The 57,671-nt window shown below is 66.3% G+C and carries 47 protein-coding genes (1 of these 47 running past the window's edge); 24 read left to right on the top strand and 23 right to left on the bottom strand.

What is annotated here, in order from left to right:
• Window positions 1-104: the 5' portion of a hypothetical protein gene (locus ACFYY8_RS36670; protein WP_390049177.1), read on the bottom strand. Its footprint begins 1,246 nt before the window's first position; only the first 104 of its 1,350 coding nucleotides appear in the window; it begins with the start codon at window positions 102-104; its stop codon lies beyond the left edge, outside the window.
• 249 nt (window positions 105-353) lie between these two features.
• Here ACFYY8_RS36670 and lgt point away from each other — a divergent pair, with 249 nt between their 5' ends.
• The 5 genes from lgt (at window position 354) to ACFYY8_RS36645 (ending at window position 7,056) form a co-directional block, all read left to right on the top strand.
• Window positions 354-1,355: a prolipoprotein diacylglyceryl transferase gene (gene lgt, locus ACFYY8_RS36665; protein ID WP_390049175.1), complete on the top strand. Its 1,002-nt coding sequence runs from the start codon at window positions 354-356 to the stop codon at window positions 1,353-1,355.
• A gap of 546 nt (window positions 1,356-1,901) precedes the next feature.
• Window positions 1,902-2,663: an ABC transporter ATP-binding protein gene (locus tag ACFYY8_RS36660; RefSeq protein ID WP_390049173.1), complete on the top strand. Its 762-nt coding sequence runs from the start codon at window positions 1,902-1,904 to the stop codon at window positions 2,661-2,663.
• On the top strand, window positions 2,660-5,500 hold the full coding sequence (locus ACFYY8_RS36655; protein WP_390049171.1) for an FtsX-like permease family protein: 2,841 nt from the start codon (window positions 2,660-2,662) through the stop codon (window positions 5,498-5,500). The genes ACFYY8_RS36660 and ACFYY8_RS36655 overlap by 4 nt, the downstream gene beginning before the upstream one ends.
• Window positions 5,501-5,656: 156 nt before the next feature.
• On the top strand, window positions 5,657-6,385 hold the full coding sequence (locus ACFYY8_RS36650; RefSeq protein WP_390049169.1) for a dienelactone hydrolase family protein: 729 nt from the start codon (window positions 5,657-5,659) through the stop codon (window positions 6,383-6,385).
• 308 nt (window positions 6,386-6,693) lie between these two features.
• Complete coding sequence (locus ACFYY8_RS36645) at window positions 6,694-7,056, top strand: nuclear transport factor 2 family protein (RefSeq protein ID WP_390049167.1); 363 nt, start codon at window positions 6,694-6,696, stop codon at window positions 7,054-7,056.
• Window positions 7,057-7,266: 210 nt separating this feature from the next.
• Here ACFYY8_RS36645 and ACFYY8_RS36640 read toward each other — a convergent pair whose 3' ends face one another.
• Window positions 7,267-8,883 carry an RICIN domain-containing protein gene (locus ACFYY8_RS36640; RefSeq protein WP_390049165.1) on the bottom strand — a complete coding sequence of 539 codons (1,617 nt, stop codon included), beginning with the start codon at window positions 8,881-8,883 and terminating at the stop codon, window positions 7,267-7,269.
• A 326-nt stretch (window positions 8,884-9,209) separates the two neighbouring features.
• Here ACFYY8_RS36640 and ACFYY8_RS36635 point away from each other — a divergent pair, with 326 nt between their 5' ends.
• Window positions 9,210-9,938: an HAD family hydrolase gene (locus ACFYY8_RS36635; RefSeq protein ID WP_390049163.1), complete on the top strand. Its 729-nt coding sequence runs from the start codon at window positions 9,210-9,212 to the stop codon at window positions 9,936-9,938.
• 50 nt (window positions 9,939-9,988) lie between these two features.
• On the opposite strand, the gene ACFYY8_RS36630 is transcribed toward ACFYY8_RS36635, so the two are convergent.
• On the bottom strand, window positions 9,989-10,681 hold the full coding sequence (locus ACFYY8_RS36630) for a DUF6461 domain-containing protein (protein ID WP_390049161.1): 693 nt from the start codon (window positions 10,679-10,681) through the stop codon (window positions 9,989-9,991).
• Window positions 10,682-10,992: 311 nt separating this feature from the next.
• Here ACFYY8_RS36630 and ACFYY8_RS36625 point away from each other — a divergent pair, with 311 nt between their 5' ends.
• From ACFYY8_RS36625 to ACFYY8_RS36605, 5 genes are all read left to right on the top strand, one after another.
• A complete protein-coding gene (locus ACFYY8_RS36625) occupies window positions 10,993-11,970 on the top strand; it encodes a hypothetical protein (protein WP_390049159.1) in 978 nt (325 codons plus the stop codon).
• Window positions 11,964-13,274 (top strand): hypothetical protein, encoded by a 1,311-nt coding sequence (locus ACFYY8_RS36620; protein WP_390049157.1) that lies wholly within the window; start codon window positions 11,964-11,966, stop codon window positions 13,272-13,274. The genes ACFYY8_RS36625 and ACFYY8_RS36620 overlap by 7 nt, the downstream gene beginning before the upstream one ends.
• Window positions 13,275-13,397: 123 nt before the next feature.
• Window positions 13,398-13,961 carry a hypothetical protein gene (locus ACFYY8_RS36615; RefSeq protein ID WP_390049155.1) on the top strand — a complete coding sequence of 188 codons (564 nt, stop codon included), beginning with the start codon at window positions 13,398-13,400 and terminating at the stop codon, window positions 13,959-13,961.
• A 213-nt stretch (window positions 13,962-14,174) separates the two neighbouring features.
• The gene (locus tag ACFYY8_RS36610) at window positions 14,175-15,251 is read left to right on the top strand and encodes a ParB-like protein (protein WP_390049153.1); all 1,077 of its coding nucleotides are present in this window, start codon (window positions 14,175-14,177) and stop codon (window positions 15,249-15,251) included.
• Window positions 15,252-15,460: 209 nt separating this feature from the next.
• Complete coding sequence (locus ACFYY8_RS36605; RefSeq protein WP_390049151.1) at window positions 15,461-15,916, top strand: hypothetical protein; 456 nt, start codon at window positions 15,461-15,463, stop codon at window positions 15,914-15,916.
• 21 nt (window positions 15,917-15,937) lie between these two features.
• Here ACFYY8_RS36605 and ACFYY8_RS36600 read toward each other — a convergent pair whose 3' ends face one another.
• A complete protein-coding gene (locus tag ACFYY8_RS36600) occupies window positions 15,938-16,312 on the bottom strand; it encodes a DUF5997 family protein (protein ID WP_390049149.1) in 375 nt (124 codons plus the stop codon).
• A 55-nt stretch (window positions 16,313-16,367) separates the two neighbouring features.
• On the opposite strand from ACFYY8_RS36600, the gene ACFYY8_RS36595 reads away from it, so the two are divergent.
• Both ACFYY8_RS36595 and ACFYY8_RS36590 read left to right on the top strand, forming a co-directional pair.
• On the top strand, window positions 16,368-17,102 hold the full coding sequence (locus tag ACFYY8_RS36595) for a LysR family substrate-binding domain-containing protein (RefSeq protein WP_390049147.1): 735 nt from the start codon (window positions 16,368-16,370) through the stop codon (window positions 17,100-17,102).
• 279 nt (window positions 17,103-17,381) lie between these two features.
• A complete protein-coding gene (locus ACFYY8_RS36590) occupies window positions 17,382-18,344 on the top strand; it encodes a LysR substrate-binding domain-containing protein (protein WP_390049145.1) in 963 nt (320 codons plus the stop codon).
• Here ACFYY8_RS36590 and ACFYY8_RS36585 read toward each other — a convergent pair.
• From ACFYY8_RS36585 to ACFYY8_RS36560, 6 genes are read right to left on the bottom strand one after another with little or no spacing between them, the layout of a single operon-like run.
• The gene (locus ACFYY8_RS36585; RefSeq protein ID WP_390049142.1) at window positions 18,331-19,179 is read right to left on the bottom strand and encodes an alpha/beta fold hydrolase; all 849 of its coding nucleotides are present in this window, start codon (window positions 19,177-19,179) and stop codon (window positions 18,331-18,333) included. The genes ACFYY8_RS36590 and ACFYY8_RS36585 overlap by 14 nt on opposite strands.
• A gap of 10 nt (window positions 19,180-19,189) precedes the next feature.
• Window positions 19,190-20,089 (bottom strand): ATP-binding cassette domain-containing protein, encoded by a 900-nt coding sequence (locus ACFYY8_RS36580; RefSeq protein WP_390049139.1) that lies wholly within the window; start codon window positions 20,087-20,089, stop codon window positions 19,190-19,192.
• Window positions 20,086-21,120 carry an ABC transporter ATP-binding protein gene (locus ACFYY8_RS36575; protein WP_390049136.1) on the bottom strand — a complete coding sequence of 345 codons (1,035 nt, stop codon included), beginning with the start codon at window positions 21,118-21,120 and terminating at the stop codon, window positions 20,086-20,088. Before ACFYY8_RS36575 ends, ACFYY8_RS36580 begins: the two co-directional genes overlap by 4 nt.
• Window positions 21,113-22,099 (bottom strand): ABC transporter permease, encoded by a 987-nt coding sequence (locus ACFYY8_RS36570; protein WP_390049134.1) that lies wholly within the window; start codon window positions 22,097-22,099, stop codon window positions 21,113-21,115. The genes ACFYY8_RS36575 and ACFYY8_RS36570 overlap by 8 nt, the downstream gene beginning before the upstream one ends.
• Window positions 22,096-23,025, bottom strand: coding sequence for an ABC transporter permease (locus ACFYY8_RS36565; protein WP_390049132.1), 930 nt, complete (start codon window positions 23,023-23,025; stop codon window positions 22,096-22,098). The genes ACFYY8_RS36570 and ACFYY8_RS36565 overlap by 4 nt, the downstream gene beginning before the upstream one ends.
• Window positions 23,012-24,715, bottom strand: coding sequence for an ABC transporter substrate-binding protein (locus tag ACFYY8_RS36560; protein WP_390049130.1), 1,704 nt, complete (start codon window positions 24,713-24,715; stop codon window positions 23,012-23,014). Before ACFYY8_RS36560 ends, ACFYY8_RS36565 begins: the two co-directional genes overlap by 14 nt.
• Before the next feature lie 1,300 nt (window positions 24,716-26,015).
• Between ACFYY8_RS36560 and ACFYY8_RS36555 the strand changes: the two genes are divergently transcribed.
• Window positions 26,016-26,387 (top strand): YciI family protein, encoded by a 372-nt coding sequence (locus ACFYY8_RS36555; protein WP_390049128.1) that lies wholly within the window; start codon window positions 26,016-26,018, stop codon window positions 26,385-26,387.
• A gap of 594 nt (window positions 26,388-26,981) precedes the next feature.
• On the opposite strand, the gene ACFYY8_RS36550 is transcribed toward ACFYY8_RS36555, so the two are convergent.
• Both ACFYY8_RS36550 and ACFYY8_RS36545 read right to left on the bottom strand, forming a co-directional pair.
• Window positions 26,982-27,503 carry a transposase gene (locus tag ACFYY8_RS36550; protein WP_390049126.1) on the bottom strand — a complete coding sequence of 174 codons (522 nt, stop codon included), beginning with the start codon at window positions 27,501-27,503 and terminating at the stop codon, window positions 26,982-26,984.
• 8 nt (window positions 27,504-27,511) lie between these two features.
• Window positions 27,512-28,051: a winged helix-turn-helix domain-containing protein gene (locus ACFYY8_RS36545; RefSeq protein WP_390049124.1), complete on the bottom strand. Its 540-nt coding sequence runs from the start codon at window positions 28,049-28,051 to the stop codon at window positions 27,512-27,514.
• A gap of 565 nt (window positions 28,052-28,616) precedes the next feature.
• Between ACFYY8_RS36545 and ACFYY8_RS36540 the strand changes: the two genes are divergently transcribed.
• Window positions 28,617-29,444, top strand: coding sequence for a hypothetical protein (locus tag ACFYY8_RS36540; RefSeq protein ID WP_390049123.1), 828 nt, complete (start codon window positions 28,617-28,619; stop codon window positions 29,442-29,444).
• A gap of 794 nt (window positions 29,445-30,238) precedes the next feature.
• Here the strand turns inward: ACFYY8_RS36540 and ACFYY8_RS36535 are convergent.
• The gene (locus ACFYY8_RS36535) at window positions 30,239-30,430 is read right to left on the bottom strand and encodes a hypothetical protein (protein ID WP_390049121.1); all 192 of its coding nucleotides are present in this window, start codon (window positions 30,428-30,430) and stop codon (window positions 30,239-30,241) included.
• A 1,028-nt stretch (window positions 30,431-31,458) separates the two neighbouring features.
• Between ACFYY8_RS36535 and ACFYY8_RS36530 the strand changes: the two genes are divergently transcribed.
• Entirely contained in the window at window positions 31,459-34,830 is a 3,372-nt protein-coding gene (locus ACFYY8_RS36530) for an AAA family ATPase (protein ID WP_390049119.1), read from the top strand.
• A gap of 317 nt (window positions 34,831-35,147) precedes the next feature.
• On the top strand, window positions 35,148-36,248 hold the full coding sequence (locus ACFYY8_RS36525) for a hypothetical protein (RefSeq protein ID WP_390049117.1): 1,101 nt from the start codon (window positions 35,148-35,150) through the stop codon (window positions 36,246-36,248).
• A 139-nt stretch (window positions 36,249-36,387) separates the two neighbouring features.
• Here the strand turns inward: ACFYY8_RS36525 and drmC are convergent, their stop codons facing one another.
• The 5 genes from drmC to drmD are packed head-to-tail and all read right to left on the bottom strand — an operon-like array spanning window position 36,388 to window position 50,043.
• Window positions 36,388-37,113: a DISARM system phospholipase D-like protein DrmC gene (gene drmC / locus ACFYY8_RS36520; protein ID WP_390049115.1), complete on the bottom strand. Its 726-nt coding sequence runs from the start codon at window positions 37,111-37,113 to the stop codon at window positions 36,388-36,390.
• On the bottom strand, window positions 37,103-39,127 hold the full coding sequence (gene drmB / locus ACFYY8_RS36515) for a DrmB family protein (RefSeq protein WP_390049113.1): 2,025 nt from the start codon (window positions 39,125-39,127) through the stop codon (window positions 37,103-37,105). Before drmB ends, drmC begins: the two co-directional genes overlap by 11 nt.
• Window positions 39,117-42,812, bottom strand: a complete 3,696-nt coding sequence (gene drmA / locus ACFYY8_RS36510) for a DISARM system helicase DrmA (RefSeq protein ID WP_390049111.1) — start codon at window positions 42,810-42,812, stop codon at window positions 39,117-39,119. Before drmA ends, drmB begins: the two co-directional genes overlap by 11 nt.
• Entirely contained in the window at window positions 42,809-46,858 is a 4,050-nt protein-coding gene (locus ACFYY8_RS36505; protein WP_390049109.1) for an Eco57I restriction-modification methylase domain-containing protein, read from the bottom strand. Before ACFYY8_RS36505 ends, drmA begins: the two co-directional genes overlap by 4 nt.
• Window positions 46,855-50,043, bottom strand: a complete 3,189-nt coding sequence (gene drmD / locus ACFYY8_RS36500; protein ID WP_390049107.1) for a DISARM system SNF2-like helicase DrmD — start codon at window positions 50,041-50,043, stop codon at window positions 46,855-46,857. The genes ACFYY8_RS36505 and drmD overlap by 4 nt, the downstream gene beginning before the upstream one ends.
• A gap of 88 nt (window positions 50,044-50,131) precedes the next feature.
• On the opposite strand from drmD, the gene ACFYY8_RS36495 reads away from it, so the two are divergent.
• Both ACFYY8_RS36495 and ACFYY8_RS36490 read left to right on the top strand, forming a co-directional pair.
• Complete coding sequence (locus ACFYY8_RS36495) at window positions 50,132-51,235, top strand: helix-turn-helix domain-containing protein (RefSeq protein WP_390049105.1); 1,104 nt, start codon at window positions 50,132-50,134, stop codon at window positions 51,233-51,235.
• Window positions 51,232-51,771 (top strand): hypothetical protein, encoded by a 540-nt coding sequence (locus ACFYY8_RS36490; protein WP_390049103.1) that lies wholly within the window; start codon window positions 51,232-51,234, stop codon window positions 51,769-51,771. Before ACFYY8_RS36495 ends, ACFYY8_RS36490 begins: the two co-directional genes overlap by 4 nt.
• An 801-nt stretch (window positions 51,772-52,572) precedes the next feature.
• Here the strand turns inward: ACFYY8_RS36490 and ACFYY8_RS36485 are convergent.
• Window positions 52,573-53,307, bottom strand: coding sequence for an XRE family transcriptional regulator (locus tag ACFYY8_RS36485; protein ID WP_390049101.1), 735 nt, complete (start codon window positions 53,305-53,307; stop codon window positions 52,573-52,575).
• A 160-nt stretch (window positions 53,308-53,467) separates the two neighbouring features.
• On the opposite strand from ACFYY8_RS36485, the gene ACFYY8_RS36480 reads away from it, so the two are divergent.
• The 3 genes from ACFYY8_RS36480 to ACFYY8_RS36470 all read left to right on the top strand — a co-directional run bounded on the left by ACFYY8_RS36480 (window position 53,468) and on the right by ACFYY8_RS36470 (window position 54,899).
• Window positions 53,468-53,806 (top strand): hypothetical protein, encoded by a 339-nt coding sequence (locus ACFYY8_RS36480; protein WP_390049099.1) that lies wholly within the window; start codon window positions 53,468-53,470, stop codon window positions 53,804-53,806.
• Between the two features lie 5 nt (window positions 53,807-53,811).
• Window positions 53,812-54,282 (top strand): GntR family transcriptional regulator, encoded by a 471-nt coding sequence (locus ACFYY8_RS36475; protein ID WP_390049097.1) that lies wholly within the window; start codon window positions 53,812-53,814, stop codon window positions 54,280-54,282.
• Window positions 54,283-54,347: 65 nt separating this feature from the next.
• Entirely contained in the window at window positions 54,348-54,899 is a 552-nt protein-coding gene (locus ACFYY8_RS36470) for an HD domain-containing protein (RefSeq protein ID WP_390049095.1), read from the top strand.
• 3 nt (window positions 54,900-54,902) lie between these two features.
• Here the strand turns inward: ACFYY8_RS36470 and ACFYY8_RS36465 are convergent, their stop codons facing one another.
• The 3 genes from ACFYY8_RS36465 to ACFYY8_RS36455 all read right to left on the bottom strand — a co-directional run bounded on the left by ACFYY8_RS36465 (window position 54,903) and on the right by ACFYY8_RS36455 (window position 56,575).
• Window positions 54,903-55,289: a nuclear transport factor 2 family protein gene (locus ACFYY8_RS36465; protein ID WP_390049093.1), complete on the bottom strand. Its 387-nt coding sequence runs from the start codon at window positions 55,287-55,289 to the stop codon at window positions 54,903-54,905.
• A 65-nt stretch (window positions 55,290-55,354) separates the two neighbouring features.
• Window positions 55,355-55,831 (bottom strand): NUDIX hydrolase, encoded by a 477-nt coding sequence (locus ACFYY8_RS36460; RefSeq protein ID WP_390049091.1) that lies wholly within the window; start codon window positions 55,829-55,831, stop codon window positions 55,355-55,357.
• A gap of 3 nt (window positions 55,832-55,834) precedes the next feature.
• Window positions 55,835-56,575 carry an XRE family transcriptional regulator gene (locus tag ACFYY8_RS36455; RefSeq protein ID WP_390049089.1) on the bottom strand — a complete coding sequence of 247 codons (741 nt, stop codon included), beginning with the start codon at window positions 56,573-56,575 and terminating at the stop codon, window positions 55,835-55,837.
• 153 nt (window positions 56,576-56,728) lie between these two features.
• Here ACFYY8_RS36455 and ACFYY8_RS36450 point away from each other — a divergent pair, with 153 nt between their 5' ends.
• Both ACFYY8_RS36450 and ACFYY8_RS36445 read left to right on the top strand, forming a co-directional pair.
• Complete coding sequence (locus ACFYY8_RS36450) at window positions 56,729-56,929, top strand: hypothetical protein (protein ID WP_390049087.1); 201 nt, start codon at window positions 56,729-56,731, stop codon at window positions 56,927-56,929.
• On the top strand, window positions 56,926-57,108 hold the full coding sequence (locus tag ACFYY8_RS36445; protein ID WP_390049085.1) for a hypothetical protein: 183 nt from the start codon (window positions 56,926-56,928) through the stop codon (window positions 57,106-57,108). Before ACFYY8_RS36450 ends, ACFYY8_RS36445 begins: the two co-directional genes overlap by 4 nt.
• A gap of 5 nt (window positions 57,109-57,113) precedes the next feature.
• Here the strand turns inward: ACFYY8_RS36445 and ACFYY8_RS36440 are convergent, their stop codons facing one another.
• Complete coding sequence (locus tag ACFYY8_RS36440) at window positions 57,114-57,449, bottom strand: winged helix-turn-helix domain-containing protein (RefSeq protein ID WP_390049083.1); 336 nt, start codon at window positions 57,447-57,449, stop codon at window positions 57,114-57,116.
• Between the last annotated feature and the right edge of the window lie 222 nt (window positions 57,450-57,671).

The following is a 57,671-nucleotide window of genomic DNA, read 5'->3' as shown; positions in this document are numbered from 1 at the left end:
CGGCGGGCGGTCGCGGTCTCGATCATGGAGGGCGGCACGGCGAACTCGCGCACGTGCAGCCAGAGGGAGAGCCGGGAATCCTCGGTCGCGGTCAAGGGGCGCATCAGCACTCACCTTGCCGGAACGAGACCCCCAATCCACGGGAGTAGGTATTCATCCCGGTCAGCATAGAGCCTTCCCCGCCGAATCCGCCATGCACGAAATATCGGCCCTACCGGGAGGGGCATGACTTTCCGGAGGGCTTTCCGTTTTCCGCCCGACCATAAACCGATCCTATGGACAGATTGGTCGCCCCCGTATGCCGGCCATCGGTCGCTGTACGCCCCGGTGACGCGCCTGTAGTGTTCTCCGCCGTGATACTCGCGAGCATTCCCAGCCCGGAAACCGCGGTCTGGTACGTGAATCTCGGGTTCGTCGAGATTCCGATCCGTGCCTACACGCTGTGCATGGTCGCCGGCGTCGTCGCCGCGAGCCTCATCACGAACAGGCGCATGCGCAGCCGTGGCGCGCCCGCGACCGCCGCCCTCGACATCGCCGTGTGGGCGGTGCCCTTCGGCATCGTCGGCGCCCGCCTCTACCACGTCGTCACCACCCCGGAGAAATACTGGGGCGCCGGTGGCGAGGGCGTCATGGGCACCCTCAGGGTGTGGGAGGGCGGCATCGGCATCTGGGGCGCCGTCGCCGGAGGCGCGCTCGGGGCCTGGATCGCCTGCCGGAGAACGCGGTTGAGCTTCACGCTCCTCGCCGACTGCATCGCCGTCGGCCTCCCGATCGGCCAGGTGATCGCCCGGCTGGGCAACTGGTTCAACAACGAGCTCTACGGCGGCAGGACCGACCTGCCGTGGGGTCTTGAGGTGCACAGGATGTCCGGCGGCGGCCCGGGAAACCCGCCGATCGGCAGCGCGGCGGTCGACGCCGAGGGCAGACCGATCCTGCTGGAGGGCCTCTACCACCCCGCGTTCCTCTACGAGATGGTGTGGGACCTCGGCGTGGCCGGGTTCGTCTACTGGCTCGACCGTAGACACAGGTTCGGCAAGGGCCGCGCGTTCGCGCTCTACGTGATGGCCTACACCGCGGGCCGGGCCTGGATCGAGACCCTGAGGACGGACGAGGCCCTGGTCTTCTTCGGCCAGCGGCTCAACTTCTGGGTCGCGATCGTGGTGTTCCTGTCCGCCCTGGTCTACTTCGTGCTGCGCAGGGGGCCGAGGGACCATCTCATCCCGGCCCCCGGCGGTGAGGGCTTCCTGACCGTCACCGAGGCGGAGTTCCTCGCCCACAAGGCGGCCGAACCCCGGACCGGCACCGGCGAATCCGTCGCCGCGGACGAGCCGGACGGGGCACAGACCAAAAGCTGACGATCTCTTTACTCTTTCAATAGCCATTCACGACCGGAACGATTGTGTCGATTTCCAGAACAGACCGAGGAGAACGGTCGCCGTTCAGGAATCTTTCCTCTCATTCCTGCGAATGTGGACAAGCCATCGAACATGCCTCTCACATTCCATTCACCACATCAAGTGACATACATTATTCCACTTGTCGGGCGTCGGAGCCGTCCTTATACTCGCCCGTAAGCCAAGCAGCCTGACGCGATCAGTCACGCGTCATCTCCCATCGGCGGACGCTCCACTCATCAACCCGTCAACGGATCGATGGAAAAGGCCTTCACCTCCGGTGCTTGTGCTCTTGTTGTCGCCAAGGCCCCTCGGGCCGCCGACAACGCCACGCCGTACACCGGCGAGGTCTGGATTCACAGAAAAGTCACGAGTCAAAGAAAACAGGAATCAATGGCCACCGAGAACCGCACGAAATCACCGGCGACGAGGAATACCGCCTCCCTCGGCAGGGGCTCCGCGCAGGTTCCGAGACGTGATCGGCGAAGGTGGCCCGCGGCGTCCAAGGTGTGGTCGACGATCAGGGGCGGGGCGAACGGCACCGGCCCGCGGCCTGACGAGACCGGCCGGACGCTGATCCGTGCGAACGGCATCGTCAAGACGTATCGGTCCGGCGAGATGACGGTGCCCGCGCTCAGGGGCGTGAGTCTCGAAATCCAGGCCGGTGAGTTCGTGGCCATCGTCGGCCCGTCGGGCACCGGGAAGTCGACACTGATGAACTGCCTGTCCGGAATCGACACCGTCGACTCCGGCACGGTGATCGTCGACGGCCTCGACATCCACGCGCTCTCCGACAGGAGGCGTACGGAGCACCGGGCCAGGCGCATGGGGTTCGTGTTCCAGGGCTTCAACCTGATCCCGGTCCTCAACGCGGTGGAGAACGTCGAACTCCCCCTCCTGGCGGCGTCGGTCAGACCGGCCGAGGCACGCGAACGCGCCCACGCCATGCTGGCGAGGGTCGGCCTGACCGACCGGGCGAAACACCGGCCCGGCCAGCTCTCCGGAGGCCAGCGGCAGCGCGTGGCCATCGCCCGCGCCCTGGTCGGCGGCCCCGCCGTGATCTGGGCCGACGAGCCGACCGGGAATCTCGACTCCTCGACCGCCGCGGCCGTCGTCGAACTGTTCGCCGAGCTGAACGAGGGCGGGCAGACGATCGTCATCGTCACCCACGACGACACGGTCGCCACGTGCGCCAACCGGACGATCGAGCTGATCGACGGCCGTGTCGCCACGGTCCCGGTCACCTGGGGAGACTGGAGGCAGTCGTGACGTACGCCGCCGTCGCCGTTCTGGCGCTGCTCGTCCCGCCGATCGTCTTCGACCTCGTGTTCCGCCCGGCCATCCGCAGGATCGGACTGCGCGAGGTCCTGCGGCGTCCGAGAGAGGCGGCCCTGGTCGTCTTCGGTTCCATGCTCGCTACGGCCCTCATCACCGGATCGTTCATCGTCGGTGACTCCTTCGGGACCTCCTACCGCGTCCGGGCGGAGACCCACCTGGGACCGCTGGACCTGCTCGTCATGTCCGAGAACGTCAAGGACGACCTCCGTACCCTGGACGCGTCGCGCCTGGTGGACCACAGCCCGATCGAGTCGGTCATGGCGGTGCGCGAAGGAGAGATCACCGCCACCGACGGCCACGGAAGAACGCATCCCCGCACGAGGTTCTGGGAACTGGAGCCCGCCGAGGCCCGCGCGTTCGGCGACGACCTCGACGCCTCAGGACTGACGCGGCTGCCCTTCGGGCTCGGACGGGACGAGGTGGCGATCAACACGCGTCTGGCCCGGAGCCTGGACCTCACCCCCGGAGACGACCTCGAACTGACCGCCGGTCCGACCAGCGTCAAACTGCGCGTCGCCAGGGTGCTCCGCGAACGAGGAATCGCCGGATACGCGCCGATCATCGTCACGAAGGGCACATTGAGCGACGCGCTGCCCCACCGCCCCGGCGTCGTCCGGGACATGATCGCCGTCTCGAACGTCGGCGACACGTACGGCGGGGCGGACAGGACCGTCGAGGCGGAACTCTGGATCGTCGCGGCGCTCGGCGACCGAACCCCTGTCGTCTCCGTGAAGTCACCGGCCCTGAACCGGGCGAACCGGATCGGCGACGAGGCGAAGAACCGGTTCGGCATGGCCGGCGGCTTTCCCTTCGCCGCGGCCGTGCTCCTCGTCATCAGCCTCTTCGTCATGTTCGTGACGGAGCGGAGGGCCGAGCTGGGGACCCTGCGCGCCGTCGGCCTGCGGAGGGGACACATCCGCAGGATCTTCGCCCTGAAGGGGCTGGTCCTCGGCCTGCCCGCCACCCTCCTGGGGCTCGGAGCCGGGGTGGGCGTCGCGGCCCTGGTCGTCCGCGTGAGCCACGGCTCGTTCGGGGTGGACGAGAACCTCCGGCTCCACCTGGACGTCCAGCCCGCCGCCCTGCTGTCGGGGGCGATCATCGGGCTGGCCGTCTCGCAGCTCACCGTGCTGGCCGCGACCCTGAGGACCATCGGAGTCGACATCGTGGCCGCGATCAAGGACGCCGCGCCACACGGTTCCGGCGGCTCAAGGCGCTGGACCGTCCTCGGCCTGTCGCTGTCCTGCGTGGCGGCGGCAGGCTGGCTGCTGACGTCGGACCGTCAGTTCACGGCGTTCGCCGCGCCGATCGTGTTCGTGCTCGGCTTCCTCCCGTTGCTGATCGACAAGATGGGCCGCAAGGTCGCCGTGACCCTCTGCTGCGGGCTGGCCATCGTCTGGGCGAGCACCGCGTTCGGCATCCTGACCGGCACCTTCGAGGAGGTCGACCTCAAGCTGCTCATCGTGCGGGGCGTCGTCCTCGTGGGGTTGTCGTCGGTCGTCGTCGCGGTGTTCGACGGATGGCTGGTCGCCCCGATCCTGGCGGTCACCCGGAGGTTCCTCGCGCCCCGTCTCGGTCTGGCGACCGTACTGGCACGACCGGTCAGGACCGCCTTGCTCACCTCCCTGTACGCGCTCATCGCCTTCGCGCTGACCTTCACCGCGATCCTCAACACGGTTCTCAGGCAGGAGGAACCGAACGACGTCGCCCGCGCGGGCGGGGGCTACGACGTCGTCCTGTTCAGCAGCCGTCTGTCCCCGGTGACGACGAAGCAGCTGAGGGCGCGGAGCGACGTCGCCTCGGCGATCAGGCTGACCGACGGCTACGCCATGATCGCCTCAGCCGCCCTGAACAGGTACGATGCCGCGCAGGGCTACCGGCACGCCTGGGACTCCGGCACACCCCGGCCGCTGCGCAGGACCGTCACCCTCGTCACGCCCGAACTCGCGGGCAACCGCCCCCCGAGGCTGGCGGAGCGTTCGCAGGAGTTCGGCTCAGACGCCGAGGTCTGGGCCCACGTCGCCGCCGACGCCTCCGCGGTCATCGTTCCGAAGTACGTCGGCCTCGAAGTCGGCGACAGCGTGCGGCTCGTCGACCGGTCGAACCATCCGACCGAGCTGAAGGTCGTCGGCCTCAGCGACTGGAACCGGCTCGTCGGGGCCGGGCTGTACATCTCGGAGAAACAGGCCGGATCGCTCCTGGCCGAGGTGCCGCCCCTGCGGCGTCAGTACGTCGCGGCCGCGCCCGGCACGACGGCGGACGCGCTCGTTGAGGCGCTGAACACCGACTACGTGGCCGCCGGGGCCGACGCCCACTCCTTCGCCGCGGACGTCGCCGCCGAGTCGGCGAAGACGGGGGTGTTCATTCAGGCCCTGCGGGGTTCCCTCGGCCTGGGACTGCTGGTCGGCATGGCCGGACTGGCCGTCGTGCTGATCCGCGGCGTCCGCGAACGACGTGGGCAGCTCGCGATACTGCGGGCCATCGGGTTCAGGCCCGGCACGCTCAGGAACGCCCTCCTCGTCGAGGTGTCGTTCGTCGGCGTCCAGGGCACCGTACTGGGCGCCGGGCTGGGCGTGCTGAGCGTGTGGCAGGTTCTGGCGCCGCCGGCCGCGACGGCACGCGACCTCGGTTTCACGGACTTCACGGTGCCGGTCGCCTTCCTCGTGGCGCTGGCGCTGTCAGCCCTGGTCGCGGCCCTGCTCGCCGTCCGGGCAGGCCGCACCGTCTCCGCCGAAGCGCTCCGGCCGACCCATAACGGTCTTCTCGCCTGAAGTGGCGGCGGCCCACTGTGATACCTTCGGCGGCGCCGTGCATTATTGCGAATTCGAGGAGGTGAGTCCGATCAACACTGTGACAGGTCGGGGCTCCCTCCTTCGCATGGCCTAGGGAGCGCCCGCACAAGGCATCCCGAAAGGCCCGAAACGCTGATGCGCTTCACCTCCCAGACGTCGTCGGACGGCGTCACCGAACAGTTCTTCACCCTCGACGAGATCCCCGGCGTGCTGTGGACGCCGGGTGACACCCCCGGCACGCGGCCGCTGATCCTGCTGGGCCACGGTGGCGGGCAGCACAAAACGGCTCCCAACATCGTGTCCCAGGCGCGTCGCTACGCCGCCGAGGGGTTCGCGGTCGTCGCGATCGACGCGCCCAACCACGGCGACCGTCCCAAGGACGAGGAGTTCGGCCGCGTCGTGGCCGAGATGCGGGCGGGTATGGCCTCCGGCGGGAACCCGGGCGTCGCGGTCGCCGGCATGCACGGCCACCTGGCCGGTCAGTCCGTCGCGGACTGGCGGGCGGTCCTCACCGAGGTCCAGCGTCTCGACCGGGTCGGCGCCGGCCCGGTGGGCTACTGCGGCATGTCGATGGGCTGCGGGCTCGGCATCCCGCTCGTCGCCGCGGAGCCCAGGATCCGCGCCGCGGTGCTGGGCCTGCTCGGCGTGTACGGCCTGGCCGAGGAGGCCGCGCGGGTCACCGTACCGGTGCGGTTCCTGATGCAGTGGGACGACCGGCTGGTGCCGCGCGACCAGGGTCTGGCCCTGTTCGAAGCCCTGGCCTCCCCCCAGAAGACACTGCACGTCAACCCCGGCGCACACGGGGACGTGCCGTCGTTCGAGGTGGACAGCGCCCTGCGGTTCCTCACCCGGCACCTGATCTGACCCACCGGAACCGCGCCGGCCGGACCCCACTTCCGGCCGGCGCGTCCGGCACGACCAAACCACGTGCGTGTCCGGTACGGCCAAGCCGGGACATCCGGCACGGCCCTGTTCCGGCAGAGCCGGATCACCCGTTCCGGCGAGCGGGACGTCCGTTTCGGCAGAACCGGGACGCCCAGTCCAACAGAGCCGGAGCACCCGTTCCGGCGAGTCCCACGGCGACATGATCCCCACCCTGTGGATAGTTGTGCGCCGTTCTTCGCCCCGTATCGTCCTCACCAGTGATCACAGCCGTGTGGGAAAGGGAGGGTATGACCGACGACGTGGTGCGACGCGTTTTCCAGGCGGTGGACTCGTTCGACCCCGAGGAGTTCGTGCGACTGCTGACCGAGGACGCCAGGTTCGTGTTCGGCAACGCCGAACCGCTGGTGGGCCGTACGGCCATCGTCGCCGGACTGCGGGCGTTCTTCTCCACCATCGGCGGTCTGCGGCACCGGATCGTCAGAAGCTGGCGGGTCGACGCCGACGTCATCGCCGAGACCGAGGTGACCTACCAACGCCTCGACGGCAAGGAGGCGGGCGTCGTGGCCGTGTCGATCTGGCGCACCCACGACAACGGCCTCATCTCCGACTACCGAATATTCGTCGACCTCACCCCTCTTTACGCGCCTTAGAACCCGCCTTCGAAGCGTCACGACCACACCAACAGCTCGGTGGTCTCGCCTCCCGGGATCTGCCGAGGGCGTGATCCGCCTCCCCTTTCGGCATCCGGCGGCATGCCGCCGGACCCTGCTGGTGCGCCTCGCGCTCTCCACCCCCCTTTTCAGGGGGTCGACGATCGGGCGTCACGGCCGCGCGGACAGGCGCACCAGCCGGTCATCGGGTCAGGAGACGCAGCGGCGCAGGGCCACCCGGCCACCGTCCTTGGTCACATCGCTGGAATGCGGGGCCAGGCAGAGCTTCGTCCACTGGTTGGAGAAGGTGTAGCGTCCGCCCGGCATCGGGTTGACCGACCAGTACTGGTTGGCCGAGTCCCAGCGGGTCTCGCAGCCCCACCACATGAGCTGCGTGTTCTCCCCGGGCGGGGTGCCGTTGTTGTACGGCGCGGTCAGGCAGTAGCCGTTGGCGTTCTTGATGTTGAACCATCCGCCGTTGCGCGGGGCGGCGGTCCACTTCTGCGACGACTTGCCGTTGCACGAGCGCTGCACGACCATGCCGCCGCCGGAAATCGTCGAACCGCGGTCGAGGCACTTGCCGCTCAGCACGTTCTTGTAGGCGGTCGTGTCCACCGACCACAGATCGTACGCCCCGGTAGGCTTCGGCTTGGGCAAACTGCCGCAGTCGTACTGCTGCAGCGGCGCATCGTTGCTCAGCAGGTTGTTGTGGTCGAGCGCCATGCACTTACCGCTCTTGCGGTTGTAGAGATAGAACGCAGGCTGCGCGTCGTAGTGCGGCGGGATCTTCACCGTCACCCGCATCACCGCCCAGTTCTGCTGCGGCGCCGACGGCGTGCAGTTCTGCTGGTCGAGGCTGAGCCAGTCGGCCATCTCATCGCCGGTGACGTCCGCGCACTTGCCGGAGGCGTCGTTCTTCTGCAGGAACGACCCGTCGGCCTGCTTGACCCGGGTCCAGCGCAACGCCGAGGACGTCCCGGTCGGGCAGTCGCGCTGCACGATCCTCGCCCCCGCCGTCCTGCTGTCGTCCTTGACCACCATGCACTTGCCGCTGTGCGCGTTGAACAGCCGGTACTGGCTCGGCAGCCACAGGCGGAAGTCCCCATAGGACGACTCAAACGAGGTCGACTCGGTGTAGCCGCTGTCGCCGCCCCCGCCGCTGCCGCAGTACTTGGAGATCTCCCAGTCGCTCATCGGCCGCGAGTTCAGCGCCCAGTCGTAGGAGCGGCCCTTGTCGGGCACGTACACGGTGAGGTTCTTGCCGTACTGCATGCCGTTGCCGTCGTCGTAGTCGGCGGCGATGTCCACGACGGCCTTGATGAGCGGCCGGCGTACGGTGATCCACGCGACGCCCCAGCCGGGCACGTTCGCGGTGTTGGTGTAGGTGTCGCTGGTGCTCCAGCTCCATGACCAGCCGAGCTTCGGCCCGACGGACGCCTCCCAGTCACCGAACTTCTTCTTCCCGCCGATGTCGAGCCCGAAGGAGAAGGAGGTCGACGAGCTCTTCATTCCCGCGACCCCGACGCTGCCGCCCGCGGCCCCGCAGGAGCGGGCGACCGGGCGAGGCTTGTTGGAGTCGCCGATCGCGTCGGGGATCTCCGCCTCACCGAGCACCTGCTGGGAACTCTTGTAGGTGAGCCTGCACTCGGGCACCTCGTACACGAGGTCACCCGCCTGCCGGTAGGTGACGTTGAGGCAGTCGCGAGCGATCTGCTCGGGGGATCTGGCCGCTGCGGCGGGTGAAGGCGAGATGACCATCGTGCCGAAGACGGCGGTAGCCGCCGCGAGCATGACGGCACCGGCGCGAAGCCGGGGGAGGACGTGCATGACGCTCCTGATCAGAGTATTCAACGTGCTCGCGCAGGCTAGAAGTCCGGGGAGGCGCCGGACTGAACGGCTCAGGAACACGACTTGAAATGATCACTCAGGGCTGGCTGTCGGCGCGTGCCGCGGTGGTGAAGGCCGGCGAAGCTCGGATCCTGGCTTCGGATATCCGGAGGTTCGGCGTCCCCGCCGTGCGCCCAATCGTCGTGCAGTGGTGCCCACCGCCCCCAACAGCCGCACCCGGTGACCCGGTACCGCCGAAACGACGGCCACACCGTACGGCAAACTTACGACCGGTCGTGACACCGTGATCAGGAGGGTTTCGCTTGATGAGCACACGCGTACGCCCCCATGTCGCCCGCGTCCTGGAGCACACGCACGCCGTACTGCTCCCCTTCGACGGAACACTCTGCGATCTCTTCGCCGACACGGACACCGCCGCGATCGCCAACAGGATCCAGACCCAGCTCTTCAGGCGTAAGCACCGGATGTCCCTCCTGGTCGCCACCGTGACCGATCCGCTATGGATGATGGAATACGCCTGGAAGGTCGGTCCGGCCCACGGCGCCAAGGCCGAGAAGCTCGTCCATGACATGGAGATGTCCGCGGCCAGGACGGCCACACCCACGCCGGGGATACGTGAGGTGCTCCAGGCCTGCCAGGTCAGCGGCAGGCCCGTCGCCGTGATGGGATACACCTGTCCTGAGGCCATGGAGTCCCACCTCGACGCACATGGTCTGCGTCACCTGGTGGGACCGGTCATCGGACGTGAGCAGCGGTCTCGCCGCTTTCGGAAACCGAACGCCGGCGCCATGATCCGGCGGGCGGTGGAAGCGCTCGGGGTGAAACCGTCCGACTGCGCGCTGGTCAGCCAGTACCCAGAAGGCATGTTCGCCGCGCAGGACTCCGGAACCCGGGCGATCGGGGTGGTCAGCGAACACGCCAGACGCAAGCACCTCGCCGCCGCCGAAGGCTCGGTCGTCGTCTCCTCCCTGCCCGAACTGGCCGACGCGCTCACGACCGTTCCTCCCGCGGAGGCCCCCGGCGCATCCGTGTGATGTCCGGCCGCGGCTGCCTCCACCGAGCCGGATCGTTCCCCTCGACGGTCTCACCGCTCGCGGATCACGTAGCGGGTGTGGGCCCCGTCCATCCACTCCCGGTCGATCTCCCGGCCCGTCACCCTGCCGACGAGCGTCAGGGCTGAGGTGAGGCAGGTGGCCATGGGCGGGCTGTACCCGTTGAGAGCGAGCGAGATGAAGTCCTGCCACCCGTCGGGAATGTCATCCTCATAGTCCTCCTGCCCGTTCTCCAGGCGGGCCTCCTCCCACTCGCAGTACTCCAGCCACCCTGCCGGCAGCTCCGGATCGCTCATCCAGCCGGAGTCGTCCAGGTCGAACGTCAATCCCCGCGCGTAGGAGTCGAGCGCCTGCGGATCGCGCCCCCACCGCTCTCCGGGAACGGTGACGCTGAAGTCCGTCACATAGTCACCGTTGACCGCGTACTCAAGATCACGTGGCCCGTTGATGTCCCAGCTCATCCGCAGCGCCCGCCCGCCGTACGAAAGCTCCCGCAGAGCCTGATCGCAGTCGAACCCTCGCACCTGGATGATCTGCGTCCAGTCCGCCGTCAGCCGACCGGCCCAGACGACCCCCGCGTCACCATCGGCGGGCCTCCCGCGCACGGCGTCCGCCCAGACGCACTCAACCGCGTCGTCCACGTCGGCGACCGACACCCCCAGGCGTCGTGCCGCCTCCCACACCTCCAGCCCCTCAACCCAGACCGCCATGAACCATTCGCCCATGCCGTAGGACCGGACAAGATGCCAAAGACGCTCTGACCGCCGCATTCCCATTCCCGCCCGTTCGGTACTCGTTCCTGAGGTGACCCAAGCAGACACCCCCGACAGTCACCGCCCCGGCCTCACCGCGAAAGCGGGCATCGCAAGGGCGATGGGAGTCGTCCAAGAACAGGCGTGGCGGCGGCCCGTCTCGCACCGCGTGGAATCTCCCATCGAATTCGAGGTCGCGTCATTGGTATTCACGCCGGGCTCACCGACGATCAACGCATAAATGATCTACCACGTGATATCCGTGATCTGTACAGTCATGGTTCATGACCCGTCACTGGCGACCGCTGGCGCGCCGTGCCCGACGTGTGCGGTTCAGCGTGACGGCTTTGAGCGCCCTCGCCCTCGCGACGGTCCTTGCGGGTCACACCAGGGGCTGGTGGGTGAACCCGTCATTACCCACGACGGTGCCGGCGCTGTCCGGCGAACGCGAAGAATGCCCCGACCCTCGGCGTGACCGGCCCGTCGGAACAGTCCTGTGCACCGGTTTGACGCTGCGTCTCACCTCGGACAACGGTGTGGTGACCATCGCGCGGGCCGCGACCGAGATCTCCGGAATCGACGGGGACCCCGACATGGTCGAGTTCGCGATCAGCCGCGACGGTCACCGTGTGGCCTACCTCGACGCGCAGAGTTATCGCTTCGTCGCGATGGACCTGCCCACGGGAAAGACCCGAGCGCTTACTCCCCCGTTGAGCGGAGAAGAGCTGGGAAAATGGACTGATCTCACCGTCTCCCCGGATGGCCGGTCATTCGCGGTCTCGCTACAGGGATATCCGAAAACGATCCTGACCGACTTCGAAACCGGTCGGACGCGAGAGATTCCGGGCGTCTGCGTGGTCCACGGGCTCACTGCGACAGCGGTGGTCGGGAATCGGTGGTGCCGCCACGGCGGATTGGGAAGGCCGAACAGGTTGTTCGTCACGCACGACGATGGGTCCGTCAAGCCGCTCGACGACCCGGAGAACGATCAGGTTGATATCGGCCTGGCGCCCGATGGTGTGACCTTTTCCGCGGGCGGCCGACTCTACGACGTCGAAACCGGCGAACGGCTCGGACCGCTGCCCGTTCCGCGGTCGTCCCGCGCCATCGCATGGCTGGACGGCAGGCACGTCCTCGCCAAGGCCGGGGAGCACTACTACGTGGTGGACGTCTCCGACGGGACCAAGAACATGGTGAGGGACGAAACCCCTCCGGGCCTGGAGTTCGCGGAAAGGAACGACTCAGGAAGGCTGTCGTGGTAGAGCCGGTCAACGAATCCTGGGTGGAACCGCTGCTGCGAACCGCCCTCGCCCTCACTGGAGACCCCGTTCGGGCCCGACGCCTGACAGCCCAGGCGCTCTCGTATCGCGGTGACTCCCGCGACGCGTACTTCACTCTCTACCGTCGTTTTCTGTCCCCCTTCCATCGGTGGCCCCGGTCGGCGTCGGCTGGACGGCGTTCCCGACGCGAATGGGCCGCCGTGGTGGGGCTGTTTCACGACGAATGGTCGGACGAGAATGTGGCCGATCTGCTCGGATGCCGGATCGACAAGGTCAGACGGGCCGCCGCGGACGCCTCCGCGCAGAAGTTCGACAGGGCACAACAAGAATTCGACACCGACCGGGCCCTCAAGCTCGCGGAGCTCTATCGCAGAAGGCGCTCCGTCATGGCCTCGGTAGGCGCCGCGGGTGTTCTCATGGCGGCGTGCATACCCTCCCTGCTGGCGACGGGTTCTCAGCGAACCGAAAACCCGCCGCCGTCTCCGCCGTATGTGAGACCGACTCTGGCCGTGGGTCTCCCGACGGGGCCCGACGTGGCCGTCCGGTACGCCTACCGCATCGCCGACCGCTACAACGAGACCGGGCACAGGGATGAGTGGGCGGTCGTCACCACGTCCGGCGAACGCAGGGTCCTGGCCGGTCTGCACGGCGACTTCCTGAAGGTCAGCCAGAACGGCCTCAGGATCGCTCACTACGACAGCGAGAAGAGCGAACTCACGCTCATGGACGTGAGAGGCGGCCAGACCGAGACGCTGCCCGTTCTGGCGGGTGGAGAAGGTTCTCTGACGCTGGACTTCTCCCTGGACGACCGCTACATCGCAATCCAGCCAGGCAAGGACCCCGTCGTCGTGATGGACCTCCGCGATTTCGAAAGGCTGGACTCCTATCCGGAGGAACGAATAATAGGCTGGACCCGGCGTGGCCTGGTGACCGTTGACGGAATCGAGGAGAACGCCTGGCTGAGACGGCCGAACGGCTCCAAGGAGCGGACCGTCGTCGGCACTTCCTACGACACATCGGTGTCAGGCGACGGCACCATGTACGCCGGCACGTACGGCCGGCGACCGAAGATACGCGTGGAGAACGTCACCGACGACGGAACGAATCGCACGATCAACGTCAAGGATGACGACGTACTCTACGTGGAGCGCTGGGTCGGCTCATCGGCGGTGATAGTCAGCATGCGTCACGGCGGCTACCGCCTGGTCGACATCAAGACGGGAAAGGCCCGGCCCATCGAGATCGAGGACACCGAATATTCAGAAGTGGTGTTCGGCAAGCTGTAGCCTTCCGGCCCGTTCGTGGCCGTCTCCGGCGTCCCGCCGGATGCCGGAACCGCCACGCGGGAGGCGACAGGGCTCAGGCTCGTCTCCCAGTGGATCACAAGTCCCGGTCCGTAGCGTGCCGCCATGAGTCTACGCACACGGGTCGCCGGTGTTCTCTTCGTTCTGGCGGTCCTCGCGGTGGTGGGCGCCCTGGTCGGCGCCCTCGGGCACTACACGGTTCTCGACCGGCCGGTCCTGCTGGGAACCCTGGCCGTGAGCCTGATCGTCCTCTCCGGAGCGCTCGTTTTCGGAGGAGGGCCCCGTGGTCCCGCCATCGCGCTGGGGATGATCTGGGCGACGGTGGGGTTGGTCACCTTCGTGAACAGCTGGCAGGTGTACGCCCGGATCCCCGGTCCGACCGGCAGCGGGCTGGAGGTGCGTGTTCTGTACGACGACTGGATCATCCCCGACTGGGCGCTTGTGGTTCGCAGGAACGACGGCCTGCTGACGCGTGAGTGGCCCCTGGTGGAGCGCTTCAGCTCCGAGCACTCCGACGGCCTGCCCACGGTGACCTGGGTCGATCCCTCACACGTACGGCTGGACGACAGACCGGGTGACGATCGGGCGCCCTGGGGTGGGCAGGTGATCGTCCTGGACCCCGGGACCGGGCGGCCGCTCAAGCCGGACCACCCGGTGAGCGCCTTCTGAGATCCGGCGACTCGGTTTCGTCGGCGGCGACGAGTCCCGACCGTCCGAAAGCCGATGTCGGCGGTTCGGAAAGCCCGCACTCCTTCGTTCCCCGAAGAAGAACACGATGTTCGCCGCCGGTTCCCCTGGATGTCATGAGCATGCACTCGTACGTTGGTTGGTTACCGGCACTCTCACCGTCGATAGACGCAATGCCGACGAGGAGCACGTGTTATGCGCTTCAGTTCTCCGTACCGCCTGGCCTCGGCACTTGGGGCAGCCGTCGCCGTCACCGTCGGCTCCGGCGCCGCCCTGGCGCCATCCGCTCTCGCCGCACCCGGTGCGCCGGGCAACCGGCCGTCCTTCTGCGAGCACGACAACCGCAACACGCCGTTCGCGAAGTACCTGTGCGCCAAGCCCGGTGACCTGCTCGACGTCCGCATCGGCGACGTGCACCCGACCCAGCCGTCGCTCGGTTACGACGAGGTGTACTACAAGCTCGGCCGCTACACCCTCGGCAAGGACACGATCAACAAGAAGTTCGACGACTGGTGCGAGGCCGACGGCAGGGAGGAGGCGGCGTCCGTTTCGCCCGGCGCACGCCTGGACGACCCGTCCTCGTTCACGTGTCAGATCCCGGTCGGCGCCGAGACGCCGGACAGCGTCGCCCCCATGAAGACCGTCGTCATCGGTCCCGGTGGCGAGCCGTTCCTCACCGACGGGCACCACACGCTCACCTCCTTCTTCGAGACCCCCGACGGCGGCGCCGACCTGCACGTACGGCTGCGGGTGCAGGCCAACCTGAGCACCTTCACCCGGCAGAGGTTCTGGAACGAGATGCGGGCGCAGAAGTGGGTGTGGCTACGCGGTCCCAACGGCAAGCCGGTCACCGTGAACAAGCTGCCGACCTGCGTGGGCCTGGCCAATTTCGCCGACGACAAGTACCGCAGCCTGCTCTACTTCGGCCGTGACATCGGCTACGAGCAGAACGGGCTGCCGTTCCAGGAGTTCTACTGGGGCAGCTGGGTCCGCGACGCCAAGCCGATCGACCTGGCCGGCTGGAACCAGAACGACCACGGCAGCTACCTGGCCACCGTCAAGGCACTGACCGAGGCGATGACCGCGCTGCCCAAGAGCACCGTCGTCGACAACGGCTTCACCGCCGCCCAGCTGGGCGCGCTGGCCCAGTGGAACAACGGCAAGGCCGCCAACAAGGGCGAGTTCGACAAGCTGAGCAAGCCGTACTCCGACGCCAAGCCAGGAAAGCTGGCCTACACCCTGGAGTACAAGCGAGCGCACGGCCTGGGCTGAGACCTCCGGGACCGTACGGCCGGGCCGCCGGGCGACCATGCTCGACGGCCCGACCGGCGTCTTTTCTCACCCGCTCGCAGGGCACGAACGGCCAGGTGGGGCGCGCCGATCCGTTCGCCCGTCACCGCGGCGTCCCGAAGACTCCCACGCGCCGTAGCCGGATCGGGCAGGCGCCGGCGTTGTCGTACCCGGTGGCTACTCTTCAGCGCATGACGGTCCCCGAGGTCATCCCCATCGCCCACGAGCCCGGCTATCACACCGACACGATCGGTCACTGGGACGGCGGGCAGTTCCTCGGCTCCGTCGTCGCCGCCTTCCCGAACGGCTACGCCCTCACCGACGACTGGCCCGCCCACAAACGCTGGCACGCAGTCCTGCACACCTTCGACGCCTCAGGCCACCACCTCGGCTCCCGCGTCGAACGCACCGGCACCGATGAGGACCACCGGACAGCCGTCGCAACCGCCGAGAACCTGCTGGCACGGTGGCTCGACGCCCTCCCCGGCCGCCGTTACGGCGACATCGCCGTCCGGCCCTTCCGGCACGAGGTCGACGACGTGCTGTTCGGCCTTGTCATCGAGACCTTCGAAGGCGCGGAACACGCCGAGCTCTACCCCGACACCCTCGGCTTCCACGAACCCTGGGACGGCTCATACGACACCTGACCGTCCCTGGATCTCAGCCGTCTAGCCCTGCTGCTTGAGGCGGAGCGCCTCTTTGCGAACCTTGACCTGGAGGGCCTGCTCACGCTCCAGCCACTCCGGGTTCTGCTCCTTCAGCGCGTCGATCTCGGCGGTGGTGAGCGGTTCGGTGATCCCGTTCCTGAGCAGACCGGCGACGGAGACCTTGAGCTTCGCGGCGATGACCTGCTTGGTGTGCGGGCCGTTGCGGCGCAGGTCGACGAGCCAGGCGGGAGGCGTCGACTGCAACTCGTTCAGCTCGTCCCTGGAGACGACACTCGCCTGGAACTCGGCGGGAGTGGCCGAGAGGGGGACACCCAGCTTCTTGGCCGCCGTCGAAGGCTTCATCGTCTGGGTGGTCTTCGGTTTGGGCGAGGTCATGGCGTCAAGAGTAGCCAGCCGGAACAGGTTCTCCTGACATCGATACTCTGGGGAGGTGACCGATGGAGAGACCGGCAGGGTGTTCCGACTGGCATATGTGCCCGGGGTGACACCCGCGAAATGGGTCAACGTCTGGAACGAGAGAATGCCCGAGGTGCCGCTCACCCTGGTCGCGGTTCCCGCCGCCGAGGTGGTGGAACTCCTGCGGAACGGCGGCGCCGACGCCGGGTTCGTCCGGCTGCCGATCGACCGGGACGGGCTCAGCGTGATTCCTCTCTATGTGGAGGACACGGTGGTCATGGTGCCCAAGGGCCACGTGATAACCGCCGCCGACGAGGTGACCGTCGCCGATCTCGCCGACGACGAGGTGTTCCACCCCCTGGACGACACCATCGAGTGGGCGGTCCGGCCCGGACAGCCCGCGTTCACCCGCCCGGCCACGACGGCGGAGGCGGTCGAGCTGGTGGCGAGCGGCACCGGGATCCTCCCCGTACCGCTGTCCCTGGCACGCCTCCACCACCGCAAGGACCTCACCTACCGGCCGGTGTCGGACGCGCCGCAGTCCCAGGTCGCGCTGAGCTGGCCCGCGGACGCGACCACCGACCTGGTGGAGGACTTCATCGGCATCGTCCGCGGCCGTACGGTGAACAGCTCGCGAGGCCGTACCCCCGCCGCCCCCGCCTCCTCCGCGAAGAAACCGGCACAGCGGCAGGCGCAGAAGCCCGCGCAGAACGGCTCCGGCCGCCGGGCCGTACCGGCCGGCCGTAAGAAGAAGGGCCACCGTCGGTAACGGCGCCCAGGTCGGCGGACTCCGGTGCGTCGATCGGTTCCGGCGGCGCCTCCCGACCATGCCCGTCGTGGTCGCCCACGTCGACGGCTCGCGCCGGCCGACGCGAGACGAGCGTCGCGGCAGGGTTCTGGGCCAAGGATCGGGCCCTTGTGGGCGGCGAAAAGCCCAGGCCGGAACGTTTCACGTCCTGAGGCGCCCGCTAGCATCGGGGTTCCCCGGTCCCGCCTCGCGGACGCTCCTACCGTGACGGACGCCCGGCCGACTCGCGACGGAGCCCGCGTGCCCACGATCGACCCCCGCCGTCTCCTCATCCTCCGCGCCTTCGTGCTGTCCGACTCGGTCACCGCGACCGCGGCGGCGCTGCACCTGACGCCGTCCGCGGTGTCGCAGCAGCTCGCGGCGCTCGAACGCGAGGTCGGTCACGTGCTCGTCGTACGCGCGGGACGCAAGCTGGCGCTCACCCCGGCCGGGCGCATCCTCGCCGAGCACGCCGAGGAGATCAGCTCCCGGCTGAAGATCGCCGAAGCCGACCTGGCCGCGCACGCGGGCGGCGTCCTCGGGCAGCTCAGGATCGGCGCCTTCCCCACGGCGATCAGCTGGTTGGTGGCACCCGCCATCGTCGAGCTGCGCCGTCAGGCGCCGGGCGTCGACGTCACGGTCGTCGACGCGGAGGCGCACATGAGCCACCGGATGCTGATGCGCGGCGACATCGACGTGACCGTGACCATGGAGTACGAGTCCAGCCCCGAGCGTGACTCCCCCGACATCGTGAAGTTCCCGCTCTACATCGAGCGGTTCAAGGTCGTCCTCCCCCACACGCACCCGCTGGCCGGAGAGGAGGGCGTCGGGCTCACCCAGCTCGCCGAGGAGAACTGGATCATGCCCTCACCGGGTAACCCGTGCCGCACGATGGTGTTGCAGGCGTGCGCCGAGCTCGGCTTCCACCCGTCGGTCACCCATGTCTCGGACGACTACCGCGCCGCGCTGGCGCTGGTCGCCGCCGAGGCCGGGATCTGCCTGGCGCCGGAGTCCGCGCTCTCCGCCCGCGACGCCGACTGGGTGGCGATCCTGCCGACGCGCGGCGTCGCGCCGCTGCGCAAGGTGATCATGACGACGCGACGCGACAACCAGGGTCACCCCGTCGTACGCGCGGGACTTGAGGCGATGCGAGCCGCCGTCGCCTCGCCGGACTCGGAGATCTACGGCCCGCTCGCGCGGTCCGACACCTTCAGTGTCGAGTGACGGCTCCGGCCGGTGGCGCGTTCTCCCGGAGGAAGGCGTCGACGTGCCGGTGGTACTCGTCCGGCTTGTCGCGGCGCACACAGTGGTGGGCGCCCTCGATCACGACGACGTCGAAGCCGGGTGCGACGGCCGTGAGACGCTCACGGGAGTGCTTGTCGACGATGACGTCGCCTGTACCGGTGACGAGCAGCGCCGGCACGCCCGCCGGGCCGACCGTGATCTGCCGCGCGGTCGGCGTCCAGATCCGGCGCTTCTCGTGGAGCCGCTGCCCCATGTAGTCGGTGTCGACGGCCTTCATCGCCTCGGCGAGCGGGCGCAGCTCCTGCTCCGCCCAGTGAGGATAGAGCTCGCGCTGCATCTCCACGAGTTCCTCGATCGACGCCGTGTCCGCGTAGTCGAAGGGGTCCTTGATGGTCTGCTCGACGCTGAGCCACGGGTTGGGGCCTGCCTCAGGCACCCACCACGGCGGGTCCTCAAGCACGACACCGGCCACGAGGTGCGGGGCGTCGGCGGCGACGAAGGCGGCGATCCGCGCGCCCATGGAGTGTCCGACGACGAGCGTCCTGCGCCCGGTCTCGTCGAGCATGTCCTTGAGGATGTCGATCGCGTCCTGCACCATCACGTCGGTTGACGGAACACCCTCGTGCTCGGGCAGGCGGCTGGGCGACTTCCCGTGGCCCCGGGCGTCAGGCGCCACGATGTGGTAGTCGCCTCCCCAGCGGTCGACGGCGTCACCGTAACACGCGCCGGACTCCACGGCGCCGTGCAGGATGAGAATGGCGGGCGCATCTGCTGCGTCCCGCCCGTACTCTCGGACGAACAGGTCGGTTCCCACGTGTCCTCATTCAGTGCTCTGTGGCGCCGGCCTCCGGCCGGCTCACAACAGGGTGATCGTTCGGTGAGACATGGTCGTGATCGTGGCACGCCTCGTCAGCGTCGCGCAACGCTCCCGCAGGCCAGGGAGGCGGCTCCGCCTCCGGTGTCGCCTCGACCAGCGCGCGCGTGCAGGGGTGCTGCGGGGAGCGGAAGATCTCGTCGGACGGGCCGGTCTCGACGATACGGCCGCGCTGCATGACGGCGACGCGGTCGCTGTAGAGCCGGATCACCGCCAGGTCGTGACTGACGTGGAGGAACGAGATCCCCTGGTCGCGCTGCAGGTCGGCCAGCAGGTTGAGGATCTGGGCGCGCACCGAGACGTCGAGCGCCGAGGTCGGCTCGTCCGCGATGATCAGGTCCGGTTTGAGGGCCAGCGCGCGTGCCACGGCGACGCGCTGGAGCTGCCCGCCGGACGCCTCGTGCGGGAAGCGTCCCAGGTAGTCGGCGCCGAGGCCGACCGACTCCAGCAGCGCGACCAGCTCGGCGGTCGACGTCGTCTCGCCGTGCGCGCGGAAGACGTTCTCCAGCGTCTGCCGTACGGTCTGCCGCGGGTTCAGCGACGCCAACGGGTCCTGGAAGACCATGGCGACGTTGCGCCGCAGCCGCCGTAGTCCTCGCCTGCCGAGGCGGGCGAGGTCCTGCCCGCCGGTACGGACGGTGCCGGACGTCGGCACCACCAGGCCGTTGGCCATCCGCGCCAGTGTGGACTTGCCCGAGCCGGACTCGCCGACCAGGCCGAGTGCCTCACCTCGTTCGACGTGGAGCGAGACGCCGTCGACGGCGAGGAAACCCGCGCGGCCGCGGCCGAAGCCACCGAATGTGCGGTAGCGCTTGCTGACGTCGGTCATCTCCAGGATCGGCTCGCTCACCGGGCGACCTCCTGCGGTGCGGGGAGACGATCGAGGTGGCAGGCCGCGAGGTGCAGACCGCCGACCTCGCTGGTCGGGCGGGCGGTGGGCAACGGCGCCTCGACGAGGCAGCGCTCGCCGACCTGGTCCGCGAGGCCGCAGCGCGGCGCGAAGGCGCAACCCGGTCCGGCGTCGCGCAGCGACGTGGGCGCGCCGGGGATGGCGCGCAGCCGGGTCCGCCGCCCTCCGGTTTCGAGCCGGGCGTCCAGTCGCGGCGTGGCCGCGCGGAGACCGGCGGTGTAAGGGTGGGCGGGCCGGTGGAAGATGTCGCGGAGGCTGCCGTACTCGGCCTGGCGGCCCGCGTAGAGCACGAGGACCTCGTCCGCCGCGCTCCCCACCACCCCGAAGTCATGGCTGATCAGGAGCATCGCCATGCCGTACTCCTGCTGGAGTTCGCGGAGCAGGGCCAGGATCTGCGCCTGCACCGTCACGTCGAGCGCGGTGGTCGGTTCGTCGGCGATGAGGAGCGCCGGCCGGTTCACCAGGGCCATCGCGATCACCGCGCGTTGCCGCATGCCGCCGGAGAACTCGTGCGGGAAGCGGCGTACGGCGTCCGCGGGCTCGGGGATGCCGACCCGGTCGAGCATCTCGACCGCGCGGGCCCGCGCGGCGCGGCGGGTGACCGACGCGTCGTGCAGGCGGAGCGCCTGGGCGATGTGCGCGCCGATGTCGAGGTACGGGCTGAGCGCGGACATCGAGTCCTGGAACACCATGGCCACGTCGCGACCACGCGCCCGGCGCAGCTCACGCTCGTCGGCCGAGAGCATCTCCCGGCCCGCGACGACGATCCGGCCCCTGGCGCTCGCCCCGCGCGGCAGCAGCCGCATGATCGCCCGGCCGGTGATCGTCTTGCCCGATCCCGACTCGCCGACCACGGCGAGCGTGCGGCCGCCGTCCAGCCTCACGGAGAGATCCCGGACCACATCGGCGGTGACGCCGCCGCCGGTGAACGAGACACACAGGTCCTCGATCTGGAGTACGGGGTCAGACACGGCGGATCCTCGGATCGAGAAGCGGCATCAGCAGGTCGGCGATCAGGTTGCCGACGATGATGAGGAAGGCGGAGAAGAGCGTCACCCCGACGACGATGCTCAGGTCGGACTCGTTCACGCCGGACAACAGCAGGTCGCCGAGCCCGTGCAGGCTGAACACCTTCTCCGCGATCACCGATCCACCCAGCAGCGCGGTGACGTCGAGCGCGAACATCGCCGCGACCGGCACCATCACGCCGCGGACGGCGTGCCGGTTCACCTGCCGGTTCGACGCGCCGCGCGCGGTCATCGCGACGAGGTGGTCGGCCGAGAGCTCGTTGAGGAGCTGGGTACGGGTGACCCGGATGTAGCCGGCGGCGAGGATGAACGACAGCACCATCCACGGGCCGATCAGGTGCCAGGCCCAGTCCGCCGGTGACTCCGAGAACGACACGAAGCCGGAGTACGGCAGCGCGTTGAGCATGAAGCCGAAGACCTGGAGGACGAGCAGGCCGACGAGGAAGGTCGGCACCGACAGCCCGAACATCGCGAACCCGGTCGAGAACCGGTCGACGACCCCGCCCTTGCGTATCGCCGACAACGCGCCGAGGCCGATGCCCACGACGAGGCACAGGACGGCCGCGCCGAGCGCGAGTGACAACGTGACGGGCAGCCGCTCGGCGATGAGCGTCGTGACGTCGCTGCGGTTCGGGAACGAGTAGCCGAAGCAGGGCGCGGGACAGTGCACCTGCTGGGCGCCCTGGCCGTACGTACGGCCGGCGAAGAGGCCCTTCACGAACTCGGTGTACTGCCACAGCACGCTCTGGTCGGTCTGCATGTAGGCACTGACCTTGGCCCGGGTCTCCGGCGGGCACGGCTTGCCGCACATGGCGCGGGCAGGGTCCTTCGAGGCCCCGAAGAAGAGACAGATCGTCACGAAGGCGATCGAGAGAAGCATGAACACCGCGGTGACCATGCGGCGGGCTATGTAGACGATCATGCGGCATCCTCCGTGCGCACATCGAGGACGTCGCGGAGCGCGTCACCGGCGAGCGTGGCGCCGAACACGATCAGGAACACCACGGCTCCCGGGAAGAGCATGTACCAGACGTCCGCGCCGCTGTAGATCCACGGCAGCGAGTCCGAGAGCAGTTTGCCCAGGTCGGGGACGTCACCACGCAGGCCGACGCCGAGGAACGACAGCCCCGCGACGACGCTGACGTTGCCGGGCAGGGACATCGCGAACAGGACGACGACCAGGCCGAAGAGGTGCGGCAGCATCTCGTGGCGGATGATCTGCCAGGGCGGGGCCCCGGTCGCGCGTGCCGCCTCGACGAAGGCGCGGGCGTTGATGGCGCCGGCCTGGGCACCGATGATCCGGGCCGGGACGGTCCAGCCGAAGAAGGCCAGCACCAGCACGAGGACCAGGCCCCGAGGCATCTCCGCGGGCACGATCGCCATGATCGCGATGACGAACATCAGGCCGGGGAAGCCGAACATGAAGTCGATCAACCGCCCGGCGACGGCGCCGAACCAGCCGCCGAAGTAGCCGATCGCCGTACCGAGGACGGCGGCGAAGACGATCGACAGGATGCTCGCCCCGAACGCGATGAACAGCGACGAGCGGATGCCGTAGACGATCTGGGCGAACAGGTCGACCCCCGTCACCGGGACGACACCGAACCAGTGGTCGGCGCTGACGCCGCCGAAGGCGCCCAGCGGACGGCCGCCGTCCGGGTCGAGCAGGTCGGTGTGCAGGGTGCTCGGGTCCTGTCCCTCGATCCACACGAGCAGCGGGGCGCAGAGTCCCGCGACGAGCGGCACGACCAGCATGACCAGGCCGGCGACGCCGGACCGCTTCCTGAGGAAGCGGCGGAGGGCCGACGTGCCCCGGCCCTCCGCCTGCCGGATCTCAGCTACCGACACCGACGACCAACTCGTTCGCGAACGGTGGGTAGGCGGGGATGAAGTAGTTCATGATCTTCGAACCGGCCAGGGCCTGCGTGCGCTGCACGAGGATCGGCACGATCGGGGCGTCCTCCATGATCTGCTTGTCGATCGCGGCCCACATCGTGGCGGCCTTGCCGAGGTCCGGCTCCGCGATGGCGGCGTCGATCGCGGCGTCCACCTTGGGGTTGGAGTACTTGGAGGCGTTGCCGCCGCCGTTGCCGATCTCACTCGACGCGAACAGCGGCTGGATGGTGCTCATGCCGCTCGGGAAGTCCGCTCCCCAGCCGTTCGTCGTCATGTCGTAGTCGCCGTCGTCGGACGAGACGAGCTCGGACCAGGTGTCGCCGTCGAGGCCCTTGAGCTCGACCTTGACGCCGATCCGCGCCAGCGAGTTCTTGATGCTCTGGGCTTCCTTCTCCTCGATCGCGCTCACGTCGGTCGGGTAGGTGAGCGTGAACTTCAGGTCGGAGGCTCCGGCCTCGGCGAGCAGTTCCTTCGCCTTGTCGACGTTGCCGGTGTCGCCGCCGTCGTACAGGTTGTACTCGGTGCGGCCGGGGATGCCGGGCGTCATGATGGTCGAGGTGATCTGGCCGCCGAACTTCGGGCCGCCGTACACGCTCTGCAGCTCGGCCTTGTTGATCGCGTAGTTGATCGCCTTCCGTACGCGGACGTCGGAGAGGCCCGGGCGCTTGACGTTCATGGCGAGGTAGCGGAAGTAGCCCGACGGGCTGTTGGCCATGCGGTTGGAGATCGACGGGTCGGACTCGATCCGCTGGAACTGCGACGGCGAGATGAGCGCGTTGCTGATCGCGTTCTTGTCCTCACCCTTGTCGTCGATGAGGCGCTGCACGATCGTGTCGTTGTTCAGGCCCATGTCGAGAACGATCTTGTCCGGGCCGGCGAGCCGTACCTGGTCGGTGTCGGCCTTCCAGTTCGGGTTGCGTTCCAGCACGGCCTGCGAGCCCTTGCGGAAGCTCGTCACCTGGTACGGGCCGCTGGCGACCGGGTGCTCGCCGTACGTCTCCGGCTTGGTGTCGGCCGCGGCGGGCACCGGCGCGAAGGCCGGCATGCTGACGATCCACGGCCAGTTGCCGAACGGGCGCGCCAGATGGAAGACGAGCTTGTGGTCGTCGACGACCTCGATGGAGTCGAGCTTCTTGCCGTCGTACGGGCCGTCGTAGTCGGTGCCGCCGACCAGCAGTGTCTTGTGGTAGCCGAGGCCGCCCTGGAACATCGGCGCGAACGACCGCTCGATGCCGTACTTCACGTCCTGCGCGGTGATCGGGCTGCCGTCGGAGAACTTCAGGCCCTCCTTCAGCGTGAAGGTCCACGTCTTGCCGCCGTCGTCCGTCGTACCGGTGTCGGTGGCGAGGTCCGGCACGAGGATCGTGTCCTTGTCCGGGAACGTCTGCCACGACGTCAGCCCGCGGTGCACCCACCGCAACCGGCTGGTCGGCACCATCTGCGCGTTGGCTGTCTCGAAGGACTCGTTCGCGCGCCGCGAGAGGTAGTGCAGAGTCTGGCCCTTGGGCACGGACTCAAGCGCCGTCGCGTTCTTGTCCTTCGTCGGCTCGGTGGACTGCGAGTTCGCGTTGCAGCCCGCCGTCACGAGGGCCAGGACGAGCGCGAGCCCTACGGGCGCCACTCTCCGGGATCGATTCGCCATAGATCGCGCTTCCTGTGAGGCGGTCCCAATCGTTCGGGTCCGCTGCCAGATCTCAGGAAGGGAGTCTGTTGGCGGGCGAGAGCACCCGTCCATCGAGGAGTTCTACACGGGATCTTTAAGAAAATCTGATAGATCGCGGAGACCTGCGTGTGTGACACCCACGATACCCCCCGATCCCGGTAGCTGGAAGATCACGACGCACACCCGCGGGCGGGACCCCCTCCCCCGCGCGTCGGCCTCCCGCGTGGGGCCTTGGAACCGCGCCTGCTTGTAGCGATATTTGGGCTGTTTTCATACCGTTGTCAGGCTTCTGTCATGCCGTTTTCATGCCCATGAAACGTTCATTCGCTGGATGAAGCAGTTAAATACCTCAGATAGTTAACTATGCCCCAATGCGGTGAAAACCGTATTTGAATCCAGGCCTGCCTTGAAGTGACCACAGGCACGTACAGGCCGTGCACAGGACCGCCAGGGGCGGCGACACCGTCTTCACCAAGCGGAACAGCAGCCGATGGAGCCGCAGAATTTTAACCAGAACTTCAAAATCAACTACCACCGGACGAGCAGACCAACGATCCAAGCCCACCACCCGACGCCCCCTCGCGTCGTTCCCAACCGCCTTCACACCACCCGGCGCCCTCCGCCTCACCCCTGACTACTCCCACGCCACCCTTGGCCACTTCCACGTCGCCCCTGGTCAGCCTCGTGTCATTCCTGATCGCCCTCTCGCCTCCCCTGACCGTCCCCACGCCCTCCGACCCGCCCCTCACCCCTGACCATCCCTTCATCTCTCCCAGCCACCCTCACACCACCTGGCGAGCCTGTACCTCACCCTCAGCCACTCTCACATCGCCCCTGGTCGCCTCCACGCCGCCCCTGTCCACCCCCGCGCCACCCCGACACCCCCCGCGTCGCCCCTGGTCAGCCTCGTGTCATTCCTGATCGCCCTCTCGTCTCCCCTGGCCGTCCCCACGCCCTCCGGCCCGCCCCTCATCTCTGACCACTCCCGCGTATCGCCCGTGGCTGTCCCTTCGTCGCCCTTGGCCACCCTCGTGTCGCTCCTGGCCGCCCCGCTGTCACGATGCGCATCCTGCGGTGCTCGCAGATTCCCGCCCCGGAAACCGGGCTCAATCACCGCGGCCGTCGCGCAGAGGTCACTTCGGCGGGCGAAACGCGGCCCGGAAAGATCAGCCACGTCGCGACGAGAGATTTCTCCAAGACCGTGTCGATTCGCGGGGCCGCCTATTCGACGTGTAGATGAGAGGGCCGAGAGGCGGCCCCGCCGGAGGAGGAGAACGCGATGCCGAAGTACCTGCTGATCATGCGGGGCACCGACGAGTCGAACGCGGCCATGATGGCCGATATCGACGAGTTGATGGCCACGACCCGCCTATTCATCGAGGACGCGGTCAAGGCCGGTGTTCTCCTGGCGGCGGAGGGGCTGGACGATCCGGGCCAGGGCGTCGTGGTCGACTTCAGCGGCGAGACCCCGGTGGTCACGGACGGACCGTACGGCGAGACCAAGGAACTGTTCGGAGGCTTCTTCATGCTCGACGTCGCCTCGAAACAGGAAGCGGTCGAGTGGGCCAAGCGGGTCCCGGCGGCCCCTGGGTCCAAGATCGAGATCCGGCGGGTGCCCGGGGACGACGAGGTCCCACAGACCAACGAGTGATTACCCAAGCCTGGGGTCGGCGGCCGGATCCGATGGGCGTGACCGGCGCCGAGGCCGTCGTACGGATCGGGTCGGCACGGATCGTCACCGCTCCGACCCCGTTCACCGGAGTTTTCGAGCCGTCCGAGGCCTTGACCGGAATCGATGACGTCATGGCCGCTCACCTCTCCGTCGAACCCGGCCGGCCAGAGGAACGCTTCCCAAACTCTCGCGGCCTCGCCGTACAGTGTGGGGACCCGTCAAGGCCTGGTCCGCATCAGCGGAGCCGAAGGACCCGCGACGGACGTACCGGATTCTCGCCGCCCTGACCTGCCAGGCTCCCGAAGACCGTACGGCGGTGCGGAACAGAACGCTCCTTCCGCCGGCGAAGGACGAGGAACCACCTGAGCGGGCGCTCCCCGTCGAGTGGGTCGCCGTCTCCGAGATGACCTCGGCGGCACCGGACGAACCCGCCGACCTCGGAACTTCCTCGGCCCTGCAAAAGCGTGATGTCCAGGGACGGTTACCGCGTTGCTGTATTTCGCTGCCGCACGGCCATGAAGGAGGCCCTCCGGGAGGATCCCAGAGGGCTCTGCTGATCTTTAATTCGTGGAGTTACGAGGACTTGAGGACCAGGTCGGTCTCGGCCAGGCAGCCGTCGATCAGATGAGACCGGTACTGGACCTTCTTCAACCCGCGCTTGATCGCACGCACCAGATGATCCAGGTTTGCCGCGGCGAGGTTGGCCAGGCCGCTGCGATTCAGCAGCGACCAGATGCCTTCCACTGGATTGAGATCCGGAGCGTACGAGGGCAGCTGAAAGACCCGCAGCCAGTCGGCATTGTCGGCGATGAAGCGCCGCATGTCCGGGCAGATGTGCCGGTTCAGGTTGTCCCAGACGAGGACGATCGGCGCGCCGAGTTGCACATGGGCCATGACGATCAGGTCCCGGTAGTCGCGCCAGGTGAAGCTCGCCGCCTCGCTCTTGCGCCGCCGGTAGATATGAATCCGGTAGATCAGCCGGGACCTCCCGCCGGGCCGGTAGCAGGCCAGGGCCGCGACCGAGACCCTGCCCTCGCGGCGGCCCGGCACCCGCACCACCGGCGTGACGCCACGCGCGCCCCAGGTGCGGGCCATCGGCGGCCTCATCGTCCGGCCGCACTCGTCTTCGAAGCAGACCCACGCCCCCAGGTCCGCCGCAGTGGTCCCACGGCTGGCCACACCTCCGTCTTCCACACCGCGATCGCCTCCTCATCCCGCTCACTCGCCCGGCGCGCCGGTACCTGACATGACCAGCCGTGCCGCCTGAGCAGTTTCCACACCCCGGGCAGGGAGTAGGTCAGATGGAACATCCGGCCGATCACCCGCCGGATACGGGCCAGCGTCCAGTACTGGTCCTGCCAGCCGTGCGCGGCCGGCCCCTGCGCCAGCGCGGCCTCCAGGCGGGCGAACTGCGCATCGCTCAGCCGCGGTAGCGACGCCGGGCCCTTGGAGGCCAGGGCCGCGCCACCACCGCGCATCCAGGCTCGGCGCCACCGGTTGGCCGACATCCGGCTGACCCGTAGTTCTTTGGCGACGTCGGCGTCGGTGTAGCCGCGGGCGAGCAGTTCGGCCGCGCGCAGCCGTACCTGTTCACGCTTGGCTCGTTGTGCGGCGGTCAGGCCGCCGCCTTGCGCATACCGCATGACCTGGGCATACCGCAGCAAACCATCACATTCACATGATCACCGAACATCACGAATTAAAGATCAGTGAGCTGCCGCGTGGCCGAGAGGACTCGAACCTTTAACCTCCTGGCCCGTAGCCGGTCCGGGAACGTCCATCCGCGTCCACCGTGGCAGAAACGCCTGCTCACGGATGCCTTCGCCGTAACCACGTTCTACGAACGTCCATCGATTTCCAGACCCGTTGTCGGCAACCGTGATAGCAAGAGTGGCCGTCGCCGGCGTCATCACGGCACGGGCTACGGAACCCGACAGAAAACGCGAGACATCGGACCGTTTACACCCGGTAAACGCCCCCAACAGGGCGACATGCTTCTTCTCTCTGCAGAGGAGAGCAAAGTCGGCCGTGGAGCGAGCTGACCTGAAAATACGAGAGCGGACACAAGAACTATCCTGATCGCCCCTGTCGAGGGCTATCGCCGCTTGGAATCATCGGCCTGCACAGGATCGTTACAATATAGCCCTTATCCCGCCTGCACCACCCTCTACTCTTTTCCTTGCTGTATACCCCTAAGCAAGGACGCTGATGAAGCTCTTCTTCGCAGGCCTCGTGGCGACAGCTGCGGCCGTGGGCACGGTGGCCGTACCCGCTCAAGCGGCATCCGTCACAACCGTGCAGGCCGCTCCAGTGGACCCGGTGAAAGCCCTGAAGGCCCAGCTGGTCCCGGGCAAAGGCGTAAAGATCACCGACTCGAGCAGCATCACTGTGGATTTCACCGTCGACGACCGGGCCATGCAGGTACAGGTGAACACCCGTACGGCCGGCGCCGTGGCTTTCGGCAAAGGCAACGTAGCGGCTGTCGACCTCCGCGTCCGCACGTCCTCACGCCAGAAAGGGTCCAACCCTCCCTACCGAGTCATCGCCGAAGGAAAAAACGCCTACGTGACCAACACCGGCATCGCCAGGGCGCTGCCTTCCGGTCGTTCCTGGATCCAGTCGAAGGCCAGTGGGCGCGAAAACGCCGTCCTTAATGTGGGCGCCACTCCAGCGGAGTTGCGGTTCATGCTGGACAACGCTTCAGAAGTGGCGACCGGCGAATATCAGGGCACCGCCAAACTCACTGACTTCCGGCACGACAAGTCCGCCGGAGAAGGCGACGTCGAGTTCCACCTGTACTTCGATGAGCACAACCTGCTCACCCGCACGGTCGTCGACACGACGGCCTACCCGGACAGCGGCAGCTCGGCCTATGACCAGATGGCCTTCCACACCGACACCAGGTATTCGGGCTGGGGCACCAAGGTGAAGATCGCCGCACCGGTCGCCGGCAAGGTCGTCAGCGAAAAGAAACTCGACGCGAAGACCCGCAAGGCCGTCACCAAGGCCGGTTATCCGGAGGGCGGCCCCTTCTGACCTACGTCAAGAAGGAGTCGACACCGGCGGGCGAACCCGTGTACGTCTTTCCCGTCTGGCGGTGTCCCCTTCGGAGGGCACTGAGCCTTCTCATCCGTAGCTGAGTCGGCCAAGACACGTTCCTGCGGATCTGGCGAGTCTCCGTGAGACGGCTCGAAGTACCGAGGATCGCGCCTCACCGCCTGCCTCTCCACGCGGCTCGCCAGGGGCGTTCCGGTCACGTCCACCGAAGCAGGCAACGGGCTGGGAGTTCTCCACAGGACCACGAGAAATGCCTCACGGGGAGGCTCGCCAAGCGGCGAACCAACGAGACCCCGGACTCCGGAGCGCGGGGCCGTACTGGGAACGATCACCCGACAACCGCCAGACACCGAAACATGATCTCCAAACAAAAGCCCTGATCATCGTCAAGATGATCAGGGCTTCCGCTACACAGGCCAAAGGAAATCGAACCCCTAGCCTTCTGATTCGCAGGGAAGGGCAGCCCCACGTCAGGAGCATCCTGGCCTGGACAGGTGGTAAGTGCGGGCCGGCGACGTGCGATCGCGTGAGGCGGTGTTGCCATATGCGACTGCCGTACCGATTGACGACCCGCTCCACACGGTGCTTACGTGCTGATCCTCGCCCTGGGCCTGAGGCGGGGCGAGATGCTCGGACTGGCCTGGGGTTGTGTCGACCTCGGCGGTGAGCAGCTGTGGATCTCGCGACAGCTCAACCGGGTCCGCGGCCAACTCCTTCACCGGGAGACGCTCCTTCACCGCGAGACGACCAAGACCGACGACTCGACGGTCTCGCTACCCCTCCTCGGCCTGTACGTCACCGCCCTCAAGCACCGCCAGCACGTTCAGGAAGACCCGCCGGGGAGAGGTGGCAGGGCTCTCCGATCTCGTCTTCACCACGCGGAACGGCACGTCGATCGAGCCGCGCAACTTCAACCGGGCCTTCAAGGCCCACTGCCAGCGGGCGTGCCAACGATTCGTGTCCACGGCACCCAGCACACCTGCGCCTCGCTTTTGGCCGCCCTCGACGTCCACCCCCGCGTCGCGATGCGCGTCCTGCGCCACTCATAGATCTCGATGGCCATGGACGTCTACACACAGATCCCGTCACCCGAGACACGCAAGGCTCTCGACCGACTGATAGAGAATCTGACTACGGATCAGACGGCTTAGCTGATTCCCGTTGCTGTACGGACATGACAAAGACCCCCAGGGATGCGCCTGATCCCGAAGGGCCTCTGTCCGCTGCGCGGCCGAGAGGACTCGAACCCCTAACCTTCTGATCCGTAGGGAAAAGCAGACGCCTCACCAGCGCCCTCCTGCCCTGGTCAAGCAGTAGATGCGAGCTGGCGCTGTGTGGTCGTGTAAGGCGGTGTTGCTGTACACGACTGCTGTACACCACTTCCGTGGACACGACCCCCCGGAGGGCCGCTTGCGAGGTCCAAGGGTTCTCGCGATACATCACAACCAACGTGGCAAAGACTCGGGAGCGTCTGATGTTGGCCCATGGAAGTATGTGCATACCATTACCTAGCCTGCGGCGCAGCACATCGTTGCGAAGCTGGATGGTCTGAATTGGAGTGCAGATGTCCATGGCGCCAGGTTCAGTGTTGCTTCCCCCGGCACATCTGTCTGTTCGTGTGCCATGGCATGACACGGATTGGACTGGTCGGGTCTGTGCGGACCCTGCGCTGAACAACTCGTGCACGATGTTGACGAACATCAAGAAACGTAAGCAGGTAGAGCGAGAAGAGGAGATTCGAGGGCAAAGTTGGAGGAATGGGGCACCTGAACCGACTGTACCGCCATGCGTCACGGAGCGCGGCGGGTTCATGCGAAACTCAGAGTTCTCAGTTCTGAGGACCCACCCTTACGCTAAGCAGCGGTCGCACAGTCATTTGGTGGAAACGTCGCTCAGAATGCCTGCATACAGTCTAGAGGCGCTGCCTTTCGGTTGGTTGATGCGTGAAAATGCGACCAAAATGCAGGCGAAATGGGGCATTTCCTATGATGAAATGGCCGAAGAGGACGCGGACAAGCTCATCGGACAGGCCCGCACTTGGGTGCAGGATGGCCGCAATCAGCTCGCGCTGCTTGACTCCTTTTTCTCAGCTCTCCGCCCAGGCAGCTCGTTGGCGCTTATCTACGCGAAGGATATTCCCCTACTGGAACAGCGTGTTCCTGGAAGCCGGATCCTCATTGGCGCAGGTATGGTCACTCATGTCGGCAACCATGTCTCCTGGGAAAAATCTCGGCCCGGACCGCTTGACCCGGTCATGTGGGAGCGGTCGGTCAGCCACTCGATTCGCGCGCCCTCGTTCAGTGATGGATTCCTCCTCCCATACCAGCAGCTCATGGCCAATCCCGACCTTGCTGGGGAGGATCTGACGCCGTTCATCGCTCGCACGGCTCCAGAGCTCTTCAACGAGTTCTCCTACGTGTCGGAGCTTGTGAGTCACGACAGCGCCTTGGCGGCTCTGGTGGAGATCGCAGGGGTCGTAGAACGGCTCACCGGCGTGGCCAACGGACCTTGGGATGTTGTCACCTCATGGATATCCCAGCGCATGGCTGACATCTGGATCCATCGAGGAGCGTATCCAGGACTCGGGTCGGCGTTGCTGGCGGCAGGGATTCCGACGGGGGCTCTGATCGCCCACCGTGTATTCGCCTCCGATCCTAACGCGGAAGCTAATCCGTGGGCTGCGCTGGAGAAAGCTATGTCTGAGGCTACACAGGGCCGGGGAGCGGCTCGGGGGTTGGCGCAGAGGATGGTCCAGAAGATATGGAAGGGTCTGCTGGCTGACCCCGAGCGCTTCGAACTGCTGCGCCTGCTCGCTCGCTTCTCACTCACAGCTGATCAGGCCAAGAGAATCTTTGATCGGGAGGCACGCAAAAAGAGTGGCATAACGGTTACCGACAGGGAGCTACTTGAAAACCCCTATCGTATTTACGAGTTGGACCGTGGCAGTAAGGATTCCATTAGCCTGCGTTCCATCGACCGCGGACTGTTTCCGCGGGACGCGGGAGCGGCTGCGATTCTACTCCGCAGTCCCCTTCCTGACCCGGTCGAGGAGGCCATCGATGACCGGCGGATCAGAGCCGCATGTGTCTCGATTCTGGAGCGTGCGGCTGAGGATGGTCATACCTTGCTTGACGAGCCGGGGTTGCGGGACCGGCTAGGCGCCATGTCTCTAGAACCGGTGTGTGACCCAACCAGTGATGCCTTCCACATTGCGGCTGACGAGTTCGCGCCCGTCCTTCGTTCCACGGCTCTGGCTGACAACAAAGGTCAGGGCTGGCAGCTTGAGCGTCTTGCGGCCGCGAGTGACCTCATCACCAACGAGGTCCTTCACCGCGTTAAGGCCGGCCCAATAGACGTGACGGGTGACTGGCGAGCGTTGATCGACGCTGTGATAAAGGGAGCCGCACGCCCTGATGACGCGGATGAGCATGAGGCTCGTCAGGAGAAGGCCCGTGCGCTTGAGACGCTGATGCGGTCGCGCATAAGCGCTCTGGTCGGGCCAGCGGGCACTGGCAAGACCACCATGCTGCAAGCGCTGTGCTCCCACCCGACGGTCTCTGGACGCGTCCTGTTGCTCGCGCCAACCGGGAAGGCGCGGGTGCAGCTGGGAGAGAAAGCTGGCTCACGTGCCAGGACGCTGGCTCAGTATCTGCGTCCGTTTAACCGATGGAATGCACAGAGCAATACGTACGACATACACCCCAATGACAGGAAGGATAACAACGCCTACACGGCCGTGATCGTGGACGAGGCGTCTATGCTTTCCGAGGAGGCGCTTGCCGCGCTGATCGCCACATTAGGGCATGTGGACCGCCTTGTTCTCTGCGGCGACCACCGGCAGCTTCCGCCAATCGGCGCCGGACGTCCATTCGCTGATCTTGTCCAACATTTTCGGGACTCTGAGGGCGCCGAGAACGGGAACGAAATAGCTCTGTCTGGAGGCGGCTTGGCTGAGCTGACTGTCGCTCGAAGGCAGAAAGACGAGAACACTCCTCATGGGTCGCAGGGGGGTCGGGACGATCTGGCTGTGGCGTCGTGGTTCTCCGTCGATGGCTCACAGGTGGCAGCGGACGAGGCAATGGCTCGTGTGCTGGCTGGAAAAGGCGATGGGACGCTGGAGATCCGGCGGTGGACTACCGAAACGGATCTACACAAATCGATCGTGGACTGCCTTTTGGGGATGCCTGAGCTGAGCCTGGAGGACAAGAACGCTTATGCACTCTGTCGGTCGTTTGGCGCAGTGATCGAAGGAAAGTTTCCTCACTTCCCTGATGGTGGACGAGGCGCGGAGAACTGGCAGTTACTCTCGCCTATCCGTGCGCAGCAAGGGGGAACCGTCGGTCTCAACCGGCTCATTAGGCAGGTCTGGCGCGAAGGAGGCCAACGCCGTGCCCGAAGCAACAACAACTTGCCGAAGCCCATGGGAGCGGACCAGATACTCCTCTTTGACAAAGTGATGATCGGTTACAACTGGACCCACGATGATGTTGCGCGCACCGGTGTCCGGGAACGCATCAAAGGGGACCTTGCCAACGGCGAGATTGGTATCGTTGTAAACTCGGCAGGACGAGTAGGCCAGAAGCCCACAGGTATCAAGGTGGAACTGGCGACGCAGGAAGATCTTGTTTTCACCTTCTGGGAGGGCTCGCTCAACGGTGAGGACAAGGACCAAGGGCGGGAGATTCTGGAACTCGCGTACGCGATCACAGTTCACAAGTCGCAAGGGTCCCAGTTCAAGACTACCTTTGTTATCATCCCCAACCCCTGCCCCCTGTTGTCACCTGAGCTTCTCTACACAGCTTTGACCCGTCACCGCGGGCGTTGCGTCCTGTTCATTCAGGGCGATCCGGCCGAACTGCGGAGAGTTGCCGGGCCACTGCAGTCAGACACAGCGCGGAGACTGACCCGCCTGTTCCACGCACCCGATCCGTTCAGGGCGCCCAACGGGCGGACCTTGGACGGAGCGCATATCCACCTGACCGTCAGGGGGGAACTGGTCACTTCCAAGTCGGAGGTGATCGTCGCGAACATCCTTGCAAACCTAGACGTACCCTACGTTTACGAACAACCCCTGATCATGGCAGACGCTTCACGAAGGCTTCCCGATTTCACCGTTTCTAGAGCAGGACGCCCGCCCATCTATTGGGAGCATCTCGGCATGCTGGATAAGAGCAGCTATCGGGCTAACTGGGAGGCCAAGCGTCGGTGGTACGCCGACCACGGGATCAAACCGTGGACCGATGGAGGTGGTCCAGAGGGAACCCTCGTGTGGTCCACCGAGGGCGTTGGTCTTGAAGGGATCAACGCCCAGGAGATAGAGGCTCTAGCGCGACAGGTTTTTGAGATCCCACCGTCGATTGACTGATTGGCTTCCTGTAGGGATGCAGGAGTTATCAGTTCCGGCGTAGCTCATGACGAGCAGGCTCTTGCCAACTGGATAGCTTGGAGACAGGAGAACCGCGCGTGGTTGCGATCATCTATTGCACCGCCGATGAGCAAAACCGCCTCCGTGAGCGCGAGCCGTACCCTGACCGTCTGGCGGAGAGATGGACCTCGCCTCAGCCAGCCACAAAGTGGCGCACAGGAAAACGTCTGACGTTACTGGTGACTCAGTCATCTAATGGAGCACCCAGGATAACTCACATTGGCCGGTCAGCTCTCGGACGATGGAAGGGCACCCTGGTGCGAGAAGTCGAGATAACGAGCGTTCGACTCCTCAGCGAGCCGCTACCCATGTCGCAGCTCCATGACAATGTGCCGCCCTTCGTACAGCGGTACCTGAATAGTGCCGTTTGTCTCCCCGATAAGGCCGGGCAGACGCTTTTGAGCGTGCTTTTCCTTCTCCGCCCGGCACTCAAGGACATCGTTACCGAGCTTGAGGAGCCTGATAAGCCTGTTCAAGTCAGAGGGCCCGTCGGTCGCGCGATCGTTCAGGTGCGTGATGCTGTAGGTAACGCACTCCAGATGGCAGGCTTCGGGAAGGAACCACTAGGCGAGTGGTCCCCGCCAGCGGATCTAGAGGCGAGCCCCGAGGGATTCCTTAGCCAACTCCCCGAAGGAACGGCTCGAGAAGACCCATTGATCATTCGCGATGCCGAGCGGTTCGTGGGATGGCTTAGGGAAGAATCCCCTGACGTGGACTGGAGGGCATTTCGCAGAGGCGGGCAACGTCTCATTATCGGTAACTGCAATCGTCAACCAGACGAAACGGCCATGGGGGTCGACCTCATTTACTTTCATGAGACGAGACGAAGTTTCGTTCTAGTTCAATACAAGCGACTGGAAAGAGCTGATGGCGATTGGTCGTATTATCCCTCTCGCGACCGAAACCTGGATAGAGAACTAGATCGTATGCGGGTCGTTGACACCACGTGTGCAAACGTAAGAGAGGAGGACGACTACCGCCTGAATAGCGGCCCATGCTGGATCAAGCTCTGCCGCAGCGAGACGACCATACCGCGCACCGACGAGCTGGTTCAGGGAATGTACTTGACTAGGGCCTACTTCGAGCGACTCCGGAAGTCCTCTGGGGTCCTCGACGGGAGTCGTAAGGGTATTCGATTCGGCTACAAGACAGTCCCGCGATATCTTGACAATACGACCTTCGGTCAACTCGTGGCTGACGGATGGATTGGCAGTAGTGGAACAGGCAGCGACCTAATCGAGAGGCAGATTAAAGCCAGTCGAGAGGGTAAACGTGAGATTGTGTTCGCCGTCGTTACAGGTGAGGATAAAAAGAGAGCTGAGCGAACACAGGAACGCCGTCAAGGGATGTTGTTGTAGGCGAACCTTCCCATAATGGCAAGGGCGGTCCTTAACGTGCCCCTCAGACTGAGGCCTTAGCTCCGGTCTTCACAAATGCAACGTGTCTCATATGACATCGGTGAGCAACCCACCCTAACTTGACTGCCCGATGCGGGAATTAGGGTAAGGGAATCCGTTCGAAGACAAACTCCTCCGCTCGGAGCAGTTCGCGTTCCACGGTTTCGGCGAGGTTTCGGTTGTCGATGAGAACGCCGAACTCAACGTTGGAGTATTCCGCGCTCCACGAGAAGTTGGCGCTGGTCGTGAGCAAGAACCGATGGTCGACGATGATGAACTTGGCGTGGTTGCGTACGTAGCTGCCGTCGAACTCCTTGGTGCTGAACACGAGCCCAGGCCGCAGATGAGCAGCAACCTGGGCTGTCGTCGGCCCCCGGCGGGGCCTCTGATCGGCTGCCTGGGTATCGAGATAAACTCGCAGGCTGATCTCGGGCCGCTGAGCCGCCCGGTGGAGTGCTTCCCACAGTCCGGAGGAGCGCTGGAAATTGAAGGTCGAACAGGTGACGGACTGTCGGGCGCCATCCACCAAGTGGGTGGCCGAGCTGGTGAGCGGTCCCGACTGGGCCAAGTGACCCGGCATCGTCCACACCGGGGCGACGCTGGTGGCCGCTGACCGGGCGCCCTCGATGGCCCGTAGCGCAGCTAACGCCGAATCCGGGCCGATCCGCTGCAGGAGGGCCCGGATCTCAGCGCGGTGGGCCGGGGGGAGCGCACGGAGCGCGGCGGTCATGGTATCGCCATCGTTCAGCCGGTCGGCGATGCCTTTGGCCTCGGTGGCGGTGAGCTTCTGTCCCAAGTTCCGCGCCGCGCCACTGTCAGTCCCCACGGCCGAAGAATCCAAGGTCGCTTCCCCGCAAGTTCACGAGGAACCTACGGTCGAGGAAGCGGTTGGCCCGTTCGCAGGAGGTCTCCGATGCCATCACGCAGCAGTGGCAGGCGGCTCCGTGCAGGAAGTCTTCTGGGTCCTGGGGAGTGCGCGTGGCGCAGATTGGGTCGGAGGAGCACCGGGTGGCCCGGAACAGTGCGTCGCGGACGACGCGAGCGAGCCGGGCCGGTTCGCTCAACTGGACCAGGCCGCCGAGGGTTCCATCGCTGTCGGACGCCGTTGTGCAGATCAGCAAGCCAGCGGCAGCGGCGCGACCTTCGGCTTCCGGCCAGGCGTATAGCCGCTCGCTGAGGCTGGCGGCCGAGTAGCCGCAGGTAAGGGCCAGCTCGCGGATGAGGACATGGGCCAGGGTATGGACCAGCCAGTATCGCGGCGGTTTCAACCGGGTGTCTGGATCGACGTCCTCCGCAGTTTCGGAGAAACGGCGGTAGAAGTTCCGGCGATGGGCTTCCTGGTGCGCTGCCCACTCGGCGGTCTCATAGATCTGCTTCTCCCAGTTGGCGACGGCGGCCTCGTCAAGCTGGAGGAAGATGCCTTCACCGCGGTCTTCGGTGGCGACGGTCCATTCCGGGCGGGGTGCGCGGGTGAGTGGGACAAGCCTACGGGGCAAGTCCCCAACGCGATCCATGGCGTCGATCCGGGTGAAGCCAACGAGGGCGTTAACCTTACGGAGTCGTTCGACGGCGAGGACGCGGGTGATCTCAAGCCGCAGCTCGGGGTCGAGGTCTCGTCTGGAGAGCGCCAGGCCGCTGACGGGGTCCTCATGGCCCGCCCCAAGCGGGTCCTTCTGGAGGTAGCGCCATTCAGGGACGAGCAAGTCCACCGGGTCCCAGGTCCGGAGCCGCTCTTCCTGCTGCTCGGCAGTGGCGGGCGGTTCCGCGGCTAGAGCGAGGACCTGCGCGAGCGTGTCATCGTTGAGATCGGTGACGTTGACCTTTCCGTCGAGCAGATCGCGGAGAATATCAAGGTTGTCGCGATATTTTAGGAGCTTGTCGCCGAGAGCGATACGGATCCTGTCGGCGAGATCGCCTTCCTGCTCTTCCTGGGATTCCGGCATGACGATGATCGACTGTGTGGCGGGAAACCACAAGTTGGAGGCACCGACGAGAAGCAAGCGTGCCTCATTGCGGCAGCCGCCCGGCTGGAAAGCATCGAGATGCGCGTGGCGTCCGCGGCACCTCGGCAGGTTCAACGCCCCCTGTTCGCCTTGAGCCTGGTTCATGGGACGGCTCAGCTCACAGGAGGCACACCGGATGGTCGCGGTGGCACCCCGTCCTGCCGTCCGATCGATCATCTTCAGCGCGGGGAACTCCGCCTCGGCGCACGGTTTGCCGCGATGTACCCACAGGTCATAGGGGAATTCATCCAGGTGCCCGTCCACGCAGGCGAGCAGATAACGGGCCGGTACAGCCGGCCGCCGCATCGCCTGGCGGCTCTTGTCACCCTTGCGACCGGTGCACTTGGCGTGTTCGAAGCAGGCCAGGTCGGTCCGGTAGGGGTGGGTGTTGGTGTAGGCAAAAGAGGACAGCGGTGCGAGCATGTCACAGCCGGTGCACCGCAGCCACTGCGGGAAGACGCGGGCTGGCACGCCGAGGTCGTTGCCCTCGTTGGACATGCTGAGCTTCTTGGGCTGCCATGGGAAAGGCCGGAGTTGCACATTGGGAGAACGCAGCAGCATGCGCACCACCTCGCGCAGCCGCGGGGCGCGGATCTCCGGGATTCCGTCCCGCCGTCTCCAGATCCGATCCCAGTCGTCCAACCCGGTAGGCATAATCGTGAACTGCGGCAAGTCCATGATCGAGCCTGGCCCATAGGTGTAGATCAGCGAGGAGGGTCGCCCTGAACCGACCTTGGCCCGGTTGTGCTTGACCCCCTTCTCTTTCTCCCGCTCGGCGTCGCCGAGCGGATCGACCGCAGAGGCAGCGTCGTAGATGAAGGAGGTGTTAGTCGTCATCGCTGCCTCCGGGCATGTCCCATTGCGGCGCGTCTAGCGGCGGAATGTAGAATAGGTTCTCCTTAATCGGGCTGACGAGCAGGTTGATCTCCGGCTGAACCTCGCGCATCGAGTTGGCCACCACGAAGGGCGCAGCGTCCCGGCTATCGGCGACCGACTGGGTGTTCTCCGCGCTGATCATCAGTGGCCCGTGCCGGGCGTCGTCGAAGACCCGCTCATAGACCAGCGTTTTGCGCAGGTCAGCCAGATACTTCCGGCGATCGATCCACTGGGAGAGACGGTTGCCCAGCCGATTCCTGGCCAGCTCCGCCCGGTCCTCGCCACCTGCCAGCTGAATCCGGGAGATCAAAGTGTCGATCACGTTGTCCACGAAATCCCGGTGGCTCTCAATGCGGCCCGCGCCGTCCTCGGGGGACAGCCCGGACGGCTGCGGCGCCTGGAGGACGCGTGCCGCGCTCACCAGTACGCCGTCCAGTCCACGCTCCATCGAGGTGATCGAGAACGGCGTGACCGACAGAGCCTCGACCTGCGCGTAGAAGGTCTCGTGATAGTGGCGGAACTGCTCGTAGTGCGCCAGGTCGCGGGGACGAGCCCAGTTGCCCAGGGTGACCACCAGCCCCGGACGCTTCGGGTCCCGGCCGACACGTGAAGACGCCTGGATGTACTCGGCGGTATTCTTCGGCTGGCCGACCACCATCATCAACCCCAGCCGGGTCACGTCCACCCCGACCTGGAGCATCGAGGTCGCCAGCACCGCGTCGAAGGGCGCGAGCTCCCGTTTCGGGGTCAGCTTGCCCGCTTCCCGGAGCTGCCGCAGTTCACGTTTTCCGGCGGTTGAATCAAAGACCGGGTTGAAGGTCAGCGCCATCTGGTCCAGGGTCGAGGTAATGTTCGAGCTGGCCACCCGGGCGGTTAGCTCGGCGATATGCAGGGCCCCGAAGTTCGTCCCAGTACGGCGTGGCAACAGCGACCACGGTCGCCCCTTGGCCAGCGCGGTCTGTACGTCGTCGCCCATGTAGCGGGCCATGCCGGCCAGTTCTCGGGTGGCGCTGAAGTATCCGACCAGCGTCATGTACGGGTCGGCCGCCTCACCGGACCGGTCCAGAAGCAGCTGTCCGGCGGCCATCAGCACTTCGGCCACCCGGATTTCCGCCGTGGTCAGCCGGATCCCGGTGGTGCTCAACCCCAGGTAGCGGCGGCCAGGGTGCTTCTCGGAGATCTCCGCTTCCTTGGAGAAAAATGTGTCACCTGCGTTTAGTACCTGCGGCGGAAAGATCGTGACATCCCGCCCATACAGGGCACGGACCTGATCCGGAGCGTTCCGGGCAGTAGCGGTCGAGGCCACGACTAGCGGTCGCACGGCCCGTCCATCCGGAGTCCGCCAGCTCATCAGAACATCGATGGCCGCCTCGAACAGGCCCACCGTTGTGCCGAGCGCCCCGGTGATGAGGTGGAGCTCATCCTGAATGATCAGATCCGGTGGTCGCAGCCGGGGCGCCGGCCGGACTGCGGCGGCCGGGAGCCCGTCCTTCTTCGGGTGCTTGCTGCCGTCCTTGACGTCGCAGTGCGGGTAGTCGGGGTGGACGAAACCGTGCCGGTCGCAGCGGCGCGAAACATAGCCAAAGAGCGATGCGGCCTCGCCCTCGCGGGCCAGCCGTGCGAACTTGTCGACTGTGGCGATCACGAAGGCCGGGGCGAGCCGGTAAATCTCCTCATCAACAGTGAGCACCGGCAGCCCGTCGCCCGTCTCGCCACCCTCGGTGAACGGGCAACCGGACAGGTCGTCCCCGCAGTACACGTAGACACGCCGGGTGACCGCGTTGGCCCGCACGTTCCGTGCGCTGATCTTGCTGCCGCACCAGGGACAGCGCTGGATCTGCAGCACGGTGAGCCGGTAGCCGTGGCCCTCGTTGGCCTTCTTCAGCTGGTATTCGGCCTCGTCGAAGCGCTTGGGACTGACGTCGGTCCCCACCCACAGGCCGATCCGAAACGGCTCGTGGCCCCAGGTGGCGGGGTCTTTGGCGCGGGCCATCTCTGCCGCGCACATCAGCGCGGTCGCCCGCTGGAACTGCTGGGCGGTCAGCAGCCGGAGCGTGTACCGCATGAGCACCGCGATCCCTGCACTCCCGTCCAGCTGCCCATCTGGGGTGACGAGCAGTCCCTGCCGCCTGCGCACCGCGAATGTGTAAGCGGCTAGGCCCAGGTATGCCTCGGTCTTGCCACCACCGGTCGGGAAGAACAGCAGTTGCGCCTTGGCCAGGTCACCCGAACGCCGCTCTGCCGCCGGGTCGGTCAGCAGAGGGAGCTGCATGAGGATGAAAGCGAGCTGGAAGGTGCGCCAGTGTGCGTACTTCTCTCGGGCTCGTACATCTTCACGGGCGCTCTCAATGCTGAGCTTCGGGTTCGCCGCACGCTCCGCGGCCACCTGGGACTGGATGCGCTGATCGGCCATGACCTGGTTCATAAACCGGAAGCAGCGCAACGCCTCAGCGTCGGAGAGCAGGTGCTCAAGACCATCGTCGAGCTGGCGTTGAACCTTCCGCGCTTCGCTGACCGCATCCAGCGCCTCATCGCGCAGGTGCTCCGGGAGATCGGTTTCGGTACGGCGCTGCTCCCGATCCAGCCAATCGGCGTAGTCCCGGACGATGGGTTCGAGCCCGGCACGCAGCTTGTCGACGCCGGCGATGGCCAGGTCCTCCATGCTTAGCAGGGCGTCGCCGACCTCCTCAGCGGTGACCTGCGGGGTCTCGCAGGTAGGGAGCCAGGTCGTCCAGACTTTGCTGGCCCGTCTGGCCTTCTTCGCGACCTTCCAGTCGACCGAGCAGGTACGGCCCACGGCGAATTCGAGCCGGTTGCGGTATTGCAGATTGAGCCGCCGGAGCTCGTCGTCCGGCTCGGGCCTGATGTCGGTAAGCACGTCGCGGACCGGCAGGAAGACCTCGGCGCCGTCTGCGTGGACGGAGATCTGGGTCTGGTAGAGCCAGGCGTTCACCGGAATCTTGCGCGGCGTCACCTTGTCGTTGCAGAGGGCGATCTCGATAAGGCGGCGGCCTTCCTCGTGATCGTCATACCGGTCGATCCTAAGGACCACTTTGTCCTTGAGGACGATCGTCGTGGTCTGCTTCGGATCGAGATCATCGACCTTGATGACGTTCGTGATCTCGATAGGGGTCCGCTTGAAGCGGCGGAGGTTGCTCTTGTCGTCTTCCGCGTTCTTGATCGGCTCGTAGACGCCCCACGACGTGGTGACCGTGAACGCCTCCAGGTCGAAAGGGATCTGGCAACGCAGCCCCATCGACGCCGGGATCATTAGCCCGCGCTGCTGCGGCTGGTCGTCGACGTCGTCCTCTTCAGAGCCCGCGCTGCTGTTGTCCACCGCGGTCACCGGCACGCCCCGGCTCTCCTCGGCGTCCAGCGCGTTTCCCACATCAGTCCCGGCCTCGCCAGAGTCAGCGTCCTGAGGGTCGTCGACGCCGTTCAGCAGTTTGACCGGCGCGATCCGGCCGATCAGATAGGCCGAGTCCGGGACACCGTCCAAGATCTCCTCGGGCCCACCCGCCGGGCCGAGGACCTCCCGCTCCAGGATGTCGACCAGGTTCTCCCGCACCGTCCACGACCGGCCGTCCGGCTCATATGCCAGCTGGTAGGTCTTCGGCTCGGCATGCGGAAGCTGGGGTGTGCTCATGCGTGGTCATCCCCCTCGTCATCCTCGGCCGGAGGGGGAGCCTCACCCTGGAGCGCGGCCCGACGGAGATTCTCCTCCAGCAGCCTATCGAGGATCTCCACCCGAGCGGTGGGGCTGACCGTCCACCGCGTCATCTGCCGGTAGGTGTGGAACCCATGGTCCAGCGGCAGATCACCCCAGCCGTAGGCGTCCATCACGGCCTGATCGAGCTCGTTGTGGAGTTCCCGTATCCAGGCCACATCCCGATCGGCGGTGTTGGAGATGTCCGGATCGTTGACCAGGTTATATAGCTTGGTCAGCCCGAGCTCCCGGCGCAGCATGATCTCCCGCCGCTCAGCGTCCAGGACGCGGCCGATCTCGGCAAGACGATCGTTAGGCTCTGGGCGCGGGAACGTTTCGAAAACGTCCGTTGGCGTGTATACGGGGTCACCAGTTCTTGTTGAGCCCCAGCAGGTCGCCCAGATCCTGTGAATTGACGAGCTGATTAGGCCGAGAAGATCGTAACTCTCGCTGGCAAATACGACAAGTTTCTGATCGAATACGCGGCCATTATCGACGATGTACGGTATTTGGGTCGAACTCGTCTGGGTGATGATAACGACCTTGTCCAGTCCTGCGATGGCCTTGCGCATGGCAGGACTTCTCCTCCAGAAGAGCCACCATGGGGCTTCTCGAACTGCCTTGTCCTTGTTGCGCATGCGTTCCGGCTTAACAAGCTCCGCAACACGCCGGTAAGGCAGGTGATACCGCTGAGCTTCTGGCTCGGAGCGTTCGTTGAAGTCGATGACCCAGCGCGAGCCGGATACGTCCGGGCGAGAGTTGAGATCCTTGCCGTGGATGTAGGGGAAGAGAACCTCGACGTTGTTGGGATCGGCTTCGATCCAGGTTGCAGCCTCAGACGGGTCCAACACGAAGCCCATCCCCCGGACGACACAGCCCTTGAAGGCGACCCCTGTGTTCTCTACGAGCCGCACGGGGGTGTCCTCGACGCGACCGGCGGGTTCTAGCAAGGTCGAGATCCTCTTCACCACGATGTCGTCGGCTATCCGGGGCAACGAATCAGGGATCTGCCGCCGGGTGCCCCAGACGGCGGCGTACTCCAAATTCGCACTTGTGGATGGCCAAGATTGGCTCTGAATCGACCTAGAGATGGTGAATCCGGCGGCGACGATCCGGTCCAGTCCGACCTCGCGAGTGTCGCCTTGGGCAACGGTATTGGTGGCGACGAGGCCGAGGTTTCCGTGCGGAGTGAGCAGGGACATGGCCCGGAGCAGGAAATAGCTGACCAGGTCGGCACTGCCCTTGGTGCCGTTCGCGAGGGTGTTAACGAACCAGTCGCGGATGTTGGTGCCCATCGCACCGGTGAGCTTCTGCCCTCCGAGGAAGGGTGGGTTGCCGATGATGGCGTCGAAGCCGCTGCGTTCCATGACGTCCGGGACGGTGAGGAGCCAGTGGAGGGGCTTCCAGCGCTCATAGTCCGTCTGAACGGTGGGGGTGAGCCCGATTTGGATGACGGTGTCGAGCATGGTGCGGTCCGGCTCCTCACTGGTTGCCGAGAAGAGCGCGCCGGAGGCACCCAGGTGGCCGGGGTAGGCCCGCTCGACCGCGATGCGCAGGTTCTCATACGCCGCGCGGAGCTGCTTGCCAGGCTTGCCGCCCCAGCGCAGCCCTGCGGCGATCACGCCATCGGCGATGTCAGTGAGGTCGGCGACCAGCTTCTGATAGTCGTTCCACTGCCGCCGCTTGGTGGCCGCGGAGCGCTGCGGGTCGGCATCGTTGACCTCGGTGGCGAGCTGCCGCCGGAGCCGGGTGGCCTTAGCGAGCACGTCGTCGATGTTAATGCCGAGCACTGACATCTGTTTGTTGGCGGCGTCCGGGTCGATGTGCAGGAGCTTGAGCTGACGGACGTCGGTCAAGCCCAGCAGCGAGTTGCCGTGCAGGACCTTGTCATCGACAAAGGAGAACGGCAGCTTCGGGTCGAGCGAGACAAGCCAGAGCGAGAGCTTGCACATCTCCACGGCCATCGCGTTAATGTCCGCGCCGTACAGGCAGGTCGCAACGACCGTGCGGATCGCGTGAGTCTGCAACTCGTGCGGCGAGCCGTATGCGACGTCCTCCCGCTGCCAGGCCTCGATCAAGTGCTTGGCCAGATAACGCGCGGCGGCCACGAGGAACGCGCCGGAGCCACAGGCGATGTCGGCGACCTTGAGGTCGAGAATCCGGTCGGAGGAGACCGGACGCCACTGGTCCTGGTCGGCGGTCTGGTGCGGTCCCGGCTCAAAGACCAGCGGCTCCAGGGCGTACTTCACCACGTCCTCGGCAAGGGCGCGCGGGGTGTAGTGCGCGCCCGCCGAGGCTCGTGAGGGGGTCTCGATGACGAGCATGCCGCCTGGCTGGACGACGAACGGCCGGTTGCGCAGGTCGCGGCGGATGAGGCCGATGAATGGGCGGAGCCGTTCGCGCAGGCCTTCATCCTTGGTGAGGTCGCGCAGCGCGTTCTCGGCGTCCTCGACCTGGTCGCCGGTACGGATCGCCTTGGCCAGAGCGGCCTTGGTGGGTGGCTTGGCGGCGGGCTGGTTCTCCTTGACCCAAGCCAGGAGAGCGTCGGCCAGGGCGGTGTCGGTCGTCTTGACCGCGGCGAGCGACTCCAGGACGGCCAGCGGGATCTCTGGCTCCTCACCCGGGCTGCCGATCAAGCCGACCGTAGTCTCGGCTGCTTCTCTGCAGGAATAGCCGAGCAAGCCCTCGTAGATGTAGCCGATCTGCTCGACGTCGATGTCTCGGAACGAGATTCGCCGCGCTGGCCGGCCCTTGATGTGCGCAATCTGGACGGCGCGCAGCACCTCCAGCATGACTCGGTCGCTGACCGTGATCGCGAGGGGTCCCTGGTCGGTGCGCTTGGTGAGGAAGGAATAGCGCTTGGGGTCGAAGAGCGAGCCACCGTAGGCAGGCAGGCGGAGGTCTTCGAAGGACGCGCCCCGGTAGAGCGCCTGCCCGGTGGCCAGCAGCCGATGCCACGCCAAGTGAGTGGCGTCGAGAGGCTCGGTGCCTTCGTCGCGGGCCCGTGCATCGAGGATGTTCAGTTCGTCGCTGATGCCGTAGCCCATTGTGAAAAGGCGGCTCTGTGGGAGCAAGCCGCGCTCCTCAGCGAAGAGGAGGAAGACGACCCGCATCATGACGGTGACGGCCGCCTCGTAGACGTCGGCGCGCTTGGCGGGCAGTGGATCGGGGACGCCGCGACGCTTGGCGTCAAGCGCTGCCTCGGACATCGCTTGCACGAGGAGCTCGACGGCTCGCCGTACCTGCGTGCCCAGCGCCTCCGTGATCTCCTCGGCTGCGGCGACGGACTCGCCGAACAGTTCGCTCAGCCGGTCCTCCGGCTTGCCCGCAAGCAGACGGCGGCGCTGCAGAAGTTCGATGAAGGCGTTGCGAACCTCGGGCTGACTGACCCAGTCGTGGGCGTCGACGATGCCGGAGGTGAGCATGGTCTTCTCGCGGGCGCTGGCGATCGCCCACCAGCGGCCGTCGGTCACAACGCCGATCGGCACGCCTGCCGTACGGAGCAGCTCCTCCATTCGGTCGAGAGGGCTGGTCGCCCAGCCGTCGCCCATGGGGTCGCGGAGGAAGTCGACTGGGTCGACGACCAGGACGAGCACCCCGGTCACCTCTCCGTGGACGAGTGCTCCGGCAGCCCGGATGATGATCGTGTGGTCAGGGGAGCGGACCTCAGGCCCGGCCGGTCCGGCGAGGTAGGTGTCACCCCAGCCCAGCACGTCACGCAGGACGGTCTCCACCCAGGAGTCCCGCTCCCTTCGATACAGCTCGAGCGCGGCGTTGTCTCGGTGGCGGTCCCAGTTCTCCCATGCTTTCTCGAAGGCGGGCTTGGCGTCCTTGAGAGCGGCCAGGGCGTCCGGGCTCGGCTGCGGGATGCCCTGCGGCCAGACTCGCTTGAGCGGCGGCACCGCCAGGAACGGGCCGTCGGTGTCGACCAGCTCCAGCCAGGACCGGTGCAGATCAGCAGTGGTGGGGACGTGCTTGCGCCTCATGCGTGGATCCTTCCGGCCTCGGCGTCCTGCGGGGTGAGGGCGAACACGATCGCGGCGGCCGATACGTGCGGCTTGATGTCGGCATAGCGCTCCTCGATCGAGGTGATCTCGCGCCGCTCCTCATCATCCAGTCCGGCCAGCCGGTCCTCCATGGCCCGCAGGTCGATGCGGCGCTGGCGCTGCTGGTCGTCGGTGAAGAGCTGGTCCTCATCCTGGCGGCGGATCTCGGCTGCGAGCCGATCCTGGGATTCCTGCAGGTTGACGCGGAAGGCGGCGAAGATCTCGCGGACCCGGGAGACGTCGGCGTCACGGCGGGACTTGAGCGCCTCGGTGACCTTCACCTGCCGGGACTCGGCCTTGCGTTCCATCGCCCGCAGCAGCCGGGAGCGCAGGTGGCCTTCGTCGGCGTTCCAGATTTCCGTGAGAATGGCACGGACCGGCTCGTCAGCGAGTGTGAGGTTCTCGGCATCCAACGCCCCGTCGAGGACGTTCTCAACCTTCTCCTCAGACAGAGCCTGGCCGCGGACCCGGATACCAGTGAGGAAGACTTCCTCGTGCAGGCGTAGCCCGCCGCGGCCGACCAGGACAAGCCGGGAGACCGCAGCCACGCAGGACTGCTCCAGGTCCTCCACAATGACCGCGGTCACGCGGTGGACGGGCGAGTCGACGCTGAACAGAGTGCTGCGCAGGACCCGAGCAGACCGCTGCATGAGGGCGTGGCCAAGGTGAATGTGGACGAGATCGGAACGGTCCTTCGCGGCCTGGTCGTCAAAGGTGATCGGGCGGAGCTCGCCCGGCTTCAGCCGGGTGTCCAGACCACGGAGCGCGGGCTGCCAAGCCCGACCAAGTGTGGGGACGTGGAAGACCTGCGCGTCGGTATCAACGTCGCCGATTTCCTTCAGGGGTGGCTGCGCGGTGATCGCGAAAGCGGCGTCGACGACCCGGCGGGCATTGGCCGCGGTTAGGTGCATCTCGGCCTTGCGCTCCTCGTAGGTGCTGGACAGCTGGGTGAGCTGCCGGTTCAGCTCCATGCCGCCGGCCAGGGCCCGGTTGATGATGGCGTTACCGTCATCCGGGGCGACTTGCCGCTTCTTCCGCGAGGCGCCGGTCGGGCTGAAATGGTTCTGGATCTCGGCGTCGATGACCTGATTGACCGAGCCGAGGTCATGGGCGACGTTGCCAATCTTCTCCGCGATCCGCCGCATGAAGTCCATGTCCGCGGCATAGGTGGTGGAGTCCGCTGTCGAGGCGAATTGGTAGATCTCGGGTGCGTGGTGCTGGCCGTACCGGTCGATCCGGCCGATCCGCTGCTCCAGCCGGGAGGGGTTGAACGGGATGTCGAAGTTGACCAGCCGGTGGCAGTGGTCCTGCAGGTCGATGCCCTCGCCCGCGGAGTCGGTGGCGAGCAGGACCCGGACCTTGTGCTCTGGAGTCGGGGGCGCGGTGAAGCGGGCGCGGATCAGCTCCCGCTCCTCAGCGGGCGTGGACCCCTGGATGATCTCCAGGACGTCCTTGTAGCCGCGCTGAGTGAGGACCCGCGCGATCCACTCCAGGGTGGCCGCGTACTCAGTAAAGACCACCACCCGCTCGTTGCCCCACGTGCCAGCGGGACGGCAGACACCGTCCAGGAAAGTGAGCAGGGCTTCGAGTCGGGAGTCGGGCCGGTGCTCATAACGCTGACCCCACTCGATCAGGCTCTCGATCTCTCCGGCGCTCGCCGCGATCAGCGGGTCGGAGCCCTTGCTCCGGCGGAGCGTGGTGAACTCTGGCTGCTCGATCCGGCCCTCTTCCTCGTCGGACTGCCCGCTGCCCAGCACTTCCTGGTAGTAGGAGTCGTCGTCCTCGTCCAGGTTGAGCGGGCGGCCGGTGGCGCCGGAGCTCTCGTACTGCTCCAGAGTTAGGGCGAATGACCAGGGGCTGGAGATAAAACGCTTCTTCAGCAGCATGGCGACGATGTCGCCGGAGCGGCCCTTACCGTTGGCTCGGGCGCTCTTGGTGAGGATGTCGTCCAGCAGCGCGAAGTGTCGCTGCTCCTCTTCGCCCGGGGTGAAGGGGATCTTCTTGAGCTGGCGGTGTTTGAAGTCCTTGTCCTTCAGATCGGTCTTGAGTCGGCGGACGGTGACCTCACGCAGTGCCCGTTCGTCCAGATTCGCGCCGCGGGTAAACCGGCGGCCGTCGATCATCTCCAGGAGGGCTGTGAAGGACTCAGGGTAGCCGTTGTGCGGGGTGGCGGAGAGGAAGAGGCGGTGCTCGCATTTTTCGGCCAGGGCCTTGGTGGCCAGAGTCCGCTGACTGTCCACCGCGTACCCCCGGCCGCCGGTCACTGCGGTGGGACCGGCTGGGGCGACATGGTGGGCTTCGTCGACGATGAGAACGTCGAAGGCAAACCGCCGTGTCGTACCCGTGTCCCGCACATCGGCGAACAGGTCACGCAGGAGTCGTTGCGCGCGCAGGGACGGGAGCCAAGCCATGCTGACGATGACGCGGGGGAAGAGCCGGAACGGGTTGGCGTGCAGGCCGTGGGTACGTTTGACGTGGGCCATCAGGTCGCTGTTGACGATGACGAAGTCCAGGCCGAACTTCTCCCGCATCTCGTCTTGCCACTTCAGGGCCAGACTCGGCGGGCAGACGATGATGACCGAGCGGGCCCGATGGCGCAGCAGCAGCTCCTGGACCACCAGGCCGGCCTCGATCGTTTTGCCGAGGCCGACGTCGTCGGCGAGGAGTAGGTTGGTGCGGGCCGACTGCAGGGCACGGCGGAGCGGTTCGAGCTGGTAGGCCTCGACGTTGGCGCCGCTGCGGAAGGGCGCCTGGTAGGAGTTGGCGTCGGCCGAGGTGACCGCGCCCCACCGGACCGCGTCCACGAATGCGGCCAGGGTGTTGGGGTCGTCGAAGGCATCCAGGCTGATCTTCTCAGGGAGACCCTGGTCAGGGGCGACCGTGTGGCCGACCTCCAGCTCCCAGACGACCGCGAGTTCTTCGCCGAGTCGGTCCTCTTCCAGCGATTGGAGGCTCACGACATGGGTGAGGCCTGCCGTACCCTCATCAGCGGGGCTGCGGGGCAGTCCCTGTTGCTGGACGGAGGTCACTGCCCACATCGACCCGCGCACGTTGACCACCTGGCCGGCGACAGGCAGCGGCGGCATCCGGTCGAGTGATCCCCGAACGCCAGTGTCGACCGCCATGTCCGTCTCCTTGTCCCCGTGGGCCACTCGCTGCGCCTATCTTGGCGATTATTTTCGAAAATCGCAAGACGCTTGGTAGTCTGCCGATGTGTCTAGCATCGCCGACCGTGTCCGGCAGCTGATCGAGACCTCTGGCCTCAGCCAGCATGTCTTCGGTCGGCGGATCGGGCTCGATGATTCCAAGTTGTCCAAGTCGCTCGGCGGCACCCGCCGGTTCTCCTCTCTCGACCTGGCTCGCATCGCCGACGAGTTCAAGGTGAGCGTCGACTGGCTCATCACCGGCGAGGAGCCACCTCTGGCAGTGGCCGCCAGGACGACCACCGGGCAGACTGGCGAAGCCCTGGATATAGCTCGGCGGTATAGCACGATGCGCACCGACCTCGCCGCGCTCGGCTACCAGCCCCCCTGGGTGCCGCCGGATGTGGACCTGAGATTCGGGAGCTACCTCGACCGGGCGCGACGCCTCGCCGACTTTGCCCACGCCAAACTGCGCAAGGAGAATCTTTCGATTCTTGACCGAGATCTCCTCGACTTGGCAGAAAATGTTTTCGGTGTCGATGTTGCCTTGGTTGAACTCGGTACAGGTTTCGACGGTCTGGCGGTGTCCTCCGAGGAGGTGAAGCTCATCGTGCTGGCGACCACCCGCGTGCCAGCGCGGCAGCGCTTCACCCTCGCCCACGAACTGGGCCACTTGATGGCCAGGGATGATCAGGCGGTGCACGTCGATCGTGATGTCTTCGACAAAGCACAGTCGCGTGAACCAAGCGAGCTACAGGCGAACGCCTTCGCCTCAGCCTTCCTCATGCCCGAAGCGCTCCTCCGTGAGCGTCTCAAACAAGGCGGACTCTCCGAAAAGACCTTCGCCGAACTGGCCTGCGACCTGCGGGTGAGCCCCTCCAGCCTCGCCATCCGGCTGTCCCAGCTCCGGATCATCGACTCTGGCGGAGCCGACCGGTACAAGCGCATGACCGGCGCTGACGCTGCCCGGCTCGCGGGTAAGGGTGAGTGGTATGCCCGCTGGGTGACCGAAACGGGCACACCGCGCCCGCCTGGCCTCCTGCTTCGCGACACCTATTCCGCATATGAGACCGGTCAAGCGACGCTTCGGCCGTACGCGAACCTCCTCGGTGAGGATGTGGACAGCCTGCGAGCCGCGCTGGAGTCCGATGAGGGGACGCCGGCCGCCTTATGACCACTTACCTCTTCTCCGACAACACCGTCCTGTGCAACTTCGCCTGCGTTGACCGGCTGGACCTGCTGAAGGTAACGCTCAACGGCCGCGGACGGTGGACCGAGGCCGTCGCCTATGAGGCATCCCGGTCGGCTGTACACCTGCCCGCTCTCGCATACCTGGACGCGAACGGATGGCTCGGCAAGCCCATCGAGATCGACGACCCGGACGACGCTCACAAGATCGAGTCTATCCGCCGCGTGGTCTTTGGCGGTGACGATCTATTCCCCCTCAAGCACCTGGGTGAGGCCCAGTCCTGCTACGTCATCAAGAACTGGACTGAGCTCACCGGCTCCTGGTGGATCTCCGACGATCGAGAGTCTCTACGGTATGCCCACTTTCAGGGCATCACCACACGCGAGACGTTCGACATCATGACCATGGCCGTAGTCAACGGAGATATCGAGGCCAAGGATGGCTTCACCCTCATGCAGAAGATGAAGTCGCATGGCCGTCGCCTCCGCATGCCCTGTTCTTGGCAGGATTTGGGAGGGTAAGGGCAAAGGGCGCCTCCATCAAACCCAGTGAGACCGGAGGGACCGACAACGGGGCCGAGTTCCAGTCGACTTTCCACTGGCATGTCCTGAACAAGGGCATCAACCACGTCTATATCAAGCCCCGCACGCCGCGGTTGAAAGCATGGTCAAACGCTCACACCGCATCGATACCGAAGAGTTCTACCGGATGCTCGAGGGCGTCGTCATTGATGACGCCAGTCCTGCGGCGTCGTCGAGACGGTGCGGCCGATCGCCGTCAACTGCCTCTTGCTGCGCCACCCTTGTTGTGTCATCGATGCCTCTCATATCGCAAGACGATTCGAAGGCGATTTGGTTTTGAAGCGCTTCGCCACCTCGTTAAGGGGGCGACCTTGCCTACATCGTCGAACCCGATGCGGTTGATCCCCCGCTGGGGAGGAGGTTCGTTCCCTCCGTTGACCGTCATCGTTAGTAGGTTGCGGGCTTTGCCAGATTGCCGGTTGCGTAGCAGCTCAGTGCAACCATCATGCTCGATGGCAAGGACCGACGAAGTCGGTCCGCGGCAGTCGATCGCCCCGACCGGCTACGGCTCGCGCCGAAGTGGGCGATCGTCACGGCCGCCACCACGACAACATCGGCGAAGAGCTTTATCGTCTTGCAGGGTCTGCCGCCTGGTGATCGAAAGCGCGTGGGCGGCGCGGCCGCGACCGGCCGAAGAGCCGCAGCGCGGCCAGCGACCGCCCGACGCGCGGCGAGACGCCGAAGGCGGCTCGCCTTTAAAGACGGACAGATAAGTTTCTTTCGATCTTGACCCGAGCGCTGTCAGCCGTTCTGAGCTGCGGGTACTGCTCCGTCCCAGACGCGTTCGAAGCTGTCGAGGTAGGTGGCCGCGGTGCTGTTGGGTTCGTTGCCGGTGATGTAGACGACGGGGGCGTCGGAGGCGCGGGTGCCGTAGGCGTGGAGGTTGACCAACAGGTCGTTGTCGGCGCGGTAGATGGAGTTGTACAGGATCGTCCCGTGTAGCCGTATCTCGATCCCCTCCACATCCTCCAAAGGGCGACAAAGCGTGAGAGCGTTCCTGGTCCTGGAGATCATGACGTCACTACCGACGCCTTCGTCCGCTCCCCGGGTGGCGACTTGAGGGCTGTCGGGGTCACCGAGCAGAATTCGCACCCGGACTCCGGCCCTTGCTCGCCCGACCAGGATGCGGAGCAGTCCGGCGTCTTCGGCGAGGAACAGGCCGCTGTAGACGAGGATGCCGATCTCGGTCTGGGCGGCTTCGAAGAAGGTGCGCCAGATGGTGGCCGGTACGGCCCAGCGGTGTGGGTAGACGGCCTTGATCTCGGTCGGAGGTCCTGGGCGTCGGCGGATGCTTTCGGGCCACAGGTCGTTCTCGTCGACGTGGAGGAGGTCTGCGACGGCCAGGCGGTGGCGGGGGTGGGGGACGCGGCCGGCGAGCCAGCGGGTGACGGTTTTGGGGTCGACGGTCAGGTGGGTGGCCACGTCGAGGGGTTGCAGGCGGGCCTGGATGAGGGCGTGGCGGAGGTGTTCGTTCATCGGGTGTGGTCCCTCCCGGAGCGGGTCGGTACCAGCGACGCTAACATAAGACGTCCCTAGACGTCCCCAAAGTCGTGGTGCCTGTGTCCCACCCCGGTCAGAAGACTCACTGGCACCGAACCCGGCGCCACCGGGGCCGTGAGACGACGGGAGCACCCGCATGTCCAAAGAGAAGATCATCGCCCACCAGCGGGACCTGCTGGTCATACTGCGTGGCCATCTCAACGCGCTGTACGTGCCGAATTTCCTGACCAATGACCAGGACGGCCAGCCCTGCCTGGAGATCACCGACCACAACGCCCGTACCCGCCGCGTCTACGTCCAGGTCGTCTTCTACTGGTTCTACTGGGGCAACCGGCCCGACGAGCGCACCTCCACCATCCACCTGCCCATGGCCGCCGAGGACATCGCCGCGGCGGTCCGGCGCGGCTGGCGTGAGGGCGAGCAGGGCACGCTCACCATCAACCTGGGCAACATCCACGGCGCGCACGGCCGCTGACCTCGATGACCGATGACACCGACGGGTGGCTGACCGGCAGGCGGGTCTACGACCGGATCGCCGAACGGCTCCGCGCGCAGATCACCGCCGGTCACTACCCTCCGGCCAGTGTCCTGCCCTCGGAGGCGGCGCTGGCCCAGCGCTTCCACGTGGCCCGCAGCACCGTCCGGCGCGCGCTGGCCGTGCTGGAGGACGAAGGACTGATCGACACGATGCCCGGCGCGGGACGCCGAGTGAAAAGCTCGGAGCAGCAAAAGGCGCTGTACCGCTACCAGGAGATCGCCGCCGAGTTGCGTGAGCGGATCAGCAGCGGCTCCCTCCCGGTGGGGGCGGCGGTGCCGAGTGAGAACAAGTTGCGGGAACGGCATGGGGCCTCGCGCAACACCGTCCGCCAGGCGCTGGCCGTACTGGAGCGGGAAGGGCTCATCGTGGCCCGGCACGGCAAGGGGCGTTTCGTCCGCTCCACACCACTTTGAGACGTCCTGAGACGTCTGATGCTGGGCCTCGGGACAGGCTTCGGGCGGAGTCTAGGGTGAACCGTATGGGACAAGCCGAATGGGCACGTGACCTGGCCCGGCACCTGCTGGAGGAACCTCTGCCGCGCCGGTGGGCGCACACCCAGGGGGTCGCCGCGCAGGCCGAATCGCTGGAGTCGATTCTCGGCGCGGAGACCGAACTGCTGACCGCGGCGGCCTGGCTGCACGACATCGGATACGCCCCCGCCCTGGTCGACACGGGGTTCCATCCGCTGGACGGCGCCCGCTACCTGCGTGACATCCAGCAGGCCGACGACCGGCTCGCCCGGCTGGTGGCCCATCACACCTGCGCCGAGTGCGAAGCCGCCGAACGCGGCCTGTTCGACACGTTGAATGCCGAGTTCGCCAAGGAACGCCCCGAACTGGTCGAGGCGCTGACCTACTGCGACATGACCACCAGCCCGGACGGCCTGCCGGTCGACGTCGAGACCCGCCTGGCGGAGATCCACTCCCGGTACGGCCCCGAGCACCTGGTCAGCCGGTCGATCACCAAGGCCACGCCGTGCATCGTCGCAGCCGTGCACGCCGTACAGGCCGCCTTGAGCGCGCGGGCCTGACGTTCAGGCCGGGCTGGCGTGAGCGGCCAGGATGCGCCAGCCGTGCTCGTCGGTGTGGACCCAGGTACGGGTGTAGCGCAGCCGTGAGGCGAACGGCTCCCCCGCGAACGTACCTTCCAGCGTGCCGAGGAAGCAGGTGACACCGGTGGTGCCCGCGACGACCACGGTGAGGTCCTCCTCGACGAGCTTGGTCATGACCTGTCGCCGTGAGCGGTGATTGTCCAGGTCGAGCTGCTTGGCCTGCGGATGGCACGCGCCGTCCGGCGGACCGGTGAAGACAAGCCGATCATCGAGTAGCCGGTCGAGTTCTTCGACGTCTCCGGAGAGCATGGCCGCTTGCAGACGGCGTTCAGCCTCGTACAGCTCGTCGGTGAGGGTGCGTTCGGTCATGAGATCGCCTTCCTGGTTCGAGGGAGCGTTCAGAGGCGCGGGTGCCTCAGTTGCCGCGCGCGTATTCACCCGATGTACGGCCCGGCGCCGTCGAGGAAGTGACCGAGCCGCAGCCGCATCGACCGGTCCATGACCAGGGGGCCGATCTCCTCGCGCGGAACCCAGCGGACCTCGCGGGACTCGTCACTCGGCGCCGGCTCTCCGCTGACGGGGCGGGCGGTCAGGACGATGGAGAACTCCTGGCGGGCCTCGCCATCGGAGGTGTAGAGGATCACGTGCCGGGGGTCGGTGTAGGTGCCGACCAGGCCGGTGATCTCACACGTGACGCCGGTCTCCTCCAGCGTCTCCCGGACAGCGGCCTGCGGCAGGGACTCCCCCAGGTCGATGGCGCCACCGGGCACGGCCCAGTTGCCGTTGTCGGAGCGGCGGATCATCAGGATGTCGCCCGCGTCGTTGACGACGACGACGTTGACCGAGGGCACCAGGCTGTTGGGGGCAGGTGCGGCGGGGTCATCGTAGAAGTCGATCCGGCGGGCCGTCATGGGTCAGGACTCTACCGGCCGGGCCTGGTCCCAGACGGAGTCGAAGCTGTTGAGGTAGGTGGCCGCCATCGTGCCGCCGGGGACCCTGCGCAGGTGCATGACCGGGGCGTTGGAGGCGAAGGTGCCGTAGACGTGGCTGTTGACCAGCAGCTGGTCATCGGCGCGGTAGATGGAGTTGTACAGGACCGTGCGGTGGAAGCGGATCTCCACGTTCTTGTGCCGGCGCAGCGACCGGTAGAACACGAGCGCGGTCTTGATCTGGGCCGCCATGCCGTCGTTGATCCCCTCGTCGATGCCGCGCTGGGCGACCTCGGGCGAGTCGGGGTCGCCGAGCAGCATCCGGATCTTCACGCCCGCGTCGGCCCGGTCGGCGAAGACGCGGACGATGCCGGTGTCCTGGGCGATGAAAATGCCGCTGTAGACCAGGATGTCGATCTCCTGGCGGGCGGAGGCGAACAGTCGTCCCCAGGCGTCCTTGGGTACGGCCCAGCGGTGCGGGTAGACGGTGACGATCTCGGTCTCGGAGACGGCCGCGGTCTGGGCGGGGGTCATGGCCTCGGGCCACAGGTAGGCCTCCTCGACCCCCAGCAGCTTGGCCACGGCGAAGCGGTGCTTGCGATAGGGCACCCGACCTCGGGTGATCCATCGTTCCACGGTCTTGGCGTCGACCTCGATGGCCTCGGCCACCTCCACGATGGTGGTTCCCCGTTCGAGTAACGCCGTGCGCAACCGCTCGTTCGCCATCTCACCTGCCTGTCAGCGGGGACGTCCAGGGACGGGGCAATCGTAGACCGGACGTCCTGTACATGTCCCGTCCTGTAGTGATCACGTCCTACCTCTTCGCCGCACTCTCGGTATCGCAAGAAATCACAGGCAGCGACGAGAGGAGAGACAGCAATGATCAATGACACACCCGCCTGCGAATGCGGCGCGGTCCTGGAGGAGGGACGGTTCGCCTGCCGCAAGTGCCGGGCCCGGGAGCGGTGGACCCGCCGTCAGACGGCCCGGCGCAGGACGGCCAACCGGCGGCGCGGTCAGGTGCGGCGCCCGGCCAACCGCCCGTACGGCACCGCCGAGGCGGGGGTGATCTGGACGTGAGCGCGACCATGATCCCGCTGATCATCGGCCTGGTACTGGGCGCGGCGGTGTTCGTCGGCTACGTCGTCGTCCTGGTCGGCATGCGCCAGGAGGACCGGCGCATGCGACTCGGCGAAGCACCTCCGAGCCGGGCGGCGGCCCTGGCCCGCCGGGTCACCGGCTGCCACGTGCGCGGGTGAGCGCGCTACTTCCCCTCGCTCAGCTCCGCCTCGACCTTTTCCAGCCGGGCCGACAGGTCGCGCAGGGTGGCGCGGATCTCGGCCAGCTCATCGGAGGCCGGCGGGGCCGAGGCGGCGTCGTCACGGACGAACACGCCCTTGCCCTGCTGGCCGATGACCAGCCCCTCGTTCCGTAGGACTCCGACGGCGAGTTTCACCACGCTCAGCGAGGCGTCGTAGGCGGTCGCGAGCTGGGTTGTGGAGGGCAGCGGATCGCCGGGCGCGAGAGTGCCGCGCCGGATCTGGTCGCGCAGGTCGTCGGCGATCTGCAGGTAGCCCGGTCGCCCGGTGTTCTTGACCATCCGCCCTCTTCTCCCGGCTTCCTCCCCCGGCCCTAAAGGTTCGTCGACTGTAAACAGTCCGCCGAGCCCTACTAGTTCAGCACAGACACGCGACCAGGCCAACCATGAGAACGTTGACATCCAAGCTAACTAGGTTGACTATGTTGGCTGAGACGAACAAGGAGGCCCATCCATGCGCACCATCCCGATCCCCGTCGACACCCACCGGCTCCGCTTCACCTG

Origin of the sequence: Streptosporangium sp. NPDC001559, assembly GCF_042893955.1 — a bacterium.
Taxonomy (GTDB): Bacteria; Actinomycetota; Actinomycetes; order Streptosporangiales; family Streptosporangiaceae; genus Streptosporangium.
This window is presented reverse-complemented; position numbering and strand designations above follow the sequence as displayed.

What these genes read in the sequence shown, in the direction of transcription:
- ACFYY8_RS36650 (WP_390049169.1), top strand. Translation starts at nt 5,657, where the DNA reads ATGCGCTTCACCTCCCAGACGTCGTCGGACGGCGTCACCGAACAGTTC.
- ACFYY8_RS36645 (WP_390049167.1), top strand. Translation starts at nt 6,694, where the DNA reads ATGACCGACGACGTGGTGCGACGCGTTTTCCAGGCGGTGGACTCGTTC.
- ACFYY8_RS36640 (WP_390049165.1), bottom strand. Translation starts at nt 8,883, where the DNA reads ATGCACGTCCTCCCCCGGCTTCGCGCCGGTGCCGTCATGCTCGCGGCG.
- ACFYY8_RS36635 (WP_390049163.1), top strand. Translation starts at nt 9,210, where the DNA reads ATGAGCACACGCGTACGCCCCCATGTCGCCCGCGTCCTGGAGCACACG.
- ACFYY8_RS36630 (WP_390049161.1), bottom strand. Translation starts at nt 10,681, where the DNA reads ATGGGCGAATGGTTCATGGCGGTCTGGGTTGAGGGGCTGGAGGTGTGG.
- ACFYY8_RS36625 (WP_390049159.1), top strand. Translation starts at nt 10,993, where the DNA reads ATGACCCGTCACTGGCGACCGCTGGCGCGCCGTGCCCGACGTGTGCGG.
- ACFYY8_RS36615 (WP_390049155.1), top strand. Translation starts at nt 13,398, where the DNA reads ATGAGTCTACGCACACGGGTCGCCGGTGTTCTCTTCGTTCTGGCGGTC.
- ACFYY8_RS36610 (WP_390049153.1), top strand. Translation starts at nt 14,175, where the DNA reads ATGCGCTTCAGTTCTCCGTACCGCCTGGCCTCGGCACTTGGGGCAGCC.
- ACFYY8_RS36605 (WP_390049151.1), top strand. Translation starts at nt 15,461, where the DNA reads ATGACGGTCCCCGAGGTCATCCCCATCGCCCACGAGCCCGGCTATCAC.
- ACFYY8_RS36600 (WP_390049149.1), bottom strand. Translation starts at nt 16,312, where the DNA reads ATGACCTCGCCCAAACCGAAGACCACCCAGACGATGAAGCCTTCGACG.
- ACFYY8_RS36570 (WP_390049134.1), bottom strand. Translation starts at nt 22,099, where the DNA reads ATGATCGTCTACATAGCCCGCCGCATGGTCACCGCGGTGTTCATGCTT.
- ACFYY8_RS36560 (WP_390049130.1), bottom strand. Translation starts at nt 24,715, where the DNA reads ATGGCGAATCGATCCCGGAGAGTGGCGCCCGTAGGGCTCGCGCTCGTC.
- ACFYY8_RS36555 (WP_390049128.1), top strand. Translation starts at nt 26,016, where the DNA reads ATGCCGAAGTACCTGCTGATCATGCGGGGCACCGACGAGTCGAACGCG.
- ACFYY8_RS36550 (WP_390049126.1), bottom strand. Translation starts at nt 27,503, where the DNA reads ATGGCCCGCACCTGGGGCGCGCGTGGCGTCACGCCGGTGGTGCGGGTG.
- ACFYY8_RS36545 (WP_390049124.1), bottom strand. Translation starts at nt 28,051, where the DNA reads ATGCGGTATGCGCAAGGCGGCGGCCTGACCGCCGCACAACGAGCCAAG.
- ACFYY8_RS36540 (WP_390049123.1), top strand. Translation starts at nt 28,617, where the DNA reads ATGAAGCTCTTCTTCGCAGGCCTCGTGGCGACAGCTGCGGCCGTGGGC.
- ACFYY8_RS36530 (WP_390049119.1), top strand. Translation starts at nt 31,459, where the DNA reads ATGGCCGAAGAGGACGCGGACAAGCTCATCGGACAGGCCCGCACTTGG.
- drmB (WP_390049113.1), bottom strand. Translation starts at nt 39,127, where the DNA reads ATGACGACTAACACCTCCTTCATCTACGACGCTGCCTCTGCGGTCGAT.
- drmA (WP_390049111.1), bottom strand. Translation starts at nt 42,812, where the DNA reads ATGAGCACACCCCAGCTTCCGCATGCCGAGCCGAAGACCTACCAGCTG.
- ACFYY8_RS36505 (WP_390049109.1), bottom strand. Translation starts at nt 46,858, where the DNA reads ATGAGGCGCAAGCACGTCCCCACCACTGCTGATCTGCACCGGTCCTGG.
- drmD (WP_390049107.1), bottom strand. Translation starts at nt 50,043, where the DNA reads ATGGCGGTCGACACTGGCGTTCGGGGATCACTCGACCGGATGCCGCCG.
- ACFYY8_RS36490 (WP_390049103.1), top strand. Translation starts at nt 51,232, where the DNA reads ATGACCACTTACCTCTTCTCCGACAACACCGTCCTGTGCAACTTCGCC.
- ACFYY8_RS36485 (WP_390049101.1), bottom strand. Translation starts at nt 53,307, where the DNA reads ATGAACGAACACCTCCGCCACGCCCTCATCCAGGCCCGCCTGCAACCC.
- ACFYY8_RS36480 (WP_390049099.1), top strand. Translation starts at nt 53,468, where the DNA reads ATGTCCAAAGAGAAGATCATCGCCCACCAGCGGGACCTGCTGGTCATA.
- ACFYY8_RS36475 (WP_390049097.1), top strand. Translation starts at nt 53,812, where the DNA reads ATGACCGATGACACCGACGGGTGGCTGACCGGCAGGCGGGTCTACGAC.
- ACFYY8_RS36470 (WP_390049095.1), top strand. Translation starts at nt 54,348, where the DNA reads ATGGGACAAGCCGAATGGGCACGTGACCTGGCCCGGCACCTGCTGGAG.
- ACFYY8_RS36465 (WP_390049093.1), bottom strand. Translation starts at nt 55,289, where the DNA reads ATGACCGAACGCACCCTCACCGACGAGCTGTACGAGGCTGAACGCCGT.
- ACFYY8_RS36460 (WP_390049091.1), bottom strand. Translation starts at nt 55,831, where the DNA reads ATGACGGCCCGCCGGATCGACTTCTACGATGACCCCGCCGCACCTGCC.
- ACFYY8_RS36455 (WP_390049089.1), bottom strand. Translation starts at nt 56,575, where the DNA reads ATGGCGAACGAGCGGTTGCGCACGGCGTTACTCGAACGGGGAACCACC.
- ACFYY8_RS36450 (WP_390049087.1), top strand. Translation starts at nt 56,729, where the DNA reads ATGATCAATGACACACCCGCCTGCGAATGCGGCGCGGTCCTGGAGGAG.
- ACFYY8_RS36440 (WP_390049083.1), bottom strand. Translation starts at nt 57,449, where the DNA reads ATGGTCAAGAACACCGGGCGACCGGGCTACCTGCAGATCGCCGACGAC.